The 47,291-nt window shown below is 63.3% G+C and carries 41 protein-coding genes, 1 tRNA gene and 1 riboswitch (1 of these 43 running past the window's edge); of the genes, 26 read left to right on the top strand and 16 right to left on the bottom strand.

Annotated elements, in window-relative coordinates; translation table 11 throughout:
- Positions 1-444: 444 nt before the first annotated feature.
- The 4 genes from trmB to DyAD56_RS11945 all read right to left on the bottom strand — a co-directional run bounded on the left by trmB (position 445) and on the right by DyAD56_RS11945 (position 4,644).
- The gene (gene trmB / locus DyAD56_RS11960; RefSeq protein ID WP_102302983.1) at positions 445-1,170 is read right to left on the bottom strand and encodes a tRNA (guanosine(46)-N7)-methyltransferase TrmB; all 726 of its coding nucleotides are present in this window, start codon (positions 1,168-1,170) and stop codon (positions 445-447) included.
- Between the two features lie 3 nt (positions 1,171-1,173).
- Positions 1,174-1,974, bottom strand: a complete 801-nt coding sequence (locus tag DyAD56_RS11955) for a thiazole synthase (RefSeq protein ID WP_019466276.1) — start codon at positions 1,972-1,974, stop codon at positions 1,174-1,176.
- 60 nt (positions 1,975-2,034) lie between these two features.
- A complete protein-coding gene (gene thiS, locus DyAD56_RS11950) occupies positions 2,035-2,235 on the bottom strand; it encodes a sulfur carrier protein ThiS (protein ID WP_102302998.1) in 201 nt (66 codons plus the stop codon).
- Between the two features lie 96 nt (positions 2,236-2,331).
- On the bottom strand, positions 2,332-4,644 hold the full coding sequence (locus DyAD56_RS11945; RefSeq protein WP_102302982.1) for a DUF6600 domain-containing protein: 2,313 nt from the start codon (positions 4,642-4,644) through the stop codon (positions 2,332-2,334).
- 261 nt (positions 4,645-4,905) lie between these two features.
- Between DyAD56_RS11945 and DyAD56_RS11940 the strand changes: the two genes are divergently transcribed.
- From DyAD56_RS11940 to DyAD56_RS11915, 6 genes are all read left to right on the top strand, one after another.
- Positions 4,906-4,979 (top strand) — tRNA-Gly (locus DyAD56_RS11940).
- Positions 4,980-5,039: 60 nt separating this feature from the next.
- Entirely contained in the window at positions 5,040-5,495 is a 456-nt protein-coding gene (locus tag DyAD56_RS11935; protein WP_102302981.1) for a RimK/LysX family protein, read from the top strand.
- Positions 5,492-6,409 (top strand): 30S ribosomal protein S6--L-glutamate ligase, encoded by a 918-nt coding sequence (gene rimK, locus DyAD56_RS11930; RefSeq protein ID WP_102302980.1) that lies wholly within the window; start codon positions 5,492-5,494, stop codon positions 6,407-6,409. The genes DyAD56_RS11935 and rimK overlap by 4 nt, the downstream gene beginning before the upstream one ends.
- 116 nt (positions 6,410-6,525) lie before the next feature.
- A complete protein-coding gene (locus tag DyAD56_RS11925; protein ID WP_102302979.1) occupies positions 6,526-7,014 on the top strand; it encodes a hypothetical protein in 489 nt (162 codons plus the stop codon).
- 298 nt (positions 7,015-7,312) lie between these two features.
- The gene (locus tag DyAD56_RS11920) at positions 7,313-7,999 is read left to right on the top strand and encodes a response regulator transcription factor (RefSeq protein ID WP_019466282.1); all 687 of its coding nucleotides are present in this window, start codon (positions 7,313-7,315) and stop codon (positions 7,997-7,999) included.
- Complete coding sequence (locus DyAD56_RS11915) at positions 7,983-9,269, top strand: HAMP domain-containing sensor histidine kinase (RefSeq protein ID WP_102302978.1); 1,287 nt, start codon at positions 7,983-7,985, stop codon at positions 9,267-9,269. Before DyAD56_RS11920 ends, DyAD56_RS11915 begins: the two co-directional genes overlap by 17 nt.
- Positions 9,270-9,312: 43 nt before the next feature.
- On the opposite strand, the gene DyAD56_RS11910 is transcribed toward DyAD56_RS11915, so the two are convergent.
- From DyAD56_RS11910 to metF, 3 genes are all read right to left on the bottom strand, one after another.
- Positions 9,313-10,230 (bottom strand): branched-chain amino acid transaminase, encoded by a 918-nt coding sequence (locus tag DyAD56_RS11910; protein ID WP_102302977.1) that lies wholly within the window; start codon positions 10,228-10,230, stop codon positions 9,313-9,315.
- An 85-nt stretch (positions 10,231-10,315) separates the two neighbouring features.
- Positions 10,316-10,918: a DUF4124 domain-containing protein gene (locus tag DyAD56_RS11905; RefSeq protein WP_102302976.1), complete on the bottom strand. Its 603-nt coding sequence runs from the start codon at positions 10,916-10,918 to the stop codon at positions 10,316-10,318.
- Between the two features lie 28 nt (positions 10,919-10,946).
- On the bottom strand, positions 10,947-11,774 hold the full coding sequence (metF, locus tag DyAD56_RS11900; protein ID WP_102302975.1) for a methylenetetrahydrofolate reductase [NAD(P)H]: 828 nt from the start codon (positions 11,772-11,774) through the stop codon (positions 10,947-10,949).
- 217 nt (positions 11,775-11,991) lie between these two features.
- On the opposite strand from metF, the gene ccoN reads away from it, so the two are divergent.
- From ccoN to DyAD56_RS11850, 10 genes are read left to right on the top strand one after another with little or no spacing between them, the layout of a single operon-like run.
- The gene (gene ccoN / locus DyAD56_RS11895) at positions 11,992-13,437 is read left to right on the top strand and encodes a cytochrome-c oxidase, cbb3-type subunit I (RefSeq protein ID WP_102302974.1); all 1,446 of its coding nucleotides are present in this window, start codon (positions 11,992-11,994) and stop codon (positions 13,435-13,437) included.
- Positions 13,438-13,447: 10 nt separating this feature from the next.
- The gene (ccoO, locus tag DyAD56_RS11890) at positions 13,448-14,089 is read left to right on the top strand and encodes a cytochrome-c oxidase, cbb3-type subunit II (RefSeq protein ID WP_102302973.1); all 642 of its coding nucleotides are present in this window, start codon (positions 13,448-13,450) and stop codon (positions 14,087-14,089) included.
- 1 nt (position 14,090) lies between these two features.
- Entirely contained in the window at positions 14,091-14,231 is a 141-nt protein-coding gene (locus DyAD56_RS11885) for a cbb3-type cytochrome c oxidase subunit 3 (protein WP_102302972.1), read from the top strand.
- A complete protein-coding gene (gene ccoP, locus DyAD56_RS11880) occupies positions 14,228-15,163 on the top strand; it encodes a cytochrome-c oxidase, cbb3-type subunit III (RefSeq protein WP_102302971.1) in 936 nt (311 codons plus the stop codon). The genes DyAD56_RS11885 and ccoP overlap by 4 nt, the downstream gene beginning before the upstream one ends.
- 38 nt (positions 15,164-15,201) lie before the next feature.
- On the top strand, positions 15,202-15,468 hold the full coding sequence (locus DyAD56_RS11875) for a hypothetical protein (protein WP_102302997.1): 267 nt from the start codon (positions 15,202-15,204) through the stop codon (positions 15,466-15,468).
- The gene (locus DyAD56_RS11870; protein ID WP_102302970.1) at positions 15,465-17,018 is read left to right on the top strand and encodes a 4Fe-4S dicluster domain-containing protein; all 1,554 of its coding nucleotides are present in this window, start codon (positions 15,465-15,467) and stop codon (positions 17,016-17,018) included. The genes DyAD56_RS11875 and DyAD56_RS11870 overlap by 4 nt, the downstream gene beginning before the upstream one ends.
- The gene (locus DyAD56_RS11865; RefSeq protein ID WP_146010490.1) at positions 17,015-17,500 is read left to right on the top strand and encodes a hypothetical protein; all 486 of its coding nucleotides are present in this window, start codon (positions 17,015-17,017) and stop codon (positions 17,498-17,500) included. Before DyAD56_RS11870 ends, DyAD56_RS11865 begins: the two co-directional genes overlap by 4 nt.
- Positions 17,501-17,502: 2 nt before the next feature.
- Positions 17,503-19,908: a heavy metal translocating P-type ATPase gene (locus DyAD56_RS11860; RefSeq protein ID WP_255409214.1), complete on the top strand. Its 2,406-nt coding sequence runs from the start codon at positions 17,503-17,505 to the stop codon at positions 19,906-19,908.
- On the top strand, positions 19,905-20,111 hold the full coding sequence (gene ccoS / locus DyAD56_RS11855; protein WP_102302968.1) for a cbb3-type cytochrome oxidase assembly protein CcoS: 207 nt from the start codon (positions 19,905-19,907) through the stop codon (positions 20,109-20,111). Before DyAD56_RS11860 ends, ccoS begins: the two co-directional genes overlap by 4 nt.
- Positions 20,101-20,826: a sulfite exporter TauE/SafE family protein gene (locus DyAD56_RS11850; protein WP_102302967.1), complete on the top strand. Its 726-nt coding sequence runs from the start codon at positions 20,101-20,103 to the stop codon at positions 20,824-20,826. Before ccoS ends, DyAD56_RS11850 begins: the two co-directional genes overlap by 11 nt.
- 69 nt (positions 20,827-20,895) lie before the next feature.
- On the opposite strand, the gene ahcY is transcribed toward DyAD56_RS11850, so the two are convergent.
- A complete protein-coding gene (gene ahcY, locus DyAD56_RS11845; RefSeq protein ID WP_102302966.1) occupies positions 20,896-22,329 on the bottom strand; it encodes an adenosylhomocysteinase in 1,434 nt (477 codons plus the stop codon).
- Between the two features lie 41 nt (positions 22,330-22,370).
- Positions 22,371-22,459, bottom strand: a riboswitch (S-adenosyl-L-homocysteine riboswitch).
- A gap of 145 nt (positions 22,460-22,604) precedes the next feature.
- Here ahcY and DyAD56_RS11840 point away from each other — a divergent pair.
- From DyAD56_RS11840 to DyAD56_RS11830, 3 genes are all read left to right on the top strand, one after another.
- The gene (locus DyAD56_RS11840; RefSeq protein WP_102302965.1) at positions 22,605-25,100 is read left to right on the top strand and encodes a prolyl oligopeptidase family serine peptidase; all 2,496 of its coding nucleotides are present in this window, start codon (positions 22,605-22,607) and stop codon (positions 25,098-25,100) included.
- A 141-nt stretch (positions 25,101-25,241) separates the two neighbouring features.
- On the top strand, positions 25,242-27,947 hold the full coding sequence (gene ppc, locus DyAD56_RS11835) for a phosphoenolpyruvate carboxylase (RefSeq protein ID WP_102302964.1): 2,706 nt from the start codon (positions 25,242-25,244) through the stop codon (positions 27,945-27,947).
- Positions 27,948-28,017: 70 nt separating this feature from the next.
- Positions 28,018-28,977: a glutathione S-transferase family protein gene (locus tag DyAD56_RS11830; protein WP_158241321.1), complete on the top strand. Its 960-nt coding sequence runs from the start codon at positions 28,018-28,020 to the stop codon at positions 28,975-28,977.
- 62 nt (positions 28,978-29,039) lie between these two features.
- On the opposite strand, the gene DyAD56_RS11825 is transcribed toward DyAD56_RS11830, so the two are convergent.
- Both DyAD56_RS11825 and DyAD56_RS11820 read right to left on the bottom strand, forming a co-directional pair.
- Positions 29,040-32,327, bottom strand: a complete 3,288-nt coding sequence (locus DyAD56_RS11825) for a VIT domain-containing protein (RefSeq protein WP_158241320.1) — start codon at positions 32,325-32,327, stop codon at positions 29,040-29,042.
- 201 nt (positions 32,328-32,528) lie between these two features.
- Positions 32,529-34,403, bottom strand: a complete 1,875-nt coding sequence (locus DyAD56_RS11820; RefSeq protein ID WP_102302961.1) for an ATP-binding cassette domain-containing protein — start codon at positions 34,401-34,403, stop codon at positions 32,529-32,531.
- Between the two features lie 388 nt (positions 34,404-34,791).
- On the opposite strand from DyAD56_RS11820, the gene DyAD56_RS11815 reads away from it, so the two are divergent.
- Positions 34,792-35,913 carry a D-alanyl-D-alanine carboxypeptidase family protein gene (locus DyAD56_RS11815; protein WP_102302960.1) on the top strand — a complete coding sequence of 374 codons (1,122 nt, stop codon included), beginning with the start codon at positions 34,792-34,794 and terminating at the stop codon, positions 35,911-35,913.
- A 179-nt stretch (positions 35,914-36,092) separates the two neighbouring features.
- Here the strand turns inward: DyAD56_RS11815 and metK are convergent, their stop codons facing one another.
- The gene (gene metK, locus DyAD56_RS11810) at positions 36,093-37,292 is read right to left on the bottom strand and encodes a methionine adenosyltransferase (protein ID WP_102302959.1); all 1,200 of its coding nucleotides are present in this window, start codon (positions 37,290-37,292) and stop codon (positions 36,093-36,095) included.
- A gap of 261 nt (positions 37,293-37,553) precedes the next feature.
- Complete coding sequence (locus DyAD56_RS11805) at positions 37,554-39,383, bottom strand: FAD-binding oxidoreductase (RefSeq protein ID WP_102302958.1); 1,830 nt, start codon at positions 39,381-39,383, stop codon at positions 37,554-37,556.
- Between the two features lie 180 nt (positions 39,384-39,563).
- Between DyAD56_RS11805 and DyAD56_RS11800 the strand changes: the two genes are divergently transcribed.
- Positions 39,564-40,259 carry an SGNH/GDSL hydrolase family protein gene (locus tag DyAD56_RS11800; RefSeq protein ID WP_102302957.1) on the top strand — a complete coding sequence of 232 codons (696 nt, stop codon included), beginning with the start codon at positions 39,564-39,566 and terminating at the stop codon, positions 40,257-40,259.
- On the opposite strand, the gene DyAD56_RS11795 is transcribed toward DyAD56_RS11800, so the two are convergent.
- Complete coding sequence (locus DyAD56_RS11795; protein ID WP_102302995.1) at positions 40,253-41,074, bottom strand: class I SAM-dependent methyltransferase; 822 nt, start codon at positions 41,072-41,074, stop codon at positions 40,253-40,255. The genes DyAD56_RS11800 and DyAD56_RS11795 overlap by 7 nt on opposite strands.
- An 84-nt stretch (positions 41,075-41,158) precedes the next feature.
- Positions 41,159-42,082 (bottom strand): alpha/beta hydrolase, encoded by a 924-nt coding sequence (locus DyAD56_RS11790; protein WP_102302994.1) that lies wholly within the window; start codon positions 42,080-42,082, stop codon positions 41,159-41,161.
- Positions 42,083-42,299: 217 nt separating this feature from the next.
- On the opposite strand from DyAD56_RS11790, the gene DyAD56_RS11785 reads away from it, so the two are divergent.
- Complete coding sequence (locus DyAD56_RS11785) at positions 42,300-42,983, top strand: hypothetical protein (protein WP_343125303.1); 684 nt, start codon at positions 42,300-42,302, stop codon at positions 42,981-42,983.
- A gap of 5 nt (positions 42,984-42,988) precedes the next feature.
- Positions 42,989-43,258 (top strand): hypothetical protein, encoded by a 270-nt coding sequence (locus DyAD56_RS24510; protein ID WP_343125302.1) that lies wholly within the window; start codon positions 42,989-42,991, stop codon positions 43,256-43,258.
- A 43-nt stretch (positions 43,259-43,301) separates the two neighbouring features.
- Here the strand turns inward: DyAD56_RS24510 and dusB are convergent, their stop codons facing one another.
- The gene (gene dusB / locus DyAD56_RS11780; RefSeq protein WP_102302956.1) at positions 43,302-44,288 is read right to left on the bottom strand and encodes a tRNA dihydrouridine synthase DusB; all 987 of its coding nucleotides are present in this window, start codon (positions 44,286-44,288) and stop codon (positions 43,302-43,304) included.
- A 106-nt stretch (positions 44,289-44,394) separates the two neighbouring features.
- Here dusB and DyAD56_RS11775 point away from each other — a divergent pair, with 106 nt between their 5' ends.
- A complete protein-coding gene (locus DyAD56_RS11775) occupies positions 44,395-44,979 on the top strand; it encodes a flagellar basal body-associated protein FliL (protein ID WP_199178950.1) in 585 nt (194 codons plus the stop codon).
- On the opposite strand, the gene DyAD56_RS11770 is transcribed toward DyAD56_RS11775, so the two are convergent.
- The gene (locus tag DyAD56_RS11770; RefSeq protein ID WP_102302955.1) at positions 44,976-46,238 is read right to left on the bottom strand and encodes a nucleoside permease; all 1,263 of its coding nucleotides are present in this window, start codon (positions 46,236-46,238) and stop codon (positions 44,976-44,978) included. The genes DyAD56_RS11775 and DyAD56_RS11770 overlap by 4 nt on opposite strands.
- 225 nt (positions 46,239-46,463) lie before the next feature.
- On the opposite strand from DyAD56_RS11770, the gene rhtC reads away from it, so the two are divergent.
- Together rhtC and DyAD56_RS11760 are read left to right on the top strand one after the other, a co-directional pair.
- Positions 46,464-47,090 carry a threonine export protein RhtC gene (rhtC, locus tag DyAD56_RS11765; RefSeq protein WP_102302954.1) on the top strand — a complete coding sequence of 209 codons (627 nt, stop codon included), beginning with the start codon at positions 46,464-46,466 and terminating at the stop codon, positions 47,088-47,090.
- A 188-nt stretch (positions 47,091-47,278) separates the two neighbouring features.
- Positions 47,279-47,291 carry the 5' end (the start) of a hypothetical protein gene (locus tag DyAD56_RS11760; RefSeq protein ID WP_102302953.1) on the top strand. The gene runs 746 nt beyond the window's last position, so only the first 13 of its 759 coding nucleotides appear in the window; its start codon is at positions 47,279-47,281; its stop codon lies off the right edge, out of view.

Genomic DNA, 47,291 nt, shown 5'->3' with positions numbered 1-47,291 from the left:
ATCGAAATGCCGCGGGCGTTGGCTTTACGGCCATTTTCTTTGGGTTACTTTTCTTTTGGGCCAGCAAAAGAAAAGTGACTCGAGCGTCCCACGGGGACTAGCTTCGCGTCGTCGGCATACGATCGAAACGCCCGCTGCGTAAGCGGCCAGATCGCTGTAACGCACGAGGCGACAGCCAATCACTGACGCCGCGGGATCCCGGTCGCCACCGGGATGACGGCCAAAGATGAAACCGTGAGGCGAGCACCCACCGCTCACCCCAACCCTCTCTCCCAAGGGGAGAGGGGCAACGCTGAGGCGTTCTAGACGCCTCGGGCTTGTTCGATTCGTTCAACCGAAAAAGAGCGGAAATGACAGCTCGAATGAAGCGATCACGTTGGACATACCGCCAGCCGAAGATCACCCAAGCCAGCTCATCAGCCCAGACCCAGCAAAACCGTAACCTCACACCTTGCGATAAAGCAGATCCCGCACCCCATGCCCCAACTTCAGCCCGCGACGCTCAAAGTGCGTCTCGATGCGCCACGCGGGCTTCTCCGCGTACTGGCCCGGCCCGATGTCGTTGCGCCAATCCGGCGCAGCCTCCATCACCTCGAGCATGTGCTCGGCATAGGGCTGCCAGTCGGTGGCCAAGTGCAGCAGGCCGTTCGGGGCCATGCGTGAGGCGAGTAGGGCGACGAACTCCGGCTGGATGATGCGGCGCTTGTTGTGGCGCTTCTTGTGCCAGGGGTCGGGAAACCAGATGCGTGCTTCGGTGAGCGTGCCGGGCGGGATCTCGTTTTCCAGCACTTCGACGGCGTCGTGCTTGTACAGGCGCACGTTGGTCGCATCGCGTGCCGCCAGCGCATTCATCAGGCGGCCCACGCCGGGACCGTGGACTTCGACGCCGATAAAATCGCGGCTGAGGTCGTTCTCGCTCGCCCACGCGAGCGCTTCGCCGTTGCCGAAGCCGATCTCCAGAACTAGCGGCGCGCTGCGGCCGTAGCGGGTGGCATAGTCTTGCGGTGTGGCGGTGTAGTCGATGCCGAATCGGGCCCAGTGGTCGTCGAAGGCGCGCTGCTGGGCCGGCGTCATGCGGCCTTCGCGCAGCACGAAGCTGCGGATGCGGCGCATAAACTGCGGATGCTCGGCGTCGTCGTGTTCGCCGTTGTGGTCGTGCTGGTCAGTCATGGATCAACCGATGGTGCCGTCGATCGGGCTGGACGCCGAGGCGAAGCGCTTGCGCGGGATGCGGCCTGCCTTGAATGCGGCACGGCCGGCCTGGATGGCGAGCTTCATTGCGTGCGCCATCAGTACCGGATCCTTTGCACCGGCGATGGCGGTGTTCATCAGCACGCCGTCGCACCCTAGTTCCATCGCGATGGCAGCGTCGGAGGCGGTGCCCACGCCGGCGTCGACGATGATCGGTACCTTGGCGTTCTCGATGATTTCCAGCAGGTTGTAGCGGTTCTGGATGCCAAGGCCCGAGCCGATCGGCGCCGCCAGCGGCATCACCGCCACGCAGCCGATGTCTTCCAGGCGCTTGGCCAGGATCGGGTCGTCGCTGGTGTAGACCATCACGTCGAAGCCGTCGGCCACCAGCGTTTCAGCGGCCTTGAGTGTTTCCACCACGTCGGGGAACAGCGTGCGCTGGTCACCGAGCACTTCCAGCTTCACCAGCTTGTGGCCATCGAGCAGTTCGCGGGCGAGCTTGCAGGTGCGCACGGCGTCTACGGCGTTGTAGCAGCCGGCGGTGTTCGGCAGCAGGGTGAACTCTTCGGGCGGCAGCGCATCGAGCAGATTGGGCTGGCCGGCATCCTGGCCGATGTTCACGCGGCGAATGGCGACGGTGACGATCTCGGCGCCAGCGGCTTGGCTGGCGCGGCGGGTCTCGTCGAAATCCTTGTACTTGCCGGTGCCGGTGAGCAGGCGAGAGCCGTAGCTCTTGCCGGCGATGATCAGCGGATCAGAAGAATCGAGCGTCTTGATGTTCATCGTGGGGTCTTCAGTCTGCGGCGACGCGCTGGCGTCGCGTGAACACGGATGCGGGGGCGATCAGCCGCCGCCGATGGCATGGACGATCTCCACGCGGTCGCCTGCGGCCAGGGCATGGCTGGTGTGCAGGCTGCGCGGGACGATCTCGTGGTTTACCTCCACGGCAACGCGGCGCTGGCCGTAACCGGCCTCGTCCAGCAGCTGGGCGACGGTGGTGGCGGGGGAGCAGTCGCGTGGAGTGCCATTGAGTGTGATTTGCATCGGGCCATTGTAGCGGCTGCTGGCGCCGATGCCTGCGCTGGCAAGAAAAAGGCCCGGCATGGCCGGGCCTTTCTGGGCGGGAGGCCTCGCGGGGCCTCAGTTGTGCTGGTCGTCCTTGTGCGGCGGAGGCGGCGCGCGATGTTCCTCGTGGCTGGGCTGCGGCTGACGTTGTTGCTGGGGCTGCTGCTGCGGCGGCTGGTAATTGCCCCGTGGCGGCTCATAGCCGCGCTGCTGCGGCTCCTCTCGCTGCATGGCTTGGCGCTGCTGCATTTCTTGCTGCTGCATAGCCTGACGCTGTTGCATCTCCTGCTGCTGGGCAGCCTGGCGTTGCTGCGAGGCTTGGCGTTGCTGTGCTTCCTGCTGTTGTTGCGCTGCCTGACGCTGTTGCATTTCCTGCTGTTGTGCGGCCTGGCGTTGTTGCATTTCCTGTTGCTGCTGGGCCTGGCGCTGCTGCATTTCCTGCCGCTGGATGGCGTTGTCCTGGTTCACCGGCTGGCGCGGCGCCTGTTGTTCGATACGCTGAACATTAGGCAGCGTGCCCTGGGCTTGCTGGGCGCGCTGGCGATCTTCGGCCGCGTTCGGGATGAAGCTCACGCCGGGGCGCGGTTGGGCGTTATCGCTGCGCTGGACTTGGGGCTGCTGGCTGTTCGGGTGAACGAAGCGCGCCGACGGCAATTCACCGAGTCGCGGCGCTGCGGTCGCGTTGTCGACGCGTTGGGTCGGGCGATTGACGGGGACCTGCGCTTGAGCAGGCTGGTTGCCGCGCACCGGTCCGTTCTGCTCTGCCGGAAGAGGTTGCTGGCGGTTAGGTACGCCCGTGCGCATGCCGGGGCCCGGGCTGTTGTTCAGAAGCCGCACGTTGCTGGGCGCCGCAGCGGCCATGCGCGGAGCGCCGGCCACGTTGGCATGGCGTCCACCGAAGTTGGCAGCCGGCGGCGTGCGAGCCACCACTTCGCGCTGAAAGCCGCCGACGGGAAGCTGTCGCGCGGTGGCCGGGCGCGGTGGAGCGAAGCTGGTGTGCACCGGCGCGATGCCGCTGACGCCGCGGGACATCACCGGTGCGTTCGCGAACTGGCGCGGGTCTACCGGGGCCATGTGCTGGCGCGCATTGCGCGCAGCGACGAAGTCCTGCGCGGACATGGCTCGGAACGCATGCGGCACGTCACGGTTCATGTACCGCTCGTTCGGCATGTCGTGGCCGCCGCGGAAGTAGTTGTAGTTGTTGTTGATGTTGTTGATTACCACGGTGCGGTTGTTGCGCACGTAGATGTTGGTGACGTTGACGTTGGTGTAATAGCCGCGGCTAACGCGGTACCAGGGGTTGTAGACCTCGCCCGGACCCAGCGGGAACCAGCCCACCGGGCGGCCGGCGCTCACCGAAACGCTGAAGCCAGCGCCACCGACGAAGGCGACCAGCGCAGGTGCATAGACAGGGCGCACGCCGATCGGACCTGGCACCCAGCACCAGCGTTCGCGGACATGGGCCCAGCGGCCGTAGTGGTAGGGCGCGAAGCCCCAGGGCGCCGCGTCTACCCACGTCCAGCCCCACGGGCCGACGTAGGACCAATAACCGTCGCTGTACGGCGACCAGTCTGCGGCCACGTTTGTGGGATACCAGACCTGGCCGTAGTCCGGGTCGGACTGCCAATTGCCGTACTGGTCGAGATCCTGCGCGCCGACCACATCGGGCGACACGTACTGCTGGTCGCTCGGTGCGGCGGCATAGCGTTGATTGCGGCTGTTGCACCAAGCATCGAAGTCGTCGCCGCCTTGGATGTCGTTGATGCTCACCTCGTTGAGCGAGGAGTCGGCAAACTCGTACGAGCGGCCCGCGGCGACCATGCGTTGTGCCCCGCCTTCGCCGTACACCGTGGCCCGGCCATCGAAATCGGTCACGCGGGTGGACTTGCCGTCTTCGCTGATGTCCACGCGGTAGGTGCCGGGCTGGTTGATCACCAGCGCGACGGTGGGCGTGTCGATCTCGTAGCCTTGGCCGTCGCCCAGGTTGTTCACGGTCAGATTGGCCGTGCCCTGGGTCAGCTCGAGCTGCGTGAGCTGATCGTTGAGGGTGAGAAAGCCGACATTGGAGTCGTCCGCGATGCGCAGCGTGCCGCTGTCCAATTGCAGTTCGGCGCGGCCATTGTCGCCGCTAGCCAGGCGGTCGCCGGTAGTCAGTGGCCGGTTCAGGCTGGCGTCGCCCCAGTTCTGTTCGCCAGACGGCAACAGGCTGACGTCGCCCTCCCGGTAGGAGAGCCGCGCGATGCGCGCAGGTGGATCGCCGGCCGTGTTGCCATCGTCCGGTGGCGTCTGCGTCTGCGCCAGTGAGAGTCCACTGACGCAGGTCAGCAAGGCCGCCGCCATCCATCGCCGGGCGCGCGGCGACATCAGGGAAGCAGTAAGCACACGCATGGAGTTCTCCGGAGCTGGACGCGAAGTCATCGCGGAAGGATTCGTTGGGCATCCGCAAAAACACGTAGGGAAAAACGGATGCCGGCGGACGCATTATGCGGATGGGAGCTCCGTCCGTCGCAAGGACCGGCGGCACCGTGGCAAAAAATGGTTCAGCCGGCCGCCATGTCCGGTTCACGCCGTATTTCGGCTGAAGCGTTTCCGGTACCGCGGGGGGTTGTTCCCAAGTCCTGCGGAGGCGGGTTACCATCTTCCGGCGTTGCGGGTGTAGCTCAATGGTAGAGCTGTAGCTTCCCAAGCTACTGACGAGGGTTCGATTCCCTTCACCCGCTCCAACTTGCTTGCTCTCGACCCCACCGAAGCACCTACTCGAATCCCTGCGGCGCGCGCTGATCATGGCGGAAGTAACTATCCTCGGCTGGCGGGAGCGGCTGTCGTTGCCGATGCTCGGCGTTCCCTTGCTTAAGGCCAAGCTCGATACCGGCGCGCGCAGCAGTTCGCTGCACGTGGACACGCTGGAAAGTTTCGAGCGTGCGGGCGATACATGGCTGCGCTTCTCCGTCACCGTTGGCGGTCGCCATCGGGTGGAGGTGACCTGCGAAACCCTGGCCCTGGATCGCCGCGCCGTGACTGATACGGGCGGTCGGCGGACCATGCGCTGGTTCATCCGCACCGACGTCGTGCTTGCCGGTGAACGCTTTGCGGTGGACATCAATCTGACCGACAGGCGTCATATGCTGTTTCCCATGCTGCTCGGACGCAGCGCCCTGCACGGTCGATTCGTGGTGGATCCCGCGCTTTCCTATACACAGCCCCGCCTCATCAGGACGGGCACAACGGGTGTTTCATGAAGATCGCTATTCTTTCGCGCAACACCCGCCTCTATTCGACCCAACGGCTTGTCGACGTAGCGCGCGAGCGCGGCCACGTGGTGCGGGTGCTCGACCCCTTGCGCTGCTATGTCCGCATTGCCCCGGGCAACATGTCCATCCGCTACAAGGGCAAGCCGGTCAAGGGCATCGATGCGGTCATCCCGCGCATCGGTGTCACCAGCACGTTCTACGGCACCGCCGTGCTGCGCCAGTTGGAAATGATGGGTGTGTACACACCCAACTCGTCCGATGCCGTGCTCAGTGCGCGCGACAAGCTGCGCTCGCTGCAGATCCTGGCGGCCAAGGGCCTGGACATGCCGGCGACGGTGTTCGGCGATAACCCGGACGATACCGCCGACGTGCTCGCCATGCTGGGTGAGCCGCCGCACGTCATCAAGCTCAACGAGGGCAGCCAGGGCACGGGCGTGGTGCTGGCGGAAAAGCGCAGTGCCTCGCAAAGCGTTATCGAGGCCTTCCGTGGGCTTTATGCCAACTTCCTCGTGCAGGAGTTCATTGCCGAGGCCAAGGGTACCGATCTGCGTTGTTTCGTGGTCGGCAAGAAGGTCGTCGCGGCCATGCAGCGCGAAGCCGTGCCGGGTGAATTCCGCGCCAACATTCATCGTGGCGCTACGGCTCAGGCGGCGACGCTCAGTGCCGAGGAGCGCCGTATTGCCGTCCAGGCAGCGTCAGCGTTGGGATTGGGTGTGGCCGGCGTGGACATGCTTCGCTCGAAGCGTGGTCCGCTCATTCTCGAAGTCAACGCATCGCCGGGTCTGGAAGGCATTGAAGCATCCACTGGCGTGGACGTGGCGGGAGCGATCATTCAGTACCTTGAGGCGGAGGCGGGCGCCCCGCTACAGGTTCCTGCAAGGCGCCGTTCACAACGCGCCTAGAGCGTGGAAAGCCCTAGTTCCTTTGGCACTTTGACCTCCGCTTCACGCGAGATTTAACATCGGGACCTCCTGCAGGGCGCGTCCCGAGGGGGGATGCCGCAGGGTGGAGGAACACAATGAAGCGCAAGTACTGGCTGCCGGTCTCGGCGGCGATAATGCTCGTGTTGCAGGTGGCGTCGGTTCACGCAAAGGAAACCAAGCCTGACGTCAAGGCCAATACCAAGGACGAATTCGCCGCGGTGGCCGATCATGTTCGTCAGCAGATGGCCCCCGGTGGCCGGTTCGACTCGGTGAAGAAGGGCGACCAGGAGACGGTCGATCATGACCTGGGCTCCATGCAGGCGCTTTACGACAAGTTCGGCACCGTCGATGCCATGGATTCGACGTCCAAGGTACAGCTCTACAACAATCAGTCTGAGGTCAACGCGATCCTCACGCACAACGACGCCGACCGTGAAGTCTGCGAGCAGGTCAAGCCGATGGGGTCGAATATTCCCAAGACGGTGTGCAAGACCCAGCGGCAAATCAATGAAGAAAACGATCAGTCGCAGCAGTTGAAGCAGGACATGATGAATACGGGCCGGCAGCAGCCGCGTGGCAAGTGAGTGCACGCGGTTAACGCCGATGTGAGTACCGGTTAACTACTGTGTAACCGCACGGCACCTATAAAGACCCCACTGCAATTTGTTGGCACTTCCGCGAGGTACGGTGACAGCAGATTTCGGTATCGGGGCAGTAGCTTGGGCCCAGGCGAGCGACCACGAGTCGACCAGCCTGGGCTTTTTTCTTGCCTGTCCCCCAACCCTGTTCAGGTTCCTGCCTGTCAGGCCCCCTTTCGGTGGCGCAAGCTTGTTAAGCTTGCTGCCTCAGCCGGCCCTGTTGCCGGCTGCGTATGGAGGACGCATGCGCGTACTGGTGATCGAAGACAACAGCGATATCGCCACCAACATCGGCGATTATCTGGAAGACCGCGGCCATGTGGTCGATTTCGCCGGAGACGGCGTCACGGGCCTGCATCTGGCTGTGGTGCATGATTTCGACGTGATCGTGCTGGACCTCACGCTTCCCGGCATGGATGGTCTGGATGTGGCCCGCAAGCTGCGCCACGAGGCGCACAAGCAGACCCCCATCCTCATGCTCACCGCGCGCGATGCGCTGGAGCAGAAGCTCACCGGCTTCGAGTCGGGCGCCGACGATTACATGACCAAGCCGTTCGCCCTGCAAGAGCTGGCGGCGCGCCTGGAAGTGCTGGCGCGTCGTGGCAAGGGTCCGCAAAGTCGGGTGCTCAAGGTGGGCGATCTCACCTACAACCTCGACACGCTCACCGTGACCCGCGAGGGCAAGTCGATCCAGCTGAACCCGATCGGCCTCAAGCTATTGCAGGCCTTGATGGAGGCCAGCCCGTCGGTGGTGACCCGTCAGGACCTGGAGCAGCGCGTGTGGGGTGAAGAGCTGCCCGACAGCGATTCGCTGCGCGTGCATATCCATGGTCTGCGCGCAGCCATCGACAAGCCCTTCGAGAAGCCGCTGATCCATACGCGGCACGGCATTGGATACCGGATGGTCGAACCGGATGCAGTCCAGGCGTAAGCTCAGGTTCCGCCTGGTCGTCTCCTTCGCGCTGTTCGGCTTCGGCCTCAGCGCGTTGTTTGCATTTGCGGCGCTCAATATCCGCAGCAGGGTGGAGGACCAGTTGGTCAACTCCAGCCTGATAGATGACGCCAAGTACGCCAATCAGTTTGCCCAGGCTCATCCCGATGCGCCTGGGCCGGGGTCGCGTCTGATCACCGGCATGACCAAGAGCGAGCGCACGCTCTACAAGGCGCCGTTGGCGTGGCAAAACCTCGATACCGGTGTGCACGACATCAACGAGATGGGTGAGGACGGTAGTTCCCACCACTACAAACTCGCGGTGTATCGCGAGAACGGCATCATCAGCTTCGTGCGCTATGACGTATCGCGCGAGGAGCTGGGCAAGCGGCAGCTGATCATTAGCGTGATTGGCGCGGTTTTCTTGTTCGGCCTGCTCTCGCTGGCGATCGGCCTGTGGCTTTCCCGCAAGGTGCTCAAGCCGGTGAGTGAATTGGCTCGCCGGTTGCGCGATTTCCGGAAGAACGGCAAGGCGGAGCCGCTGGCGCCGCATTTTGCCGATGACGAAGTGGGCGAGCTGGCCTTCGCGCTCGATGAGTACTCGCAGCGACTCACCGCGATGGTGGAGCGTGATCGCGAGTTCAACTCCGACGTGAGCCACGAGTTGCGTACACCGCTGGCGGTGATCTCCAGCACGACCGAGTTGCTGCAAGGGTCGCCTGATCTCACCGACAAGCTGCGCGAGCGTCTCAAGCGCATCGAACGTTCCTCTCGTCAGGCGGCTGAACTGGTCGAGGCGCTGCTGCTGCTGTCGCGCGCAGAGCGTCGTGGGCCGACACGCGGCGAAACCACCGAAGTGGCGAAGGTCGCCGCGGACGTCATCGAAAGCCAACGCCCGCAGATGCGCGACAAGCCGCTGGAAGTTGAGCTGATCGTCAAGCAGCAGGTGAGCGTGAATGCACCCGCGTCGGTACTGTCCGTGGCGCTGACCAACCTGATCGGCAACGCCATCAAGTACACGCTTGAAGGGCGCGTCACTGTCGAGGTGAGTGCTGGTCGCATCGAGGTCATCGATACCGGTCCGGGCATCAAGCCCGAAGATGCGGAACGCCTGTTCCAGCGGGGCGTCCGTGGCGAAGGGGCGGGTGGCAGCGGTGCCGGCCTGGGTCTGGCGATCGTGCGTCGCCTGTGCGACCTCTATGCTTGGGATGTCTCAATGCGGCCGCGCTCCGATACCAACGGCGCCATCGCGAGCATTGTGTTTTCCTGATTCTGTCGAGGCGCACGGTATGCGCCCCGACAGCTTTGCTCCCTTAGAGCGGCTCCAGCCAACCCCACTGGTCGTTCGTCTTGCCGCTGAACAGGCCGAAGAACAGTTCCTGCAAGCGACGCGTAACGCGGCCGGCCTTGCCGTTGCCGATCTGCTTGCCGTCCACCGAGCGGATCGGCGTGATCTCCGCCGCCGTGCCGCACATCAGCAGCTCGTCGCACAGGTAGAGGTACTCGCGCGGAATATCGCGCTCCACCACTTCGATGCCGTCCTCGTGGGCCAGCGTCTTCAGCGTGTCACGGGTGATGCCGGCGAGGATGGATGCGCTGGCAGGCGTGGTGTGGAGCACGCCGTCGAACACCAGGAACAGGTTTTCGCCCGCACCTTCGCTGAGCAGGCCGGAGGAGGCCATGGCAATGCCTTCGCCGAAGCCCAGGCGACGCGCTTCGCGGGCGATCAGCTGGCCGGAAAGATAGTTGCCGCCCGCCTTGGCGCCCGCCGGAATGGTATTCGGCGCGAAACGCTGCCAGCTGGAAACACAGGCCTCGATGCCGGTCTCCAAGGCCTCTGGGCCGAGATACGGGCCCATCGCCCACGCGGCGACGGCCACGTCGATCGGCGTTTCCGCCGACAGACCGAAACCGCCCAGGCCACGGTAAGCAACCGGGCGCAGGTAGGCGGCGCTCAGGCCGTTCTTGCGTACCACTTCACGGCAGGCGGCGGCGAGCTCATCCTGCGAGTAGGGCAGCACCATGTCGTAGATCTTGGCCGACTGGTACAGACGCTTGAGGTGATCCGTCAGGCGGAAAATTGCGGCGCCGTCCGGTGTGGCGTAGCTGCGGATGCCTTCGAAAACCGACGAACCGTAATGCAGGGCGTGCGCCATCACGTGGACGGTGGCGTCTTGCCAGGGCTTGATGGCACCGTTCTGCCAGATCCAATCGGGGTACTGCTGCGCCATGGGGGGATCTCCGGGGGGAAAAAATCGCGCCATGATACCGCGCTCGCCCGCGCGGCGATTTTGCGTAGCACCAATGCCCTTGGGGTCAGCCCGAGGCGCGCAACCAGAGGCAGCCCGAGCGGCGCACGATGGTGAAGCGGCTTTCGCGGGGGCTGCCGCTACCGTCGTTTGAGGGAGTGTGCACGATCAGTTGATCGCCCTGTCCCGTATCGCGCCGTTGTGTTGCGTGATCATCCGCTGCGCTTGCTGGGTCGCTGGTATCCGAGGGCGGCGAGTCGTCATCGTTTGATGCGCGGACATCCAGTAGCGGCTGCTGCATCAACGCTCCCAGCGAGCGGATATCGGCGACGACAGCGTCACGACCGTAACCGTTCCAGATCATTAGGCCGGCCAGTCGATTCGGATCGCGCGTAGCGAAAGCATCCACCATGCTCTGGCGCAGTTCGGCGACAGAGGCGGCGCAGGTAATCGCTGGGGGGGCGGCTGTCGCGATATCCGGCGGCCCTTGCGTGGTCGTTGGTTTCGGCGGCGACGGTGGCGCATTCACGGGCGTTGCCTGCAGGGCTGCGCAAGGCTGGTCGGTGAACAAGGGATTGCCGTCGGGCCCGATGCAACGATGGATGCCGTCCTGCGCCATGGCGCAAAACGGCAACAGGAACAGCAGCAGCGTCAGGCAGGCTCGGCTCATCCACCGAGCTTACCCCTCGCCTCGTCGGTTATCCGTGCAACCGGTCCAGAATCGATCGCGTGGCGCGTGCGCGATTCAACGTATAGAAGTGCAGACCCGGAGCGCCGCCTTCCAGCAGGCGGCGGCACAACTGCGCCACCACATCCGCGCCCAGTTCACGGACCGAGGCGGCATCGTCGCCATGCGCTTGCATGCGCTTGACGATCCAGCGGGGAATCTCCGCACCGCAGGCGTCGGAAAAGCGCTTGAGCTGGGAGAAATTGGAGATGGGCATGATGCCCGGCACGATCGGAACCTTCACACCAAGTTTTCGTGCGTCGTCCACGAAACGGAAATAAGCGTCGGCGTTGTAGAAATACTGCGTGATGGCGCTATTGGCGCCCGCATCGACCTTGGCCTTGAAGTGGCGAAGGTCGGCCAGCGCGTCGTCGGCCTGCGGATGTACTTCAGGATAGGCCGCCACTTCGATATGGAAGTGATCGCCCGAGTGCTCGCGGATGAAGCGCACCAGTTCCGACGCATAGCGGAAATCGCCGGGGGTGGCCATGCCGGAGGGCAGGTCACCGCGTAACGCGACGATGCGGCGATAGCCGGCGGCGCGGTAGTCATCAAGCAGCGCCGCCAACTCGGCCCGGGTGCCGCCCACGCAAGAAAGATGCGGTGCCACGCTCAGCCCGTGGGAGGTGTGCAGGCGGTGCACCGTTTCGCCGGTGTAGCTGAGGGTCGACCCGCCCGCGCCGAAGGTGACAGAGACGTACTCAGGAGCGTGCGACTTGAGCAGCTTCGCGGCCTGGTCGAGCTGGTCACGCTGTTCATCGGTCTTCGGCGGGAAGAACTCAAAGCTGATGGACGACATCGAGGCGATCCATGGTGGGTGATGCGCGGAGTATATATCTCTTTTTCGCGATATAGAGATATCTACCCGTTGCTCCAGGCCCATGGCTCCAGCGGTGGGATCCCCTGCGACAAACCGCGACAGCACACTTCAGGCCTGTCCTTGATCCAGATCAACTGGCCGGCCAGGGCCGCAGCTCAGACTTCCTGCCGTTCAGTTATGGCTAGGAGTGGGCCTCATGGTGGGCGTCGAGGGGAGTTACAACGACAAGGTCATACGGCAGTTTTCCGTGATGACCGTGGTCTGGGGTGTGGTCGGCATGCTGGTGGGCGTTTTCATCGCCGCACAGTTGTACTGGCCTGCCCTCAATTTCGACGTGCCGTGGCTCAGCTATGGTCGCCTGCGCCCGTTACATACCAACGCGGTGATCTTCGCCTTTGGCGGTTGCGCGCTGTTCGCCACCAGCCTTTACACGGTACAGCGCACCTGTCACGTGCGGCTGATCTCCGACAAGTTGGCCTCGTTCGTGTTCTGGGGGTGGCAGTTGGTGATCGTGGCCGCTGCCGTCTCGTTGCCGCTTGGCTACACGCAGGGCAAGGAGTACGCCGAGCTCGAATGGCCGATCGACGTGCTGATCACCATCGTGTGGGTGGCATACGCCGTGCTGTTCTTCGGCACCATCGTCAAGCGCAAGGTGAAGCACATCTACGTCGCCAACTGGTTCTACGGCGCGTACATCCTCACCATCGCACTGCTGCATGTGGTCAACAACCTGGCCATCCCTGCCGGTTGGATGAAGTCGTACTCGGTCTACTCGGGCGCCGTCGATGCGATGGTGCAGTGGTGGTATGGCCATAACGCCGTGGGCTTTTTCCTGACCACCGCCTTCCTCGGCATGATGTATTACTTCGTGCCCAAGCAGGCTGGCCGGCCGATCTATTCGTACCGCTTGTCCATCGTGCACTTCTGGGCGCTGATCGCCATCTACATGTGGGCCGGTCCGCACCACTTGCAGTACACGGCGCTGCCCGACTGGGCACAGAATCTGGGCATGGTGTTCTCGCTGGTGTTGCTGGCGCCTTCGTGGGGCGGTGCGATCAACGGCATCCTCACGTTGTCGGGTGTCTGGTACAAGCTGCGCACAGACCCGATTCTGAAGTTCCTCGTCGTCTCGCTCTCGTTCTACATGATGAGCACGTTCGAGGGGCCGATGATGTCCATCAAGACGGTCAACTCGCTCAGCCACTACACCGACTGGACTATCGGCCACGTGCACGCCGGCGCGCTGGGCTGGGTCGCGATGATCTCCATCGGCTCGATCTACGCCATGCTGCCGCGCTTGCTGCGCCTGCCGAAGATGTATTCGATCAAGCTGATCGATACACACTTCTGGCTACACACCATTGGCGTGGTGGTTTACATCGCCGCCATGTGGATCGCTGGCGTCACGCAGGGTCTGATGTGGCGTGCTACCGATCCGGAAACCGGCACGCTGGTCTACTCGTTCGTCGAAGCATTGAACGCGACCAAGCCGTACTACGTGTTCCGCCTCGGCGGTGGGTTGATCGTGTTGTCGGGCATGTTCGTGATGGCCTGGAACGTCTTCAAGACCTTCCGCCTGGCCGCCGCGAACACCGAGCCGCAACCGCTGCTCGCCCCCGATGCCGCCGACGCCCGTGCCTGAAGGAACAGACATGAGCCAGACACACGCGAAACTCGAAAAGAACATCGGGCTGATGGCCATCCTGGTCGCCGTGGCGGTTTCCTTCGGCGGTCTCGCCGAGATCGTGCCGCTGATGTTCCAGGCGGAAACCATCAAGCCTTTGCCAGGCATCAAGCCTTATCCCGCACTGGAGCTCGCCGGTCGCGACGTCTACGTCCGCGAAGGCTGCTACAACTGCCATTCGCAAATGGTGCGTACGCTTCGCTTTGAAACGGAGCGCTACGGCCACTACTCACTCGCCGGCGAATCGGTCTACGACCATCCGTTCCAGTGGGGCAGCAAGCGTACCGGTCCGGATCTTGCCCGCGTCGGCCTGCGTGGCTACTCCGACGACTGGCATCGCGCACATCTGCACAACCCGCGCGACGTCGTGCCGGAATCCAATATGCCGGCGTATCCGTGGCTGGCTGACAACAAGCTGGACGGCGCAGAAGTTGCGCAACACATGCGTGCACTCAGGCGCATCGGTGATCCGTACAGCGATGCGGATATCGACGGTGCGGCCAAGGCCGTGGAAGGCAAGACCGAGCTGGATGCCGTTATCGCGTATCTCCAGGGGCTGGGCACGCACTTGTCTCAGACCGACCTGAAGGCTGGCGAGGGAGCAGAGTGACATGGTGCCAGGACTGATTACGGCCGTGCTGCTGGTGCTGTTCGTCGGCGCCACCGTCTATCTCTGGAGGCCCAGCGTGAAACCGGAAATGGACGCCGCGGCGCAGATACCGCTGGACGATGACAAGGAGGAGATCGCATGACTTCCGGTTGGACGTGGTACGTCATCGCCATCGTTGTGATCAACCTGATTGGTTGCGTATGGCTGTTGCGCGGTAACACCCGCCGCAGTCCGTCCGATCCCAAGCCGGACGAAACCGGGCATGTGTGGGACGGCGACATCACGGAGTACAACAAGCCGCTGCCACGTTGGTGGATCAACCTGTTCTACATCACCATCGTGTTCGCCGTCGGCTACCTCTTGTGGTTCGGCGTGGGAACGTTCCGTGGCTACGGGCACTGGAGCTCACAGAAAGAGTGGGCTCTGGACGAAGCGGCGGAGGACGCGCGTCTCGACGACACGCTCAAACTCTATGCAGGAAAGCCCATCGACGAGCTGGCCAAGAATCCCCAGGCCGTCGCCATCGGTCGCACCATCTTTCTGAACCGGTGCGCGGCCTGTCACGGTTCTACTGGTCACGGCGCAACGGGCTTCCCCGATCTCACGGACGACATCTGGCATTGGGGTGGTACGCCGCACCGCATCCTGGAAACCATCCAGGAGGGACGGCAGGCCGTCATGCCCGCATGGGCAACGGTGCTCACTGCGCAGGGCGGCCCCACGGCGGTCGACGACACCATCGCGTACGTCTTGTCGTTGTCCAAGCCAGCACAACCGAAGGACGAAGCCACCGATCGCGGCGAGAAGCTATTCGCGACCATTTGCGTGGCCTGCCATGGGCCACAAGGCAAGGGCAATCAGGTCGTCGGCGCACCAGATCTCACCGACAGCTATTGGCTGTACGGCAGCAGCAAGGCATCGCTGCATAAGACGCTGAACGAAGGGCGCCAGGGCGTTATGCCAGCATGGAAGCCCGTGCTCGGCGATACGCGCACGCGGCTGGTCGGTGCTTACGTATGGACCCTGTCGCCGCACAGGGATCCGCCACCTGCTGGCGCCGTGGTAGCCGAATGATCCACAAGAACACCTCCGTTGCCCCACGCGGCCCGTCCATGCCGATGTCTCAACGCTTGGGTGCGCTCCTTTGGCCGAGCTTCTTCGTGGCTGGCGTGGTGACGGTGGTGTTCTTCTCCTTCATCGATCCCATCGCGTTGCGGGACATCACTTTTCCATCGCTGAAGATGGGGCGGGAGCTGGGTTACACGCTTGGTTTCTTTCTGATCTGGTTGGCGACGGCGTCGTCGAGCCTGTTCACGTGGATACTCCTGCGCCCCAGCCGCGAAGTGAAATCAACCGCGTGTTCCGGTAAAGCATCATGAGTCGCCGTATCCCACTTCAGGTCATCCAAGACGAAAGCGACTCGTACTACGTCAGTGAGCGCAAGGTCTATCCGCGCGACGTGTCGGGCCGCTTCAATCGACTTCGTGTGGCGGCCGTCATCTGGCTGCTGGGTATGTTCTATCTGTTCCCCTGGCTGTCGTGGCAGGGTCGCCAAGCCGTGCTGCTGGATCTTCCAGCGCGCAAGTTTTACGTGTTCGGCTGGCTGTTCCTGCCGCAGGACTTCCTGTTCCTGTCAGTGCTGCTGATCATCGCGGCGTTGGCGCTGTTCTTCTTCACGGCCCTGGCAGGACGGCTCTTCTGCGGTTATGCCTGCCCGCAGACGGTATGGACGGAAGTGTCGCTGTGGATCGAACGCTGGTTCGAAGGCGATCGCAACAAGCGCATCAAACTCGATGCGGGTCCGTGGACGCGCGAAAAAATTCTGCGCAAGAGTTCGCGTCACGCCGCTTGGGCGTTGTTCTCGTTGTGGACCGGCTTTACCTTCGTCGGCTACTTCAGCCCCATCGGCGATCTCGCGCGCCGCATGCCTTTCGGTTGGGGTAGCTGGGAAACGTTCTGGATACTGTTCTATGCGTTCGCCACGTGGGGCAATGCCGGTTTCCTGCGCCAGCAGGTGTGCAAGTACATGTGCCCGTATGCGCGCTTCCAGAGCGCCATGTTCGATCGCAATACGCTGATCATTGCCTATGATCCGATGCGTGGCGAACCCCGCGGCCCGCGCAAGCGTGGCCTGCAGAGCGTGCTGGAACGGGCACGCGGCTTGCTCGACAAGGTCACCGCCTACGACTATGTCTTTCGTGCCAGCCAACATCCATCAGCGGCCGATCATCGCGCGCAGGCCGGCGGCACCATCGCGTTAGCGGGTATCGGAGATGCTGCCGAGCCGCTGCCGACGTTCACGCTGGAACAGTTGGGCGACTGCGTTGATTGCACCATCTGCGTGCAAGTGTGTCCCACGGGCATCGATATCCGCAACGGCTTGCAATACGAATGCATCGCCTGCGGCGCATGCATCGACGCCTGCGACGAGGTCATGGGCAAGGTGGGCTATCCCAAGGGACTGATCCATTATTCCACCCAAAACCAGATCGACGGCAAGCCGGGCAAAGTGCTGCGTCCGCGGGTATTCGTCTATGGCGCGCTACTGCTCGCGCTCATGGGGGGCTGGCTGTACGGCGTCACCCATCGCAGTCCGCTGATGGCGGAGGTACTGCGCGACCGCAACGTCATGTACAGCGAAACGCCGGACGGCAACATCCAGAATGCCTACACGCTCAAGCTGGTGAATAAAGCACAGCAGCCCCATCGGTTCGTGATTGATGTCACGTCGAAAGATGTCTCTGGCATCAGCCTCAACGGCGGTCCGAAAAGCGTAAGCGCCGAGAGCGGCGAGGTGCTGTCAGTACCGGTCACCGTCGTAAGCACATCGGATGTGAGCGGACGTCACGAGGTGGCATTCCACGTGCGCGACCTCGATGGCGATGCATCCGTCACCATCAACAGCAGTTTCTTCGGGCCTCTTCCATGACTCAGACACGCAGTACCTGGCGCGAACCCATGGTGTGGATGCTGATCGGTCTGCCGCTCGCATCGGTGGTGATCGGTTTCGCGCTTCTGTTCGCCGCCGTACGGCCCGGCCCGGAGGACATGGAGACCGTGGGTCGCGTCACCCAGGTGGGCAAGCTGCTCGTGTCTGCGCAGGATCGCGAGCCCGCCACGCAGGTCGATACGATGGGATTGTTGCTTCGACTCAAGGGCGACATGGTCGAGGCTGTGCCGATGGACGGTGATTTCCCCCGAGGCGGCAAGCTGCGTTTGACACTTTCCTCCAACGACCCGGCCATCCAGACGCGTGTTTTCCATCTCTCGCCCAGCGAATTGGGTTGGCGCGGCGTGGGTTCGATGGACGGCGGGCATGACTGGGTTGTCGAGCTTCAGCCCGACAACGCGTCCTGGTCGTTGCATGGGCGCTGGACGGCACAGGCGCGGTCGCTTCGCCTGACGCCCTGATCGTGGATGCGGCGGCTGACATCGGCATAGCAGGTCGCACCACGGCGTGTTACCACTGCGGCGAGATGCTACCGCCGTCGCCGGTTCGCTTTGATGTTAACGGCAAGCCACAAGCTTTCTGCTGCCATGGCTGTGCTGCCGCAGCAGAATGGATCAGGCAATCGGCACTCGATGACTACTATCGGCTGCGCAGCATGGCCGGCACCCGCGTGGAGGATATGCCCGACTTTTCAAGTTGGGATCGTGACGATCTGCTCAGCGAGCACGCGACGCCCATCGCCGGTGGTCTGGAGATCACTTTGCTGACTGACGGCATGCGCTGTGCAGCGTGCGCTTGGCTGATCGACCGTGCACTGCAAAGCGAGCCTGGAGTGTTTGACGCGGGCGCGAATGCGGTGACGGGACGTATCCGGATCGGCTGGGATCCGACGCGCACACGATTGTCGTCACTACTCGCCCGGCTAGCGATGCTTGGTTACCGGCCCTATCTAGCCACGGGGGCCGCGCGTGAGCGCGAACGTGTGGCTGAGCAGCGCCGATGGCTGATACGTCTGGGCGTGGCGGGCCTTGGCGCCATGCAGACGATGATGTTTTCCGAAGCTCTGTACCTGGACTTTGGTCATCACATGGCCGGGCCGACACGCGACTTCTTCCGCTGGGTGGCGCTGTTGGTCGCCACGCCTGTGGTGTTCTATGCAGGTTGGCCATTCCTACAGGGCTGCTGGCGCGAGTTACGGCAGCGCCACCCAGGCATGGATACATTGATAGCAAGCTCAACGTTGCTTGCCTATCTGGCGAGCGTGGTGGAAACGATGCGTGGCGGGGCGCAGGTCTGGTATGACGCTGCGACTATGTTCGTGTTCCTGTTGCTTGCTGCGCGCTTGCTGGAACAACGCGCCCGTCGCATCGCCAGTGCACAGGTGGACGCGCTGGCGCGTGCACGCCCTATGCTGGCGGTGAAGGAGCTTGCCGATGGGACACGTGCCACCGTGCCGGTGGCGTCCCTCTCAGTAGGCGATATCGCCTGCGTGGCCGTGGGCGAAGTGGTGCCGGTCGATGGTTGTCTGCTCGATACGCAGGCCTCTTTCGAAGAGGCACTGCTGACGGGCGAGTCGCGGCCGGTGAACCGTTCGCGTGGCGCGACGATCTACGCAGGCACGACCTGCCGCGAAACGCCCGCGCGCATTGCGGCCACGCAGGTAGGCAGCGCTACGCGATTGTCGCAACTGGCTAGATTGGTCGATCAGGCGCAATCGGAGCGGCCAGCGCTGGCACGGGTGGCGGACCGTATTGGCCAAGTGTTCGTATCCATTCTTCTTGTGCTGGCGGTGGCCGTCTACGTGTGGTGGCGCCTGCACGATCCTGCCCGTGCTTTCGAGGTCACCCTGTCCCTGCTCGTGGTGAGCTGTCCCTGTGCCTTGTCGCTCGCCGTACCGGCGGCGCTGGCGGCGTGCCATGGTGCGCTGGCGCGGATGGGTGTGCTGTCGGTTCGTTCGGGCAGTTTGGAGAATCTCGCGCGTATCACTGACGTGGTCTTCGACAAGACCGGCACCTTGACCCGCGTGCAACTGGCGGTTGGCGATGTGCATACATTTGACGGATTCAATCCTGCACTGGCTTTGCAGATCGCCGCGGCGCTGGAGCGAGACAGCCGCCATCCGGTGGCCGAGGCATTCGCTGGCGTGCCGTCTCCGCTGTCCGCGTACGATATGCGTGAGATCACCGGGTATGGTGTCACCGGGTGTATCGATGATCGGGTCTGGCGATTGGGCCGGGCTTCGTTCGCAGGGCATGGTGAAGACGATGGCCAGCTCTGGCTGGGCGATGGGCAAAGTGTCGTCGCACGGTTCTCTCTGCAGGAAGCGCTGCGCCCGCATGCGCTGGAAGCCATCGTTGCACTGCGCGCCCTCGGCTTGCGGCTCCATCTTGCCAGTGGCGACTCGGCAAGCGCAGTGGGAAAGCTGATGCGGAAACTACCGCTGGACGACGCTCATTCGCGGCAGTCATCCGAAGAAAAGTTGGCTCTCGTGCGCGCACTGCAGGCGGAGCGGCGTGTTGTGGCGATGATCGGCGACGGCCTCAACGATGCTCCCGTACTGGCCGGTGCCGATGTATCCATAGCGATGGGCGAGGGTGCTTCACTGGCACAGCGTGCGGCGGACATGGTGCTTACCGCGCCTTCGCTGCTGCGCGTTCCATCGGCCATCCGCCTTGCCCGCAGGACAAAGCGCATCATCCGGCAGAACTTCGCCTGGGCAGTGGGCTACAACCTGCTGGCGCTTCCGTTGGCGATGACTGGCCACGTCACGCCGGCACTCGCCGCGCTCGGCATGGCGTTGTCGTCGTTGACGGTAACGGCCAATGCCTTGCGGCTGATGCGACAGCAGGGTGAGGAGAAGGCGCCTTGATCATCCTGCTCATGCTTATCCCGTTAAGCCTGATGTTGCTCGCGCTTGCGATCGGCGCCTTCGTATGGGCGGTCCGCAAGGGGCAGTTCGACGATATGGATACGCCGGCACTGGATATTCTGACCGACGACGAGCGCGGCACCGCTCCCATCGCCGCGCAGACCAGGGGTGCCATCAACGATATCGGCGACCATGGCGATTGACCTGCTCGCCTTGTCCGCAGCGCTGCTGAGCGGGTTGCTGGGCGGTGTGCATTGCGCCGCGATGTGCGGTGGCATCGCCACCGGTTTCTCGATGTGGTCGCCCAGGCACGGCCTGGTGGCCTCGCTGCAACTGAACGTGGGTCGCGTGTTCGGATACGTGCTGGCGGGCGCGCTGGTGGGTGGTCTGGGTGACGGTTTGCTGCGCTTGTTCGAATGGCATGCATTCATCGTGGCAGCGCGCGTGGCGATGGGGCTGGTGCTGATGGTTGTGGCGCTACGCCTGCTGGACCAGCTGGGGCGGTTGCGTTTTCTGGGTCGTCCTGGCGTTCACCTGTGGCGTTGGTTGCAGCCGCTGCAACGGCGGTTGCTACCGGCGAATACAGTATGGCGTCGTCTTCTCGCCGGCATGCTCTGGGGCTGGATGCCCTGCGGGCTGAGCGCCACCATGCTGGCGGCGGCCTGGTTGCAAGCGAGTGCGATAAAAGGGGCGGTCACCATGGCCGCCTTTGGCGTGGGCACCTGGTTGGTGATGGTGCCGCTGACCTGGTCAGGCGCGCGCGTCGGGCGTTGGTTGCAGCGACCGGGCGCACGACGTGGCGCAGCAGTGTTCGTGTTGCTGGCCGGCGTGATGACGATGGCTGGACCGTGGTTGATGCAGGTGCCGTCGTTGCATGGCGTGATGGGGTGGCTGGGCTGCGGGCCGGAGGTGCGTTGAGGCGCGCTTGTGTGCAGCACAAAAAAAGGCCGCCTTTCGGCGGCCTTTTCGATTCACCCGAAGGTGTGATCAGTAGCGGTAATGATCCGGCTTGTACGGACCTTCCACCGGCACGCCGATGTAGTCAGCCTGGTCCTGCGTGAGCTTGGTCAGCTTCACGCCGATCTGCTCCAGATGCAGGCGGGCCACTTCTTCGTCCAGCTTCTTCGGCAGGCGGTACACCGTGTTCTCGTAGGTGTCCTTGTTTGCCCACAGGTCGAGCTGAGCCAGCGTCTGGTTGGAGAAGCTGTTGGACATCACGAAGCTCGGGTGGCCATGGGCGCAGCCCAGGTTCACCAGGCGGCCTTCGGCCAGCATGTAGATGCTGTGGTTGGTCTTCTCAAACGTGTAGCGATCCACCTGCGGCTTGATGGTTTCGCGCGACACACCCTTGGCGGTGTTCAGGCGATCCATCTGGATCTCGTTGTCGAAGTGGCCGATGTTGCACACCAGCGCGTTGTTCTTCATCGCCGCCATGTGTTCCAGCGTGATGATGTCCTTGTTGCCGGTGGTGGTGACGTAGATGTCGCCGATGCCCAGCGTGTCTTCGATGGTGGTGACCTGGAAGCCTTCCATCGCCGCCTGCAGCGCGTTGATCGGGTCGATCTCAGTGACGATCACGCGGGCACCGAAGCCCTTCAGCGAGTGGGCGCAACCCTTGCCCACGTCACCGTAGCCGCACACCACGGCCACCTTGCCGGCAACCATCAGGTCGGTCGCGCGCTTGATGCCGTCGGCCAGCGACTCGCGGCAGCCATACAGGTTGTCGAACTTCGACTTGGTGACCGAGTCGTTGACGTTGATGGCCGGCACCAGCAGCTTGCCGGCTTCGGCGAGCTGATAGAGGCGGTGCACGCCAGTGGTGGTTTCTTCGGAAACGCCCTTCCATTCAGCGGCGATCTTCTTGAACCAGCCCGGACGCGCTGCAGCGGTGCGCTTGACCAGATCCTTGATGACCTGCTCTTCGTGGTTGCTGCTCGGGGTGTTGACCCAGTCGCTACCGTCTTCGAGTTCCACACCCTTGTGGATGAACAGGGTGGCATCGCCGCCGTCGTCAACGATCAGCTGCGGGCCAAGCTCACCCGGATGGGTCAGCATGTCGAGCGTGCATTCCCAGTACTCCTCCAGCGTCTCGCCCTTCCAGGCGAACACCGGCAGGCCGCCGACAGCCAGTGCAGCGGCCACGTCGTCCTGGGTGGAGAAGATGTTGCACGAGGCCCAGCGCACGGAAGCACCCAGCTCGCGCAGGGTCTCGGCCAGTACGGCGGTTTCCTTCGTGCAGTGCAGGGAGCCGGAAAGGCGCACGCCCTTCAGCGGCTTTTCCTTGGCGTAGCGGGCGCGGATCTGCATCAGGCCCGGCATTTCCTCTTCCGCCATGCGGATGCGGCGGCGGCCGAGGTCGGCCTGGGAGAGGTCACGGACCTTGAAATCCTGCTGGGCGGAATCCTTAATAACTGCGTTCATTTGGCTTAGCTCCGGATGTTGTGCGACCCAGGGGTCGCATCGTTAACCGGGCGCCGTTACAGGAAAAATCCATCGAGCCTGGCCGGTTTCGCAAGTTCACGAAGCCACGGTCGCAGCGCCCCTCGACGGGACATTGGAGTATAGCTTCCCCGAATGATGGTTTCGTGGCCATAAGAGCCTGTTCGGTTCAGTCCGACCCATGACTGATGGCGGGGTTGGGCCGGGCGCGGAAGCGTTAATGTCGCAAAGTATTACGACTCAAGGGGTTCCCTCCGATGGATATGTCGCTCCGACGCTTCGCGCTGGTTGGCTTGCTGCTGGCCGTTTCTCCGCACGTCCTGGCGGACCAGGCGCCCAAGACGCCGATGGCCGCCGCGACCTCCGGCTATCTCACGCCGCCTGCGCCGCTACAGGCGTTGGTGGATGCCCCGCGCCCGCCGCAGCTGTCGATCAGCCCGCACCGTGACCTGCTGGCGCTGACCCAGACGCCGCCCTTGCCGGGTATCGACGTCGTTGCGCAGCCCGAGCTCAAGCTCGCTGGCCTGCGCATCAATCCCCGCACCTATGCGCAGAGTCGCTTCGTGTTCAGTACGGATCTGTGGCTGATGGATGTGGCTTCCGGCAAGGAGATCCGCCTGCAGGGTCTGCCGCAACCCTTGTCCATCGCGACCTCGTCGTGGTCGCCGGACCAGCGCTATCTCGCCTTCAACCAGGTGAACGCGCGTGAGGGCACCAATGAATTGTGGGTCGTGGATGTGGCCGCTCGGTCCGCGCGCCGCCTGATCGCGTTGCCTTTGAATACCGTCGCGGGCCGTGGCTATCGCTGGATGCCTGACGGCAAGCAACTGCTCCTCCAGTTGCAACCGCAAGGGCAGGGCAGTGCGCCTGTCGCCAGCATCATCCCGACCGGTCCGGATACGCAGCAGACGCAAGCGGGTGGCGGCGTAAAGGCCATCCGCACCTATCAGGACATGCTGCGCAATGAAGATGATGCCAAGCTGTTCGAGTATTACCTGCGCTCGCAGTCCGCGCTGGTGGACCTGGACGGCAAGGTCACCCCGCTGGGCGAACCGTCGCTGACGATCGCCATCGCACCGTCGCCCGACGGGCGCTATCTGCTGCGTCAGCGCGTGGAGCGCCCGTTCTCGTATCTCGTACCGGTGGATAGCTTTCCGCGCCGCATCGAAGTGCTCGACCGTGACGGCAAGCTGGTGAAGGAGATCGCCCATCTGCCCTTGCTGGAAGGCCTGCCCACGGGCAACGACGCCGTGGCCACGGGTGTACGCGACATAAGCTGGCGCGCCGATGCGCCCGCTACGCTGGTTTGGGCGGAAGCGCAGGACGGCGGTGATCCCGCGCGCAAGGTGGACATCCGCGACATCGTGCAAATGCAGGCGGCACCGTTCGATCAGTCGCCGGTGACGCTGGCCAAGCTGGGCAGCCGCTACGGTGGGGTTTATTGGGCCAACGGTGGCCTCGCGTTGGTGGAGGAGTTCTGGTGGAAAACGCGCCAGGTGAAGGAGTGGCGTGTATCGCCGGATCAGCCGTCGCAGGCGCCGGTACTGGTGCGCGAAGGTTCGTCGGAAGATCGCTACCGTGATCCCGGTACGCCCGCGACCATGCTTGACGAGCACGGCGAGCAGCGGCTCATCGTTACGACGGATGGCCAGAGCATCTATCGCCTCGGCGAAGGCGCCTCCCCGCAAGGTGACCGGCCCTTCATCGACCGCGTGAGCCTGCAGTCCGGCCAGAGCACGCGACTGTTCCAGTCGCAGGCGCCGTATTACGAAGATCCCCAGGTGCTGTTGGACGCGGAAGGCACGCGCGCACTGATCTCGCGCGAGTCGCCCACCGAGCCGACCAACTTCTACGTGCGCGAGCTGGCTTCCAACGGCAAGCTGCGCGAGCTCACCCACTTCCCGAACCCGCTACCGCAACTGAAGGGTGTGAAGAAGGAGCAAATTCGTTACAAGCGAAAGGATGGCGTGGAACTCACCGCGACGTTGTACCTGCCGCCCAACTACGACCCAAAGAAGGATGGTCCGCGCCCGATGTTGATGTGGGCTTATCCGGCCGAGTTCAAATCGGCGGATGCAGCGGGCCAGGTCAAAGATTCGCCGTACAAGTTCAACCGCATCAGCTACTGGGGGCCGCAGGCCTTCCTCACCATGGGCTATACGGTGCTGGACAACTTCTCCGTGCCGATCGTGGGCGAGGGCGACAAGGAACCCAACGACACCTATATCCCGCAGCTCGTGGCCAGTGCCGAAGCAGCCGTGGATGAGGTGGTTCGGCGCGGCGTCGCTGATCGCAACCGCATCGCCGTCGGTGGCCACTCCTACGGGGCGTTCATGACCGCCAACCTGCTCGCTCACACGCGCTTGTTCAAGGCGGGCATCGCACGCAGCGGCGCTTACAACCGCACGCTGACGCCATTCGGCTTTCAGGCGGAAGAGCGTAACTACTGGCAGGCCCCCGACGTCTACAACGCCATGGCGCCGTTCAACTACGCGGATCACATCAAGGACGCCTTGCTGATGATCCACGGCGAGCAGGACAACAACTCCGGCACCTTCCCGATCCAGAGCGAGCGCATGTACGCGGCCGTCAAGGGCCTGGGCGGCACGGCGCGGCTGGTGTTGTTGCCGAACGAAGCGCACGCCTATCGCGCGCGCGAGTCGATCATGCAGATGTTGGCGGAAATGAACAACTGGCTGGAGACGTATGTGAAGCAGGCGAAGCCAGCTGAAAAGGCGACTGCCTCGCATTGAGCAATCGTGATGGTTGCCAGGAAAACGGGGCGCCTTGGCGCCCCGTTTTCTTTTTGAAGTGCCGATTGTTTTTGTGGCGGTGCACAAATCCGTGTGGCTTGGGGTAGTCTTGGACGTCCAGACATCTGCAACGTGGCATTGATGAATCAGCACCGCAGTCCTGAGTTCGCCCCGCACGACGCGCCCCTGCGCGAAGACGTCCGCCGCCTCGGCACCCTGGTCGGCCATATGCTTGCCGAACAGATTTCCCCGGCCTTCCTCGACGAAGTCGAGCGCATCCGCACCGCTGCCATCGAGCGACGTGTAGAAGATGCGCCGTTGGACGTGCTCGGTGGCCTGCTCACCGGCCTGGACACGGATAAGGCCGAGTCGCTGGCGCGGGCTTTCGCCACGTATTTCCAGGCGGTGAACATCGCCGAACGCATCCACCGCATCCGTCGTCGTCGCGACTACCAGCGCGAGGGTGGGGCGCCGCAGCCCGAATCGCTGCTCGACGTGCTCACGCGCCTGAAGGAGCAGGGTGTGGAGGCAGGCGAGCTGATCGAATGGCTGGAACGGTTACAGGTGGAACCAGTTTTCACGGCTCACCCGACCGAAGCGGTGCGCCGCTCGCTGCTGGAAAAAGAACAGGCCATCGTGCGGGCACTGGTCGACAACTTCGACCCCACGCGTACGCCGCAGGAACGCAAAGAAGACGACGACCGCATCTTCATGGCGCTTAGCGCGGGTTGGCAGACGGCCGAAGCATCTGCCGTTAGTCCCACCGTGCAGGATGAGCATCACCACGTCGGCTTCTATCTGGCCAATCCCATCTATCGCATCGTACCCGCGCTGTACGAGTCGCTGGCCGATGCGTTGCAGGTGGTATACGGCGTGGCCGTACCTATCCCCCGCTTGTTGAGCTTCGCTACATGGGTGGGTGGCGACATGGATGGCAACCCCAATGTGGGCGCCGCCACTATCGCCAGCAGTTTGTCCACGCAGCGCGCCCATGTGCTGGAGCATTACATTGAGGACATCGCGGGCCTCTCACGCTTGCTTAGCCAGACGGAAGATCGCGTCCACGTTGGTAGCGACCTGGCCAACCGCTTGTTTGACTATCGAGTCCGCTTTCCCGAAGCCGCCGCCAAGGTACGCCCGCGCCATGCCGACATGCCTTACCGCAGCCTGCTCACCATTATCGGTGCACGCCTGGGCGCGACGCATGACGATGGTCATCCCGAAGGCTATACCTCGGTCGACGAATTGTTGGATGACCTGCATCTGATCGCGGTCAGTCTGCTTGACCATCGTGGCCTGCATGCGGGCGCTTATGCGGTTCGCCGATTGATCTGGCGCGTGCGTACGTTCGGTTTTCACCTTGCGCGCCTCGACGTACGACAGGATTCGCGCGTGCATGACGATGCGCTGTCGCAACTGCTGCGGGATGTCGACTGGTCAACGCGCAACCCATCGGATCGCGCGGAGCGTCTGCGAGCTTATGCCAGCGGTGAGGAGAGACTGCTAAATAGTGATGACCCCACTGCCGTTGCGCTGCACGATGTGTTCGCCACACTGCGCGAGGCACGCGGGCGCTATGGCGCGGAATCGTTGGGCTTGTACATCATCAGCATGGCGCGCTCTGCTGCGGACGTGCTTGCGGTACTGGCGCTCGCACGCCATGGTGGCCTCACCCAAGAGGGTCGCGTTCCGCTCGACGTGGCACCGCTGTTCGAAACCGTGGACGACCTGACCAACGCACCCGCGACGTTGCGGGCGTTACTGGACGATCCTGTCTACCGCGATCATCTCGCCTCGCGTGGTAACCGACAGTGGGTGATGCTCGGTTACTCCGACAGCGGCAAGGATGGCGGCACGCTCGCGTCGCGCTGGGGATTGCAGCGTGCGCAGGTGGAGTTGTTGGACGTGGCTGCGCAAGCCGGTATCCGGCTGTCGTTCTTCCATGGGCGTGGCGGGTCCGCCAGTCGCGGTGGTTCACGCATTACGCCGGCGCTGATGTCTTCGCCACGTGGCTCCGTCGCCGGTGTGTTGCGCGTCACCGAGCAGGGCGAGGTGATCCATCGCAAGTACGGCATTCGTGCGCTGGCCTTGCGCAACCTCGAGCAAACGGTGGGCGCGGTGCTGCGTGCGTCCTTGCGGCCACGCACGGATGAACCTCGCGAAGATACATGGCGCGAGCGCATGAGCCGCCTAGCGGCGCGCAGCCGCGAGCATTACCGCGCGTTCGTCGATCGCGAGGGCTTCGTCGACTACTTCCGTTCCGCGACACCCATCGACGTAATCGAGCGCATGACGCTCGGCTCGCGCCCCGCACGTCGACGTAGTATGCGCGGCGTGCAGGACTTGCGCGCCATCCCGTGGGTGTTTGCGTGGACGCAGTGCCGCTCCATCCTGCCCGGTTGGTACGGTCTTGGCACGGCGCTGGATGTCGGCGCGAGCGAGTACGGCGAGGCCGCGATGTCGGAAATGGCGCATGACTGGCCATTCTTCGCCAACATGCTCGACGACGTATCGATGGTGCTGGCCAAGTGCGATCTTGGTATTGCCGAGGCATTTTCGACACTTGCGGGCCCGCTGCACGAACCGTTCTTCGCACTCATCCGCGAGGAGTTCGAACGCACTCGTTACTGGCTGATGCGGCTCAAGCACAACGACACTCTGCTGCAGAGCGCACCGCGACTGTCTACATCGATCGACCTGCGCAATCCGTACGTCGATCCCATGAGCCTGCTACAGGTGGATCTGCTCAAGCGCTGGCGTGCGGGTGGCGAGAGCGATGACGCGCTGCTTACGGCCTTGGTCGCGTGCGTCAATGGCGTGTCGCAGGGGCTGCAGAATACGGGTTGATAGTGGCCAAGCCCCTTGTGAAGAGCACGCAACCGCTCCATGTCATGCCTTCCAGTGGAAGGTGGCATCGATGATCGAGCTATATCAGTTGCGGTGGTCGCACTATGTGGAGAAGGTGCGGTGGGCGCTGGATTTCAAGGGTCTCGCGTGGCGGGCTATTGATATCGTGGCCTACAAGAAGCAGGAGATGAGTCGTTTCCCGTGCGCGCAGACGGTGCCACTCATTCATGATGCATCGACGGGTGTGGCGCTGAGTGATTCGTCACCCATCCTTCGTTATCTGGATGAGGCCTATCCCGAGCAACCGCTGTTGCCTGCGGACCCGGTTGCGCGCGAAGAAGCCTGGCAATGGATGCTACGTCTCGACTCCACGCTAGGCCTGCAGGCACGTCGGCTGGGCTATACGCAATTGATTATGGAGTGCCCGGACGCACTGCCACGCCTGTTCATGACCCAACCATTCGGTGGCTTGTTCGCGCGTCCCGTATGGCGCTCCCTGGCTGCACCGGTGCTCGGCATGATGCTGACCAAGCGCTTTCGCTTCGACCGCAATCGACAGGATCGGATCTACGAGCGGTTGGAGAACTTGCTGTTGCCGCTTGCTCAGATGCTTGAGCGCAACGCCTACGTGATGGGCGAAAAGCTGAGCGCCGTAGATATCACATTGGCCTCGCTGTTGCGGCCGCTGCGGATCGTCCCTCACTTCAGCCATCATCCGCGTTTGCAGGGGCTGTTTGTATGGCAACAACGCCTCTTTCGCAGCCACGGCCGGGACGCGGCCTATCCATACGAAACCATGATCGAGGCACAGCGGCAACGCAGTGGTGCGATGCGGGGACGCGTGAGTTGGATGGAGACGCCTTCGACCACGGCGGCGGATGCGGAACGCTCACGAGCAGTGGCGGCCAATGACCAGCATTCGGTGAATGGGCTCAGTTTGTTTAAGGCTTGGCCGGGTTATCTGAAGTTGCGTTGGTTCAGTGGCGTCGGCAAGCAGGTCTACTCGCCAGCACCTTATCTCGAAGCATAAGTTCATCTTGGTCGTATGCCGACGACGGAGTCACCCGTCGTCGGCACGTTTGTCATCGGCACTTATGGTGCCCCGACCTGGAAGCGTCCGATCTCGATCAGTTCCTTCTGATCTTCCAGCCGTCGAGTGGTGGCCATGCGCTTGCTCTCGCCGGTATCGAACTGGGTAAGGAATTCGGCCTGGACGGTGACATCACCTGCAAGCTTCTGCTGGTGGTTGCCGAAGTAATGGGCCTTGACGATATAGGTGCCGGGGATAGGGCGATGGATCGTGTAGACCTCCGGGCCGTAGCCCTGGGTGAAGTCACGACTCAAGTGGCCGCCAATCTGCGTGCGATTGTGGCTGTAGATCGCCACTTCGCCGGTCGGATCAATCACCCACAGATCGACGTCGGTGTTGTCGGCATCCCACGTGAGGGCCACGCGCAGTTGCACGGGCAACGGCTTGAGCATGTCGTCGCTGGCGCCGTCGTGAGCTAGCTGTTGGGTCAATGCGGCTCGCTCTTTAGCGGGGGCACGCATCAACACGTCGTTGAGTTCATGCAGGGCAATCGTTTCCACCTCGGGGAAGCGCGCATCCCAGGCATGGTCGACGACATGCCACAGCAACTGCGAGGCACGTGCATAGTCCGGCGTTGGCTGGCGTGACAGCGCCAGGCCAAGGTCACGATAGCTCTGCGGTTCCTCGCCGCGCAGGTGCAGCGCCTGTTCGAACAGCGGCACGGCCAGTTCAAAGCGTTCCCACTGCTCCAGGCGATAGGCAAGGATGCGCAGGAGTGGTGCATTGTCTATGTCGATCTCCGCCAGGTTGGATAGCACGCGCAGCGCCAACCGCGGTTGTTTGGCCTTGTCGCGAAGGTAGTCCGCGCAGTCGAGGTAGAACGATGGCGACTTGGCGTAAGCCTCGCGTTCGCTGAGGTAGGCGGTATACGGATCGGCCGCTGCGCGCAGGCGAGCCATATAGGGTTTGTCGGAGGTGGCGGGTTGCAATTGGATCGACGCGGTTCCTGTTCCTGTTCCTGTTCCTGCGTCGGCGGGTCGGGTGGAGGCTGCCTTATGGGCTGCGTCCGCCACCTGTAGTCCAGCCATCGGTTCGGCCATCGCGCTCATCATGGGTGCGGGTGCGGGCATGGATGGTTGTGCAGGCGGCGGTGGGGGCATGGGAGAAGCGCTGCTCTCCACTACGCTCGGTACAGGCGTGGCTTGCCGGCGGGCGGATTCATGTGAGGCCATGCTCGCATCGACGTTGTCCGAATCGGGCGCCAAAGCTAGCCGCTGCATGCGCAAGGCATCGAGCTTGAGCATCAGTAACGATGCGGAGTGCTCCCATGGTTTACGCGTGGCATCGCTGGCGCCGTCTTTCAGCCAGTGCTGTTGCAATGCATGCGCCTGGGTGGCGATAGCCTTGGCTTCGGCCAGGGCCACCTGCGTTTGCTTGTGCGAATCGAGTGCGCGCCAGCGCACTATTTCGGCATCCGCCGTGGGCACGAGCACGGTTTCCAGCCAGGGATGTTGCTCATCGTGCCACTGGCGGAAATCGGCCCATTGCTTCGCGACCTGTTCCCGGTGTGCCTGCTCTGTGTCCTGCGTGGTGTTGGTTTTGGGGTGCGTGGCCTGCCACTGGCGGTATTGCGCCAGTAGTTCCGGTTCGCGCGGCTCGACGCCGTAGTGCACGTAGTCTTCGATGCGATCCAGCACAAGCATCGACGTGTTGGTGGTAACGATGCCGTAGCGCTTGGCGAGCGCGGTGATGGCCGCGTCGTCAGGATGGGCGGTGGCCTGTAGATCGGCGATGCGCGCGTTCGCCCAGGCGCGCTGGACGAAGTCGCCCTCCGCTGGGTCAAGCAGACTTGTGTCATCAATGCGCAGTTGCTGGTGTGCGGTGGCGCCGGCCGCGTCGCCGAAGGTCAGATCCAGCGTCGCCTGGCCATGGCAACGGCCAGAGATCACGATCGCGTTCTCGGCGGATGTTGGCAGGGCGGGCGTGAGATCACGGCATTCGCCTGAGACGACACGCACCTGCTGCAGCAACCAGGGAAGGTGATTGAGCTCGCGTAGCGAGTCGTCCTGCGTAGTCTGCAGCAGATTCACCACCTGCCCATCGTGGGCCAGCGCGAGCCGGGACAACGCGGCACCGTCAGCCATCTGGGCTGCATGCAGCACCATCACGCGCGGAGAGGTTCCGCTCGCCTGGTCTAGTTGAGGTTCACTGGTGCCGAAGTTGCTCAGGCCATCGCCCATCACCAGCACAAGGTCGGGGTGGGTGTTCGCGTCAGGACGGATTGCTCCGTAGGAGCTGCCACCATCCAGCGGCAAAGCCTCGATGGCTTGGCGCAATGCGCGCGTGTCACCGTTGCGGATCGGGAAACTGCGTGCCGGGTCCGCATCGTTACGGAAGGCGATAAGGTCCACCTGCACGTTGCCGAGCTGACTAAGCCACGCCGTCAGCGCGTCCAGCTCTCGTGGTCTGTCACGTCCTTGCGCACTGCCGGAGGCGTCGTAGTAGAGCGCGATGCGATGCGGAGCTGCGGGAGCGGGCCTGGACGGCTGCGTGGCAGGCACCTGTGCGGTAAAGGTGCGCCACGAAGGATCGAGCATGTCCTGCACGGCGAATATCGTGCCGGCCTGTGCGGGTTTGGGAATGGCGAAGCTCAGCTCGCGCTCCGGACGATAGTCGTGGCGCGCTAGCTTGGCGACATAGTTGTTCTGCCACTGCGTGAAATCCAGCGCGCCGGATGCCGCATCGCCGGTAGCCGGCATATCACCACGCAACACCTGCGCGTTCACTCGGAAATCGCGAATGGTCTGCGCGAACTGCAAGGGCAGTACATAGCGCCACTGGTTCGCCACATCGAGCAGCGGCTGATCGAACGACACGGACACGCGCTTGATGCCGTGTGCGGGAATCGGATACAGCCGCGTACGAAACACGTTGCCCTGCGTCAGCTCGGCAAGGCCCGGATCGATGCCGCCACGGGTGGTGGCCTCGTAGGCTACACGCGCGGTTTCCTTTTCCACCACGACGCCCTGGCGTAAGGCGCCGTTTACCTCCAGCGCGTAACCGCTCACGCTCTGTCCGTCCGCCAGTGGAAACACCAATTCGCCTTCCAGCACGCGCCCGTTCGGGTTGAAGAAGCTCAGCTCCATCGTGGTACTGGCCATGAAGCCATGGACCTTCACGTCGATGGCCACGTCTTGCAGCTGGATAGGCTGCAGCTTGCCCTGACTCGGGTCGAGCCAGATCTGGGGTGGTCGCGGAGGGATGGGGCGGCGGGTGGTGAGGTCTTGCGCGTTGGCCTGCGCACCGCAGGCCAGCAGAGTACCGAGGACGAACAGCTTCCATGTCTGCATGATCAACTCCGAGGGTGACAGCCGAAGGGGCATATCGGTTGAAACGGAGCGAGCGGTGAAAAGGGGTTAAGCCGGTGGGTGCCATTCCATCCAGGCCAGCGACTTCGGCCTAAGGAGGCGCATCTTGCTAGACGACGCCTCTCTGGCCCCTGGGACGCGTCCTATCCTTGAGACGCGTCCTTGGTGGCGGGACGACCGGCGTCAGCCGTCGAGTTCAGCCCAACGGGCGTACGCCGTGTCCAGTTCGCTCTGTAGCTTCGCCAGCGCCTCGTTGGCCTTCAGCACGGTGGCGTTGTCCTGGCGGAAGAACTCGGCATCGTTCATCGCCTCGGTGCGCGCGGCGATATCTGTTTCCAGTACTTCGATGCGGCCGGGTAGTTGTTCCAATTCGCGCGCTTCTTTGTAGCTGAGCTTGCGCTTCGCTTCTGCAACCGGGGCAAGTGTCGCCGCTTGTGCGGTGATGTTCTTGTCCTCCGCCGGCTTGGACGCGGCCGCCATCGCGGCGGGCCGCTGGCGGAGCCAGTCGGTATAGCCACCCACGTACTCGCCAATCCTGCCGTGGCCCTCGAGCACCAGTGTGCTCGACACAACGTTGTCGAGGAACTCGCGGTCATGTGACACCAACAGCAACGTGCCCTGGTATTCGGTGAGCAGTTCTTCGAGCAGCTCCAGGGTTTCCACGTCGAGGTCGTTGGTCGGTTCGTCCATCACCAGCAGGTTGGACGGCTGTGCGAACAGCTTGGCCAGCAGTAGACGATTGCGTTCGCCGCCGGACAGTCGCGTGATCGGTGCACGCGCACGCTCCGGCGAAAACAGGAAATCCTGCAGGTAGCCGATGATGTGCTTGCGCGTACCGTTGAGCTCGATGTACTCGCGTCCTTCGGCCACGTTGTCCAGCGCGTTGAGCTGGTCGTTGAGCTGCACGCGGTGCTGGTCGAAGTAGGCGATCTGGATGCCGGTGCCGAGCGTGGCGTGGCCGCGCTCCGGCTTGAGTTCGCCCAGCATGATCTTCAAGAGTGTGCTCTTGCCGGCACCGTTCGGGCCGATGATGCCCACGCGATCACCGCGCATGATGGTGGTGCTCAGGTTTTCGATCAGCACGCGCCCGCCGTAGGCTTGGTGCACGTGTTCCAGGTCGATCACCTTCTTGCCGGACGCTTGTGCGGTGGCAAGCGTCATCTTCACGTTGCCGGAAAGCTCGCGGCGCTCCCCGCGTTCGACGCGCAACGCCTTGAGTGCGCGCACGCGTCCTTCGTTGCGCGTGCGGCGTGCCTTGATGCCCTGGCGAATCCACACTTCTTCCTGCGCGAGCTTTTTGTCGAACAGCGCGTTCGCCTGTGCTTGGGCATGCAGGCGTTCTTCGCGGCGGCGCAGGTAGTTGTCGTAGTCGCCCGGCCAGTCGGTGAGCTGGCCGCGATCGATCTCGACGATGCGTGTGGCGAGTGCGCGGAGAAAGCTGCGGTCATGCGTGACGAACACGATGCTGCCTTCGAACTGGCGCAGGAAGTTTTCCAGCCAGCCGATGGCTTCGATGTCGAGATGGTTGGTGGGCTCGTCGAGCAGCAGCACGTCGGGTTTGCGTACCAGTGCCTGCGCAAGCAGCACGCGGCGCTTCATGCCGCCGGACAATGCGGCGAAATCGGTATCGCCCGGAAGCTCGAGTCGGGTCAACACGTCAGTGACGCGGCGGTCGAGATCCCAGCCGTGTTGCGCTTCGATCTGCTCCTGCACATCGCCGAGTGCATCCATGTCGCCTTCGGCGAGTAGGTGGTGATAGCGCGCGAGCAATTGGCCAAGATCGCCAAGGCCTTGTGCGACGACATCGAACACGCTGCCGGCGGTATCTTGCGGCACCTCCTGAGCCATGCGTGCAACGACGACGCCCGTCTGCACACGTACTTCGCCATCGTCGGACTTGAGGTCGCCGGCGATGAGTTTCATCAAGGTGGATTTGCCTTCGCCGTTACGACCGACGATGCACACGCGCTCGTTCGCCTCGATGGAGAGGTCGACGTGTTCGAGCAGAAGAGGGCCGCCGATGCTGAAGTCGACGCGCTGGAGTTGGATAAGGGACATCCGGACATTTTAGGCGATATGACGCCTAGGCCGATCCGTTGGTGGCAGATTCAATCTCGGCAGCGTGCGGCCGATAGGGATTTAGGATGGGATGCGTTGTCAGGAAAGAGGTGGCGAGGCCATTGCTTTTTCTGACAAAAATGTGGCGATTTTCAGAAAAAAGAGCTTTTCCCCTACCTCGTTTGAAGGCACACTCGCTTGACACGTAGACAAAGCCTTCACGGTGAAATTTGCGTTACGACGGCGCCAGCGGCGCCGTTATGATTTTATCGTCCATGGAAACATGGACTTATGTGACCTAATTCAAGTATTGTCTGGGCCTGTGGCGATGACGTTGCAGTTCAGGGTTTGTAACGTCGGATAAAACGGCGGCGAAGCGAGGAATCGGGTGGCTATCAAGTCCAACACGCCGGCCAGGGGGGCAACCTGGCGCCAAGGCCTGCTTGCACTGCTCGTGAGCGTCGCAGGCAGTTTCGCGAGCGTGGCCCATGCCGGCTATGCCGCCATCGTCATCAATGATGCCGATGGCCAGGTCATCACTGCAGTCAATGCGGACGAGCCGAACCATCCGGCGTCGCTGGCCAAGATGATGACGCTGTACCTCGCCTTCCAGGCGATCCAGAACGGTACGCTCAAGATGGACCAGGAACTGCCTGTGTCCTCGTGGGCAGCGGCCAAGGCGCCGACCAAGCTGGACCTGCGCAATGGTCAGACCATCACGGTCGAAGACTGCGTGCTCGGCATGATCACCAAGTCCGCCAACGACGCCGCCACCGTCGTCGCCGAAGGTCTTGGTGGTTCCGAAAGTCACTTCGTCGAAATGATGAATGCCCAAGCTCAGCTGCTGGGCATGAGCAACACCCACTTCGCCAACGCGTCGGGCCTGCCCGACCCGGAAGACAGCACCACCGCTCGCGACATGAGCAAGCTGGCCATGGCGCTGTATCACAACTTCCCGCAGTACTCGCACTACTTCTCGACCAAGGACTTCATGTTCCGCGGCCGGCTGGTGCGTGGCCACAACAATCTGATGGACAAGTACCCGGGCATGGACGGTCTGAAGACCGGCTTCACCAACGCATCGGGCTTCAATCTGGCTTCCACCGCCGTGAAGGATGGCCACCGCCTGTTCTCCGTGGTGATGGGCGGACGCACCGCGGGTTCGCGCGACAAGTTGATGGCGCGCCTGCTCGACGACGGCTTTGATAACCAGGAAACGCCGGCAGAGCTGGTGGCCCAGGCAGGCGAAAGGCCCGCTGCTACCGCCGTTGCCAGCACCAAGGCCCGCCGTACGACCAAGGGTGGCGTAGCCACCAAGGCGACGGCCGTCGCAGACGCTTCGTCGACATCGCGCCGCCACCATCGCCGCGGCGCCAAGACAGAAGCGGTCGCCAGTGCGGCGACGTGCTCAAAGAAAAAGAAGGGTGCCACGTGTCCGGCATCCACCACGCGCACCAAGGCCGCCGCAGGCCAGAAGGTAGCTTCGGCAGGGGCTTCGCCGGACAAGTGAGTTCGGTGGTTGCAGCAGGATTGATGAAAACGGGCCGCGCAAGCGGCCCGTTTTTGCTTTGCGCCCTCTCCCCTCCGGACTACCTTCGGGTCGCCCGGAGGGGAGAGGGGAAAAGGTACGTTCCACAACAAAAAACGGGCCGCTTGCGCGGCCCGTTCTCGTAGCGAAGCAAGCGTGGCTTACTTCAGCTTGGCATCGGCGCGCAGCGCTTCGGCCTTGTCCGTCTTTTCCCACGAGAACGTGGTGTAGGTCTTGCCGTCCGGACCCTTCACTTCCTGCGGGGTACGGCCGAAGTGACCGTAGCTCGCCGTCTGCTGGTACATCGGATGCACCAAGTCGAGCATCTTGATGATGCCGTACGGGCGCAGGTCGAAGTGCTTGCGGATCAGCTTCTCGATCTTCTCGTCGGCGATCTTGCCGGTGCCGAAGGTGGTGACCGAGATGGAGGTCGGCTCGGCCACGCCGATGGCGTAGCTCACCTGCACTTCGCAACGGTCGGCGATGCCGGCGGCCACGATGTTCTTGGCCACGTAGCGGGCAGCATAGGCGGCCGAACGGTCCACCTTGGACGGATCCTTGCCCGAGAACGCGCCACCACCGTGACGGGCCCAGCCGCCGTAGGTGTCGACGATGATCTTGCGGCCGGTCAGGCCGCAGTCGCCCACCGGGCCACCGATGACGAACTTGCCAGTCGGGTTGATGTGGAACTTGGTGGCCTTGTGCAGCAGCTTCGCCGGCAGCACGGGCTTGAGGATGTGCTCGCGCACGGCCTCGACGAGGTCCTTCTGCTTCACGCTCGGATCGTGCTGGGTCGACAGCACCACAGCGTCGATGGCGGTGGCTTCACCGTTCTCGTAGCGCAGGGTGACCTGGCTCTTGGCGTCCGGACGCAGCCACGGCAGCGGCGAGTTCTTCTTCTTGCGGACCTTGGCCTGCTGCTCGACGAGGCGATGCGAGTAGTAGATCGCCGCCGGCATGTAGTCCTTGGTTTCGTTGGTCGCGTAGCCGAACATCAGGCCCTGGTCGCCAGCGCCCTGTTCTTCCGGCTTCTTGCGGTCCACGCCCTGGTTGATGTCCGGCGACTGCTTGCCGATCAGGTTCAGCACGCCGCAGGTCTCGCCGTCGAAACCGACGTCGGAGGAGTCATAACCGATGTCGGTGATGACCTTGCGGGTCAGTGCTTCCAGGTCGATCCAGGCGCTGGTGGTGATCTCACCGGCGACGATCGCGACGCCTGTCTTCACCATCGTTTCGCAGGCCACGCGCGCACGCGGATCCTGCGCGATGATCGCATCGAGGACGGCATCGGAGATCTGGTCGGCGACTTTGTCCGGATGGCCTTCGGAGACCGACTCGGAGGTGAAGAGGAAGTTACTCATCGCGGGTTATATCCTTCCTTACGGATGAAGAGATGAAAGAGGGTGCCGCATGATACACGGCCTCCCTCGGGTTTGCAGCCTCAGCATGGGGTGCGGAGATGACGATTTCATGCCGATTCAGCCATTTGGACGGCTTTCTGGCTCTCTTCCGGGGCTGTGCCGGAGGCGCTAAAGCCGCTCAGGGAGCGGCAGCGCGAGCGGTCAGGATACCCCAAGGATGTCGCAGGATCTGCCCGATGGGCAGGAGTTCGGACGCCCGGGTCAGGCGTCTCGCCGCAGGCGGGTGAAGCCGTCGTCGCTCCAGTCCTCGCCACCCACACCATGGCGCACGAAGAACAGCCCGTCCGGGTCGTAGTGGCGTTTGGCAGCGGCCAGGCGTGGGTAGTTCGCGCCCCAGAACGAGGTCTGCCAATCGCGTTCGAAGTAGTCGCTCTCAGAGACATAGGAGCCGGCGCGCGGCGCGACCTTCAGCAGGGCGTCCATGCATTGGTCGATGCGTGCCTTTTCGTCACGCGCCTTGTCCAGGTTCGGCTCGGCGCCGGGCATGCCGGGAAAGGCCGGCTCGCTCTCGCCGCCCGTGATGACGAGCGCGAAGGCATCCATCGCGCCGGGATTCATGGCCGTGTCGCGTGAACGCGCGATGGCATCAGCCGGCGCGCCTGCCAGCCCCTTGTTGAAGTGGAATGAGAAACCCCAACGGCGCGTGGCCGCGAACATCGCGTCGACCAGTGCGTCCAGTTGCCGTTGGTCCAGCAATGACTGCGGCAGCCAGCCGGAACGGTAGCCGTGGATGAACTGGCCGACTTGCCCCTCGTCGCCAGCCCACAGTATGTGATCGCTCGGCGCGCCCGGACGGCGGTCAGACACGATGAAGTCGGGTGCATGTGCGCGGAAGAAATCGGCATCCCAGAAATGGCGGGCGGGCAGTGCGACGATCTGCACGTCATCGTGGATGTGCCAATCGGCGCGTGCGCGCACGGCGGCGAGATAGGGAGCCCACACCTTCTCGGCCTCCTGTTTGTTGAGGCCCTGGAACACCATGGAGAGCTTCACCAGGTTATTGCCACGGAAGTTGATCTGCTCGCCCCAGTGGGGATTGAACAGGGCATCGCGATAGAAGCGCATGGTGAAGGCAAGAAGGGCGCGGTAGGCCTCGTCGGAGTCGGCCTTGATCGAGCCAAACACAGCGCCAAACGTTTCCGGTAGTTCGTGCGTGCGCAGCGTCAGCCGCGTCACCACGCCCAAGCTACCGCCGCCGCCGCCCTTGATGCCCCAGAACAACTCCGGATCCTGGCTCGGGTTGACCACGTGGACCTTGCCGTCCGCTGTCACGACTTCCGCTTCCAGCAGGTTGCTCGACGCGCTGCCGAAATTCTTGGAGAAACTGCCGAAGCCACCGCTTTGCACGAGCCCGGCCACGCCCACGGTGGTACAGCCGCCGCCCTGTACATAGCGGCCACCCTTTGTAGTCACTGCGTTGTAGGCGTCGATCCACATGGCGCCGGCTTGCACCGAGACAGCGGGGACCGGCGCTTGTTTGCCTTCGCAACCTTGCGGAACGAAGGCGTCGTGCAGGCTCACGGCATTCATGTGGCGCGTCCAGATCAGCAGTGAATCCGGAGCGGCAGACGTACCCTGATAACTGTGGCCACCGCCTTTCACCACCAATCGCAGATGGTGCTTACGAGCGAAGTTCACGGCGGCGACGACATCCTGCGTGTTCTCCACGGCCACCGCGTAGGCGCTGGGGTGCGAGGTCCACGCATCAACCCAGCCACTGGTTTGCGTGAGCGCCGGTTGGTCGCCGAGGTAGAACGGATTCTTGATCTGCGCGAGCGCCTCCTGACACGCCGCGTTCTGCGCGCTGCAGCCCTCGAAGGGTGAGTGCAGCGCTTGCAGTCGGCCACCCACCGCATCCTTGAGCTGCTCCCATTTCGCCGCCGTGGGCCAGCCGGGATCACCGGGTCGCACCCGCGAGCGCAGCCCGGTGATAGAGGCATGGGCTCCCAATGCGCGGGCCCGGATCGGCGAGAACGCCAGTGGCAGCAAGGGGAGCGTAAGGGCGGCCTTGAGCAAATCGCGACGATGCATGGTGGACTCCGGGAGGGTGATGGATGCCCCCACTCTGCCCCGGCTGCACCAGGGAACAAGCGCAAGGTGATGAATCGCCGTTGTTTTGGGACGAGCGGACAGGCAACAGGGACCGTCGTTGGACATGCCTGCCGAGACACCCATAATCGAACGCTCCCCACCTCACGTAGGAGCGAGCGGATGAAGCGACTGACCTGGCTGGCATGCTTGCTGACGTCTCTGGTGGCCTCAGCCATCACTCACGCGGATGGCGCGCCGCCCTCGCACTGGCAGCCGGACATTGCCGCCTTCGAAGCGAGCGACCACACGCATCCGCCGGCGCGGCACGGCGTGCTGTTCATCGGCAGTTCGTCGATTCAGTTCTGGAAGTCGCTCGCGGAGGACTTTCCGGGGATTCCGGTGATCAACCGTGGCTTCGGTGGCTCGGCGCTAACGGACTCCACCTATTACGCGGACCGCATCGTGTGGCCATACAAGCCGAGCCTGATCGTGATGTACGCCGGCGATAACGACATCAACGACGGCGCCTCGTCCGACCGGGTGCTGGCCTCGTTCCAGTCGTTCGTCGCCCGTGCCCGCGAAGGCGTGCCCGGCGTACCCATTGTCTATGTCTCCATCAAGCCGAGCCTTGCGCGTCTCGCGCTGTGGCCGACCATGAAGGCGGCCAATGACAAGATCCGCGACTGGGCCGCCACGCAGAAAAGCATCCGTTTCGTGGACGTCGCCCCCGCCATGCTCGACGCGCAAGGCAAGCTGCGCCCAGAGCTGTTCCGTCCGGATGGTCTGCATATGCAGCCAGCCGGCTATGCGCTGTGGATCGCTGCGTTGAAGCCAGTATTGGCGGACTACGGCTTCGTGTCGAAGCAACCTCAGTAAACCAGTGCCCGCGCCTGCACGAAGGCGAAGAAGAACACCGCATTCGGATCGTTGCGCACGGCTTGCAGTTCCCTGCGCATGCCTTCGACCGTTGCGGTGTCCACCTTGCCGGAGGCTATCAACTGGTCGGCGGCCGACACCAGCAGTTCTTCCCAGAACTCGATCATCTGTTTGCGCTTGCCTGGCTGGCGGTTATCCAGGTGGAAGTTCTTCACCTCGGTCTGCACGTCGCGGTAGCCGCCGGCTAGCAGCAGGTTGCCCAGCTTGGCTCCGATAAACGGATCACCGCCGTTGTCGTACTGATGATCGTTGAAGGCCAGCCAGTAGCGCAGCAGGTTCGGCGAATACGGATCGAGGAAGAACGACGAGTTGAGCACTTCGGTAACGTAGATGACCGCACCGGGGCTCAACACTCGGCGCAGCTCGCTCAGCACCCGTGCTGGGCTCGGCATGTGTTCCAACACCCAGCACAGATAGGCCGCGTCAAAGCTGCGATCGGCGAAAGGCAGGTCGGTGGCGTCGGCCAGTTGCAGGCTATAACGCGCCGTACACCAGGCGGTGGCGGCGAGGTTCTGCTCCGCTGCTGAAAGCTGCGCGGCGGAGCGGTCGACACCGGTCACGTGCAGGTTGGGAAACCGGCGCAACAGGATTTCCGTCTGCGCCCCTACGCCGCAACCGACTTCGAGCAGGCGCGAGGCTTCGCTGTAGTCGATGCGGCTGAACAGGGTGGCTTCGAACATGCGCGCCTGGCGCATCAGGCGTGACTGTTCTTCTGAAGAAAAGCCGTGGATATAGGGGAATTCACCCGTGACGATGCTGTTCACGGCAGTGGCCCTGGGGTGGCTGGGAGTACTCCGCACGCTACGCCGGTCAGCGTTTAGAGAAGGTCGCCGCAGCTTTTAGGGCGTGCTGGCCACTGGGATGGCTTGCAGGTGCGATTGAATGAAGGCCAGCACGTCGTGCAGCGTCGGCGCGGCATTCCGCATGGGTCGAGACAGCGCGAATAGCAGGGCCTCGTGCCCGATGCCGGGGTAGGTTCGCAGGGTGCTATCCCCATGGACAGTTTGCGTGGCGCGATAGAGCGAAATCGCGTTGGAGGGCTCCACCTCGTCGTCGTCCGTGCCTTGCAGCAACAACATGGGCGGCTCGGCGCCACGCACGTAGGAGACCGGCTGGCCCCGTCGCTGTTGCGCAGGCGTCGCGCCGAACACGCCGAGCATGATGGGGTCGTCCTGCGGCACCGGCACGAAGTCATAGCAGCCGGCCAGGCCGATCAGGCCCGCGAGGTCGGCGGGTTTCAGCCCATGGGCCCCCAGCCATTCCGGATCAGTGGCCAGCAGGGCGGCGATCTGGCCGCCAGCGGAATGGCCCATGACGAAGACATCGTCGGGCGCGCCGCCCAGTTCGGCAGCGTGCGCATGTGCCCAGGCGACGGCACTCGCCGCGTCCCGCATGAAACCGTCGAGCTTCACCCCGGGGTACTTGCGGTAGTCGGGGATGACCGTCACCACACCTTGCGCAGCGAGCGCCGTGCCCACGAAGCGGTACCACGCGCGTTCGCCACGCACCCAGGTGCCACCGTAGAAGAACACCACCACCGGTGCGTGCGTCGCGTGCGCTGGCATGTACACGTCCAGGGCTAGCCCGTGCTCGCTGTCGAACACGATGTCCTGGCGCGTGGTGATGGCCCGATGCTGATCGGTGGTGTTGAGTCCCGCGAACAGCGTTGCCTCACAGCCTGCCAGCAGCAAGGCGGAGGTGAGCAGCAATGCCCGGCTCAACGACCGCAAGGGCAGGGGCCGGAACAAAAACGAAAGACGCATGGGGCGTGGCGTGGCGGGCGGCGTGGTCATGATGCCTTGAAGAGCCCCGCAGGGGTTTGCGTCGGCCGCAGGGTTCTTCGGGATTGTAGGAATTCGCCTACATGTTTTTGCGATATCCGCCGCTACTGCTATGGCCCTCAGGCTGGGAACGTTCTCAAGTTTGTAGGGGCCTCGCCATCAGGCGGGTGAGTTAATTTCATCAAGAAGGAAGGGGCGAATGGATTTTTGTAGGAAGGCCGCCATCAAGGGCGGAGCATGGAGCGTGGCGCTCATCGTGGCCGTATCGATGTCGGCCCATGCGGAGAGCGCCCAAGATCAGCGCGCCGAGCAGATGACGCAGATTCCCACCTGTACGACGAAGCTCGGCACGCTGGCGGTGGAAGAGCCCGAGCGCGGCGTGGACTGGTGGAGCGAGCGTCAACTGCCCGCCCCCACCAAGCTGATCAAGGTGTTCGTGGCCAAGTCCGGCTGCTTTACCTTGGTCGATCGCGGCGCCGGCATGGCGATGGCCCAGCAGGAACGCGACCTGGCCGCTAACGGCGACCTGCGCGTGCGTTCCAACGTGGGCAAAGGCCAGATCAAAGCGGCCGATTACGTGCTGGTACCCGATCTGATCTCGAGCAACAAGGACGCGGGTGGCACGTCGGTGGGTAGCGTGCTCGGTGGTTTGCTGGGTGGCAGTAAGGTCGGTCGCCTCGCAGGCAACATCAGTGTCTCCAGCAAGACGGCGGACGTCGTGCTAACGCTCACCGACGTGCGTTCGTCCGAGCAAGTAGCTACCGCAGACGGTAGCGCCAAGAAGAACGATATTGGCTTTGGCGCCGGCGCGCCCTGTGGGGCGCTAGCGGCGTGGGTGGCGCGGGCGTGGGTGGCTACGCGAATACCGAGGTCGGCCAGGTGATCACCATGGCGTACCTGCAGGCCTTCAACAAGCTGGTGGCCCAGATCGGTTCGCTGCCGTCCAACGCGGCCCAGTCGAATGCACAGCAGGCCGTGACCATGCTCAAGCCGGGCCGTCTGCTCGCCACCGCCACCGGCGGCGCGGCGGTACGCACGCTTGATCCGGGCATGATGCTTTACCCCACCGGCAACAAGCAGGGCGCCATGTGGGAAGTGGAAGACGAACTGGGCAACAAGGGCTGGGTGTCGTCCACCCTGTTGGAACTGTCCAAGTAATCGTTGTATGCCGGGTCGCCGCGAGGCGGCCCGGCATCTGCGATCAGGCGGCGAGGCGCACGCCGTTCTGCAGGCTGTCGAAATAATCGCGCGTGAGGCGCAACTGGTCCTGCGCGTTCTCCGCGCGATTCACTACGTCGCGGAACGCGGCGTTCTCCGGACGATCCTTTGCGTACCAGCCCAGGTGCTTGCGCGCGATGCGCACGCCCTGCAGCTCGCCGTAAAAGGCGTAGAGATGTTCCAGATGGTGCACGAGGATCTCGCACACTTCGGCTGGCGTCGGCTCCGGCAGCGTTTCGCCGGTCGCGAGGTAATGGGTGATCTCGCGGAAGATCCAGGGGCGACCTTGCGCACCGCGGCCCACCATCACCGCATCAGCGCCGGTCGCGTCGAGCACGTGTTTCGCTTGCTGCGGCGATGCCACATCGCCATTGGCGAAGATCGGAATGCGTACGCTGGCCTTCACGGCGGCGATGGTGTCGTATTCCGCCTCGCCTTCGTACTTGTCGGCGCGCGTGCGGCCGTGCACGGCGAGCGCGGCGATGCCGGCGTCCTCGGCGATTTTCGCGATGGTGAGTGCGTTCTTGTTCTGGCGGTCCCAGCCGGTGCGGATCTTCAGCGTTACCGGTACGTCCACCGCGTCCACCACGGCTTTCACAATGCGTGCCACCAGCGGCTCGTCTTGCAGCAGCGCCGAGCCAGACCACACGTTGCAGACCTTCTTGGCCGGGCAACCCATGTTGATATCGATGATCTGCGCACCGTTGTCCGCGTTGTAGCGCGCGGCCTCAGCCAACATGGCGGGATCGTAGCCGGCGATCTGCACGCTGACGGGCTCGGGCTCGCCGGCGTGGTCCATGCGCTGGCGCGACTTGCGCGTCTGCCACAGGCGCGGATCGGCGTTGGTCATTTCCGAGACGGCCAAACCCGCGCCCAGCCGCTTGCACAGCAGGCGGAAAGGCTTGTCGGTGACGCCGGCCATGGGTGCGAGCACTACGGGCGGGTCGATGCGGTAAGGGCCGATCTGCATCCGCCTATTGTACCGGCTGTCGGGAATGCCCTCTCGGGGCGGATTCATGGCTCCGCTCAGGGGGAGCGTGCTAGCGTCAGCACTCCTTTCGGAGGGCGCTATCCGCATGTTTATACGAAGGTTTTTCCTCGTCCTTTGCTGCCTGCCGGCCATCGCGCTGGCGCACCATGACGACAAGGGGCTGCGCGATGCCACCGTGTTGATCGTGCGGCATGCGGAAAAAGCGGAGCAGGGCGATGGCTTGAGCCCGCGCGGTGAGCAGCGGGCAGCCGCTTACGCTACTTATTTCGATCCCTGGCGCGGGCAAGGCGAAAGCCTGCTGCCGCAGCGCCTGATCGCTACCCGAGACAGCAAGGAAAGCGTCCGTCCGCGACTCACGCTCACGCCCTTGTCGCAGCGCTTGGGGCTGCCCATTGAGCAACTGTATGCGGATGAGCAGGTGGATGATCTCGCACGTTCGTTGCGCGAGGACAACCATGCCAATGTTTTGCTGATCGCCTGGCACCACGGCCACATCGACAAGCTGATCGACGCACTGGGCGGCAAGGCCGGCAAGATCACCGGTCGCAAGTCATGGCCGGAAGACGTCTACGATTGGGTAGTAGTGCTCCACTTCGACCATCACGGCGACATCGACCCATCGCGTAGCGGCGTGGTTGTGGAGCACTTGCTGCCCGGTGACGGCAATTAGTGCGCGATGGCTGCGTTCTCGAGGCGGGCGCGGTCGTGCTTGTGGCGGAACAGCACCAAGAACAGCACGGCCACGATCAGCGAATAGGTCGCGAAGGTCATCCAGATGCCGTGCCAGTCTTTGCTCTGGTCCGGATGGGTAAAGAACGCCTCGATCACCAGGCCACTGATCGAGCTGCCTAGCACCGCGCCGATGCCGTTGGTCATCAGCATGAACAGGCCCTGCGCGCTGGCGCGGATCGACGGATCGCTCTGGCCTTCCACAAACAGCGAGCCGGAGATATTGAAGAAGTCGAATGCCATGCCGTACACGATGCATGACATCACGATCATCCATAGCCCCGATCCCGGGTTGCCGTAGGCAAACAGGCCAAAGCGCAGTGTCCATGCCAGCATGCTGATCAGCATCACGGTCTTGATGCCGAAGCGACGCAGGAAGAACGGAATGGCCAGGATGAACAGCGTTTCGGAGATCTGCGAGATGGACATGATGATGGCGGGGTAACGCACCGCCACCAGATCCTTGTACTCATCCATCTGCGCGAAGTCGTGCAGGAACGTATCGCCATAGGCATTAGTGAGCTGCAGCGACGCGCCCAGCAACATGGCAAACAGGAAGAACACCGCCATGCGCGCGTCACGGAACAGTTTGAACGAGGTCAGGCCGAACGTATCCAGCCACGACTGATTTTCCTTGCGCTGGAAACGCGGCGGGCAGGGCGGCAGCGTGAACGCGTAGAGGCCCAGCACCAGCGCGGCGGCTGCGGCTACATAGAACTGGCCCGACGAGGTTTCCAGGCGTAGCAGGCTCACCGTCCACAGCGCGGCGATAAAGCCCACCGTGCCCCACACGCGGATCGGCGGATAGTCACGCACCACATCCTTGCCGTCGCTCTTGAGCGCGTTGTAGGCCACCGCGATGGCGAGCGAGATGGTCGGCATATAGAACATCATGTTGATCAGCATCACCCAGAACATCAGGCCGGGCGACTGGATCATCGGGACGGCACACAGGATGGCGGCGCCACAGATATGGAAGATGCCGTAGAGCTTCTCCGCATTGATGTACTTGTCCGCGATCACACCCGCAATCGACGGCATGAACAGTGAGGCGATGCCCATCGTCGAGAAGATCGCGCCGAACTGCGCGCCCGACCAGTGCTTGGTCTGGAACCAGTACGCGCCGATAGTGATGAGCCACGACCCCCACACGTAGTACTGCAGGAAGTTCATGGCGGTCAGGCGCAGTCGCAGGTTCATCAGCGTATTCGTGTGTATCAAACGGTGGTGGACAAAGGGACGGCGCGCTCGTGCCCGCAGGCCGGGTACGGGCCGGGCCTGGTTGGGCGAGCCAATGATCCCCTGCAGACGGCCTGGGACAAGCCCGGACCGTGCCAAAATAGCGGCCAGACTAGAGGACCGCCGCAGTGGCGACAAGCTGCGCCGCCGCGAAATACTGCGGTCCGATTTCCCCAGGAGAGCCTTGTGAGCCTGTTTCTGACCATTGCGTTGGTGCATCTGGTGGCCCTATCGAGCCCGGGCCCGGACTTTTTCTTCGTGTCGCAGACCGCCGTGAGCCGCTCGCGGCGACAGGCCATGTTCGGCGTTGTCGGCATCACCCTTGGCGTCGTCGTGTGGTCGGCGTTGGCGCTGGCGGGTCTTCAATTGGTGCTGCAGCGGCTGGCCTGGCTGGAGCGCTTGATCGCGGTCGCCGGTGGCCTTTACCTCCTGTGGATGGGCCTGAAGATGCTGCGCGGCGCGCTCAAGGCGCCGACCACGCAGGGCGAGCCCGTGCAGGTTCTGCAGCAAAGCGATTGGGCCACCTTGCGTGCTGGCCTGCTCACCAACCTGTCCAACCCCAAAGTGGTGATCTACTTCGGCAGCGTGTTCTCCGCCTTCCTGGGTGATCGTGTCGATGCCGCCACGCGCTGGGGGCTGTGGACGCTCGTTATCGTGGAAACGCTCTTGTGGTTTTCGTTGGTCGCTGGCGTGTTCGCCCTGCCGGCGATGCGCCGCGGTTACCTGAAACTCTCACGCTGGATCGACGGTTTTGCCGGTGCTGTGTTCGTGGCGTTCGGGTTGCACCTGATCTTTGCCAAGCGCGCGCTCTGATCTTTCGGCGGGCACGCTTGCACCCCGTGACAGAGCCCGGCAAAAGCATCGATTCGTGATGAACGGGCGCAACGAGTCCGACCTGCGTCGCGATTTCGGCGCATAGATGCCATGTACACTCGGCCGGTGCGGTGGTACCGCACCGGCGCGTGCAAGGGGGCGCGGCCGTCCCATGCATGGAGATGCTCATGGAGAAATACG

It is taken from the genome of Dyella sp. AD56 (assembly GCF_002878475.1).
GTDB lineage: Bacteria > Pseudomonadota > Gammaproteobacteria > Xanthomonadales > Rhodanobacteraceae > Dyella.
This window is presented reverse-complemented; position numbering and strand designations above follow the sequence as displayed.

Bases quoted from the DNA above. Each gene is read 5' to 3' on its own strand.
- ccoP (WP_102302971.1), top strand. From the start codon at position 14,228: ATGACTTCCGGTTGGACGTGGTACGTCATCGCCATCGTTGTGATCAAC.
- DyAD56_RS11875 (WP_102302997.1), top strand. From the start codon at position 15,202: ATGCCGATGTCTCAACGCTTGGGTGCGCTCCTTTGGCCGAGCTTCTTC.
- ccoN (WP_102302974.1), top strand. From the start codon at position 11,992: ATGGTGGGCGTCGAGGGGAGTTACAACGACAAGGTCATACGGCAGTTT.
- DyAD56_RS11915 (WP_102302978.1), top strand. From the start codon at position 7,983: ATGCAGTCCAGGCGTAAGCTCAGGTTCCGCCTGGTCGTCTCCTTCGCG.
- DyAD56_RS11770 (WP_102302955.1), bottom strand. From the start codon at position 46,238: ATGAACCTGCGACTGCGCCTGACCGCCATGAACTTCCTGCAGTACTAC.
- dusB (WP_102302956.1), bottom strand. From the start codon at position 44,288: ATGCAGATCGGCCCTTACCGCATCGACCCGCCCGTAGTGCTCGCACCC.
- DyAD56_RS11955 (WP_019466276.1), bottom strand. From the start codon at position 1,974: ATGAACATCAAGACGCTCGATTCTTCTGATCCGCTGATCATCGCCGGC.
- DyAD56_RS11830 (WP_158241321.1), top strand. From the start codon at position 28,018: ATGATCGAGCTATATCAGTTGCGGTGGTCGCACTATGTGGAGAAGGTG.
- DyAD56_RS11790 (WP_102302994.1), bottom strand. From the start codon at position 42,082: ATGCGTCTTTCGTTTTTGTTCCGGCCCCTGCCCTTGCGGTCGTTGAGC.
- thiS (WP_102302998.1), bottom strand. From the start codon at position 2,235: ATGCAAATCACACTCAATGGCACTCCACGCGACTGCTCCCCCGCCACC.
- DyAD56_RS11775 (WP_199178950.1), top strand. From the start codon at position 44,395: ATGTTTATACGAAGGTTTTTCCTCGTCCTTTGCTGCCTGCCGGCCATC.
- DyAD56_RS11910 (WP_102302977.1), bottom strand. From the start codon at position 10,230: ATGGCGCAGCAGTACCCCGATTGGATCTGGCAGAACGGTGCCATCAAG.
- ppc (WP_102302964.1), top strand. From the start codon at position 25,242: ATGAATCAGCACCGCAGTCCTGAGTTCGCCCCGCACGACGCGCCCCTG.
- DyAD56_RS11945 (WP_102302982.1), bottom strand. From the start codon at position 4,644: ATGCGTGTGCTTACTGCTTCCCTGATGTCGCCGCGCGCCCGGCGATGG.
- trmB (WP_102302983.1), bottom strand. From the start codon at position 1,170: ATGACTGACCAGCACGACCACAACGGCGAACACGACGACGCCGAGCAT.
- DyAD56_RS11905 (WP_102302976.1), bottom strand. From the start codon at position 10,918: ATGAGCCGAGCCTGCCTGACGCTGCTGCTGTTCCTGTTGCCGTTTTGC.
- metK (WP_102302959.1), bottom strand. From the start codon at position 37,292: ATGAGTAACTTCCTCTTCACCTCCGAGTCGGTCTCCGAAGGCCATCCG.
- DyAD56_RS11870 (WP_102302970.1), top strand. From the start codon at position 15,465: ATGAGTCGCCGTATCCCACTTCAGGTCATCCAAGACGAAAGCGACTCG.
- DyAD56_RS11800 (WP_102302957.1), top strand. From the start codon at position 39,564: ATGAAGCGACTGACCTGGCTGGCATGCTTGCTGACGTCTCTGGTGGCC.
- DyAD56_RS11865 (WP_146010490.1), top strand. From the start codon at position 17,015: ATGACTCAGACACGCAGTACCTGGCGCGAACCCATGGTGTGGATGCTG.
- ahcY (WP_102302966.1), bottom strand. From the start codon at position 22,329: ATGAACGCAGTTATTAAGGATTCCGCCCAGCAGGATTTCAAGGTCCGT.
- DyAD56_RS11805 (WP_102302958.1), bottom strand. From the start codon at position 39,383: ATGCATCGTCGCGATTTGCTCAAGGCCGCCCTTACGCTCCCCTTGCTG.
- ccoO (WP_102302973.1), top strand. From the start codon at position 13,448: ATGAGCCAGACACACGCGAAACTCGAAAAGAACATCGGGCTGATGGCC.
- metF (WP_102302975.1), bottom strand. From the start codon at position 11,774: ATGTCGTCCATCAGCTTTGAGTTCTTCCCGCCGAAGACCGATGAACAG.
- DyAD56_RS11785 (WP_343125303.1), top strand. From the start codon at position 42,300: ATGGATTTTTGTAGGAAGGCCGCCATCAAGGGCGGAGCATGGAGCGTG.
- DyAD56_RS11850 (WP_102302967.1), top strand. From the start codon at position 20,101: ATGGCGATTGACCTGCTCGCCTTGTCCGCAGCGCTGCTGAGCGGGTTG.
- DyAD56_RS11840 (WP_102302965.1), top strand. From the start codon at position 22,605: ATGGATATGTCGCTCCGACGCTTCGCGCTGGTTGGCTTGCTGCTGGCC.
- rimK (WP_102302980.1), top strand. From the start codon at position 5,492: ATGAAGATCGCTATTCTTTCGCGCAACACCCGCCTCTATTCGACCCAA.
- DyAD56_RS11925 (WP_102302979.1), top strand. From the start codon at position 6,526: ATGAAGCGCAAGTACTGGCTGCCGGTCTCGGCGGCGATAATGCTCGTG.
- DyAD56_RS11820 (WP_102302961.1), bottom strand. From the start codon at position 34,403: ATGTCCCTTATCCAACTCCAGCGCGTCGACTTCAGCATCGGCGGCCCT.
- DyAD56_RS11885 (WP_102302972.1), top strand. From the start codon at position 14,091: ATGGTGCCAGGACTGATTACGGCCGTGCTGCTGGTGCTGTTCGTCGGC.
- DyAD56_RS11920 (WP_019466282.1), top strand. From the start codon at position 7,313: ATGCGCGTACTGGTGATCGAAGACAACAGCGATATCGCCACCAACATC.
- DyAD56_RS24510 (WP_343125302.1), top strand. From the start codon at position 42,989: ATGGCGTACCTGCAGGCCTTCAACAAGCTGGTGGCCCAGATCGGTTCG.
- DyAD56_RS11935 (WP_102302981.1), top strand. From the start codon at position 5,040: ATGGCGGAAGTAACTATCCTCGGCTGGCGGGAGCGGCTGTCGTTGCCG.
- DyAD56_RS11825 (WP_158241320.1), bottom strand. From the start codon at position 32,327: ATGCAGACATGGAAGCTGTTCGTCCTCGGTACTCTGCTGGCCTGCGGT.